47 protein-coding genes (1 of these 47 running past the window's edge) are annotated in these 57671 nt (G+C 62.1%); 23 read left to right on the top strand and 24 right to left on the bottom strand.

The features are described 5' to 3' along the window. Positions 1–5592: type I secretion C-terminal target domain-containing protein (locus BGO64_RS13580; protein ID WP_286700842.1), on the top strand; the 5592-nt coding region annotated here is incomplete at its 5' end. A gap of 168 nt (positions 5593–5760) precedes the next feature. Here BGO64_RS13580 and mdtH read toward each other — a convergent pair. Beyond that, positions 5761–6954: a multidrug efflux MFS transporter MdtH gene (gene mdtH / locus BGO64_RS13585; RefSeq protein WP_029314794.1), complete on the bottom strand. Its 1194-nt coding sequence runs from the start codon at positions 6952–6954 to the stop codon at positions 5761–5763. Between the two features lie 202 nt (positions 6955–7156). On the opposite strand from mdtH, the gene BGO64_RS13590 reads away from it, so the two are divergent. Beyond that, positions 7157–8056 (top strand): LysR family transcriptional regulator, encoded by a 900-nt coding sequence (locus BGO64_RS13590; RefSeq protein ID WP_029314793.1) that lies wholly within the window; start codon positions 7157–7159, stop codon positions 8054–8056. 57 nt (positions 8057–8113) lie between these two features. On the opposite strand, the gene BGO64_RS13595 is transcribed toward BGO64_RS13590, so the two are convergent. Further along, positions 8114–9886, bottom strand: coding sequence for a M4 family metallopeptidase (locus BGO64_RS13595; RefSeq protein ID WP_286700843.1), 1773 nt, complete (start codon positions 9884–9886; stop codon positions 8114–8116). Between the two features lie 351 nt (positions 9887–10237). Here BGO64_RS13595 and BGO64_RS13600 point away from each other — a divergent pair, with 351 nt between their 5' ends. The 8 genes from BGO64_RS13600 to putP all read left to right on the top strand — a co-directional run bounded on the left by BGO64_RS13600 (position 10238) and on the right by putP (position 19131). Beyond that, positions 10238–10792, top strand: a complete 555-nt coding sequence (locus BGO64_RS13600) for a GNAT family N-acetyltransferase (RefSeq protein ID WP_041215761.1) — start codon at positions 10238–10240, stop codon at positions 10790–10792. Positions 10793–10829: 37 nt separating this feature from the next. Then, positions 10830–11384, top strand: a complete 555-nt coding sequence (locus BGO64_RS13605; protein WP_286700844.1) for a GNAT family N-acetyltransferase — start codon at positions 10830–10832, stop codon at positions 11382–11384. A 174-nt stretch (positions 11385–11558) separates the two neighbouring features. Beyond that, positions 11559–12665 (top strand): 1-acyl-sn-glycerol-3-phosphate acyltransferase, encoded by a 1107-nt coding sequence (locus BGO64_RS13610; RefSeq protein WP_010675527.1) that lies wholly within the window; start codon positions 11559–11561, stop codon positions 12663–12665. Between the two features lie 309 nt (positions 12666–12974). After that, positions 12975–13445 (top strand): NanQ anomerase/TabA/YiaL family protein, encoded by a 471-nt coding sequence (locus BGO64_RS13615; protein ID WP_043156325.1) that lies wholly within the window; start codon positions 12975–12977, stop codon positions 13443–13445. A 218-nt stretch (positions 13446–13663) separates the two neighbouring features. Then, the gene (locus BGO64_RS13620) at positions 13664–14863 is read left to right on the top strand and encodes an acetate kinase (protein WP_010675525.1); all 1200 of its coding nucleotides are present in this window, start codon (positions 13664–13666) and stop codon (positions 14861–14863) included. 131 nt (positions 14864–14994) lie between these two features. Next, entirely contained in the window at positions 14995–16236 is a 1242-nt protein-coding gene (locus BGO64_RS13625; protein WP_010675524.1) for a mechanosensitive ion channel family protein, read from the top strand. Between the two features lie 185 nt (positions 16237–16421). Continuing rightward, the gene (locus tag BGO64_RS13630) at positions 16422–17348 is read left to right on the top strand and encodes a L,D-transpeptidase family protein (RefSeq protein ID WP_010675523.1); all 927 of its coding nucleotides are present in this window, start codon (positions 16422–16424) and stop codon (positions 17346–17348) included. Positions 17349–17622: 274 nt separating this feature from the next. Beyond that, positions 17623–19131, top strand: coding sequence for a sodium/proline symporter PutP (gene putP / locus BGO64_RS13635; RefSeq protein WP_266110009.1), 1509 nt, complete (start codon positions 17623–17625; stop codon positions 19129–19131). Positions 19132–19202: 71 nt separating this feature from the next. Here putP and BGO64_RS13640 read toward each other — a convergent pair whose 3' ends face one another. The 6 genes from BGO64_RS13640 to BGO64_RS13665 form a co-directional block, all read right to left on the bottom strand. Next, positions 19203–19808: an NAD(P)H-dependent oxidoreductase gene (locus BGO64_RS13640; protein WP_286700845.1), complete on the bottom strand. Its 606-nt coding sequence runs from the start codon at positions 19806–19808 to the stop codon at positions 19203–19205. 54 nt (positions 19809–19862) lie between these two features. Continuing rightward, on the bottom strand, positions 19863–20294 hold the full coding sequence (locus BGO64_RS13645) for a MerR family transcriptional regulator (protein ID WP_286700846.1): 432 nt from the start codon (positions 20292–20294) through the stop codon (positions 19863–19865). Positions 20295–20549: 255 nt separating this feature from the next. After that, a complete protein-coding gene (locus tag BGO64_RS13650; protein ID WP_286700847.1) occupies positions 20550–21188 on the bottom strand; it encodes a hypothetical protein in 639 nt (212 codons plus the stop codon). A gap of 86 nt (positions 21189–21274) precedes the next feature. After that, positions 21275–21703 carry a VOC family protein gene (locus BGO64_RS13655; RefSeq protein ID WP_286700848.1) on the bottom strand — a complete coding sequence of 143 codons (429 nt, stop codon included), beginning with the start codon at positions 21701–21703 and terminating at the stop codon, positions 21275–21277. A 380-nt stretch (positions 21704–22083) separates the two neighbouring features. After that, positions 22084–22677 carry an MliC family protein gene (locus BGO64_RS13660; RefSeq protein ID WP_042865004.1) on the bottom strand — a complete coding sequence of 198 codons (594 nt, stop codon included), beginning with the start codon at positions 22675–22677 and terminating at the stop codon, positions 22084–22086. Between the two features lie 110 nt (positions 22678–22787). Further along, complete coding sequence (locus BGO64_RS13665) at positions 22788–23156, bottom strand: DUF2061 domain-containing protein (RefSeq protein WP_048206987.1); 369 nt, start codon at positions 23154–23156, stop codon at positions 22788–22790. A gap of 181 nt (positions 23157–23337) precedes the next feature. Between BGO64_RS13665 and BGO64_RS13670 the strand changes: the two genes are divergently transcribed. Continuing rightward, the gene (locus BGO64_RS13670) at positions 23338–23559 is read left to right on the top strand and encodes a hypothetical protein (RefSeq protein ID WP_039040192.1); all 222 of its coding nucleotides are present in this window, start codon (positions 23338–23340) and stop codon (positions 23557–23559) included. Positions 23560–23669: 110 nt separating this feature from the next. On the opposite strand, the gene BGO64_RS13675 is transcribed toward BGO64_RS13670, so the two are convergent. Next, positions 23670–24266, bottom strand: coding sequence for an FMN-dependent NADH-azoreductase (locus BGO64_RS13675; protein WP_139737355.1), 597 nt, complete (start codon positions 24264–24266; stop codon positions 23670–23672). A gap of 109 nt (positions 24267–24375) precedes the next feature. On the opposite strand from BGO64_RS13675, the gene BGO64_RS13680 reads away from it, so the two are divergent. Beyond that, positions 24376–25305 carry a LysR family transcriptional regulator gene (locus BGO64_RS13680; RefSeq protein ID WP_286700849.1) on the top strand — a complete coding sequence of 310 codons (930 nt, stop codon included), beginning with the start codon at positions 24376–24378 and terminating at the stop codon, positions 25303–25305. A gap of 50 nt (positions 25306–25355) precedes the next feature. Here BGO64_RS13680 and BGO64_RS13685 read toward each other — a convergent pair whose 3' ends face one another. From BGO64_RS13685 to BGO64_RS13695, 3 genes are read right to left on the bottom strand one after another with little or no spacing between them, the layout of a single operon-like run. After that, the gene (locus tag BGO64_RS13685; RefSeq protein ID WP_286700850.1) at positions 25356–26210 is read right to left on the bottom strand and encodes a 23S rRNA (adenine(2030)-N(6))-methyltransferase RlmJ; all 855 of its coding nucleotides are present in this window, start codon (positions 26208–26210) and stop codon (positions 25356–25358) included. After that, positions 26204–26665 carry a DUF2390 domain-containing protein gene (locus BGO64_RS13690; protein WP_039040190.1) on the bottom strand — a complete coding sequence of 154 codons (462 nt, stop codon included), beginning with the start codon at positions 26663–26665 and terminating at the stop codon, positions 26204–26206. Before BGO64_RS13690 ends, BGO64_RS13685 begins: the two co-directional genes overlap by 7 nt. Next, on the bottom strand, positions 26658–28568 hold the full coding sequence (locus BGO64_RS13695) for an ABC transporter ATP-binding protein (protein ID WP_041212424.1): 1911 nt from the start codon (positions 28566–28568) through the stop codon (positions 26658–26660). Before BGO64_RS13695 ends, BGO64_RS13690 begins: the two co-directional genes overlap by 8 nt. A gap of 147 nt (positions 28569–28715) precedes the next feature. Between BGO64_RS13695 and BGO64_RS13700 the strand changes: the two genes are divergently transcribed. The 3 genes from BGO64_RS13700 (at position 28716) to BGO64_RS13710 (ending at position 31836) form a co-directional block, all read left to right on the top strand. Continuing rightward, positions 28716–29126: a CBS domain-containing protein gene (locus BGO64_RS13700; RefSeq protein ID WP_041212425.1), complete on the top strand. Its 411-nt coding sequence runs from the start codon at positions 28716–28718 to the stop codon at positions 29124–29126. Positions 29127–29455: 329 nt separating this feature from the next. After that, on the top strand, positions 29456–30556 hold the full coding sequence (locus BGO64_RS13705) for a porin (RefSeq protein ID WP_043156284.1): 1101 nt from the start codon (positions 29456–29458) through the stop codon (positions 30554–30556). Between the two features lie 335 nt (positions 30557–30891). Further along, positions 30892–31836, top strand: a complete 945-nt coding sequence (locus BGO64_RS13710; RefSeq protein ID WP_041212426.1) for a chemotaxis protein CheV — start codon at positions 30892–30894, stop codon at positions 31834–31836. An 87-nt stretch (positions 31837–31923) separates the two neighbouring features. On the opposite strand, the gene BGO64_RS13715 is transcribed toward BGO64_RS13710, so the two are convergent. Beyond that, positions 31924–32532, bottom strand: coding sequence for an arylesterase (locus BGO64_RS13715; protein WP_039040186.1), 609 nt, complete (start codon positions 32530–32532; stop codon positions 31924–31926). A gap of 57 nt (positions 32533–32589) precedes the next feature. Between BGO64_RS13715 and BGO64_RS13720 the strand changes: the two genes are divergently transcribed. Then, positions 32590–33300: an ABC transporter ATP-binding protein gene (locus tag BGO64_RS13720; RefSeq protein ID WP_042016058.1), complete on the top strand. Its 711-nt coding sequence runs from the start codon at positions 32590–32592 to the stop codon at positions 33298–33300. After that, a complete protein-coding gene (locus BGO64_RS13725; protein ID WP_286700851.1) occupies positions 33297–35738 on the top strand; it encodes an ABC transporter permease in 2442 nt (813 codons plus the stop codon). Before BGO64_RS13720 ends, BGO64_RS13725 begins: the two co-directional genes overlap by 4 nt. A 42-nt stretch (positions 35739–35780) precedes the next feature. On the opposite strand, the gene BGO64_RS13730 is transcribed toward BGO64_RS13725, so the two are convergent. Then, positions 35781–36686 (bottom strand): TIGR01777 family oxidoreductase, encoded by a 906-nt coding sequence (locus BGO64_RS13730; RefSeq protein ID WP_286700852.1) that lies wholly within the window; start codon positions 36684–36686, stop codon positions 35781–35783. A gap of 254 nt (positions 36687–36940) precedes the next feature. On the opposite strand from BGO64_RS13730, the gene BGO64_RS13735 reads away from it, so the two are divergent. Continuing rightward, positions 36941–38482 carry an EAL domain-containing protein gene (locus BGO64_RS13735; protein WP_039040184.1) on the top strand — a complete coding sequence of 514 codons (1542 nt, stop codon included), beginning with the start codon at positions 36941–36943 and terminating at the stop codon, positions 38480–38482. Positions 38483–38546: 64 nt separating this feature from the next. On the opposite strand, the gene BGO64_RS13740 is transcribed toward BGO64_RS13735, so the two are convergent. Beyond that, positions 38547–39728 (bottom strand): aminotransferase-like domain-containing protein, encoded by a 1182-nt coding sequence (locus BGO64_RS13740; protein ID WP_286700853.1) that lies wholly within the window; start codon positions 39726–39728, stop codon positions 38547–38549. Positions 39729–39927: 199 nt separating this feature from the next. Next, the gene (locus tag BGO64_RS13745; protein WP_286700854.1) at positions 39928–40995 is read right to left on the bottom strand and encodes a M28 family metallopeptidase; all 1068 of its coding nucleotides are present in this window, start codon (positions 40993–40995) and stop codon (positions 39928–39930) included. Positions 40996–41255: 260 nt separating this feature from the next. On the opposite strand from BGO64_RS13745, the gene trmB reads away from it, so the two are divergent. The 4 genes from trmB (at position 41256) to BGO64_RS13765 (ending at position 44667) form a co-directional block, all read left to right on the top strand. Then, a complete protein-coding gene (gene trmB, locus BGO64_RS13750; RefSeq protein WP_010675501.1) occupies positions 41256–41969 on the top strand; it encodes a tRNA (guanosine(46)-N7)-methyltransferase TrmB in 714 nt (237 codons plus the stop codon). 26 nt (positions 41970–41995) lie between these two features. Continuing rightward, positions 41996–42328, top strand: coding sequence for a YggL family protein (locus BGO64_RS13755; protein WP_042879866.1), 333 nt, complete (start codon positions 41996–41998; stop codon positions 42326–42328). Between the two features lie 96 nt (positions 42329–42424). Next, a complete protein-coding gene (gene glsB / locus BGO64_RS13760; RefSeq protein WP_010675499.1) occupies positions 42425–43345 on the top strand; it encodes a glutaminase B in 921 nt (306 codons plus the stop codon). Between the two features lie 38 nt (positions 43346–43383). Further along, entirely contained in the window at positions 43384–44667 is a 1284-nt protein-coding gene (locus tag BGO64_RS13765) for a sulfurtransferase (protein WP_502686725.1), read from the top strand. Between the two features lie 82 nt (positions 44668–44749). Here BGO64_RS13765 and BGO64_RS13770 read toward each other — a convergent pair whose 3' ends face one another. The 6 genes from BGO64_RS13770 to BGO64_RS13795 form a co-directional block, all read right to left on the bottom strand. Further along, complete coding sequence (locus tag BGO64_RS13770; RefSeq protein ID WP_201925318.1) at positions 44750–46837, bottom strand: YjbH domain-containing protein; 2088 nt, start codon at positions 46835–46837, stop codon at positions 44750–44752. Beyond that, a complete protein-coding gene (locus tag BGO64_RS13775) occupies positions 46837–47586 on the bottom strand; it encodes a capsule biosynthesis GfcC family protein (protein WP_042014281.1) in 750 nt (249 codons plus the stop codon). Before BGO64_RS13775 ends, BGO64_RS13770 begins: the two co-directional genes overlap by 1 nt. After that, complete coding sequence (locus BGO64_RS13780) at positions 47583–48227, bottom strand: YjbF family lipoprotein (RefSeq protein WP_286700856.1); 645 nt, start codon at positions 48225–48227, stop codon at positions 47583–47585. Before BGO64_RS13780 ends, BGO64_RS13775 begins: the two co-directional genes overlap by 4 nt. 66 nt (positions 48228–48293) lie before the next feature. Then, complete coding sequence (locus tag BGO64_RS13785; RefSeq protein WP_154676070.1) at positions 48294–48539, bottom strand: hypothetical protein; 246 nt, start codon at positions 48537–48539, stop codon at positions 48294–48296. Positions 48540–48646: 107 nt separating this feature from the next. Next, positions 48647–49606 carry a Wzz/FepE/Etk N-terminal domain-containing protein gene (locus BGO64_RS13790; RefSeq protein ID WP_286700857.1) on the bottom strand — a complete coding sequence of 320 codons (960 nt, stop codon included), beginning with the start codon at positions 49604–49606 and terminating at the stop codon, positions 48647–48649. Positions 49607–49653: 47 nt separating this feature from the next. After that, entirely contained in the window at positions 49654–52194 is a 2541-nt protein-coding gene (locus BGO64_RS13795; protein WP_286700858.1) for an SLBB domain-containing protein, read from the bottom strand. An 879-nt stretch (positions 52195–53073) separates the two neighbouring features. Between BGO64_RS13795 and BGO64_RS13800 the strand changes: the two genes are divergently transcribed. Then, positions 53074–53280 carry a YgdI/YgdR family lipoprotein gene (locus BGO64_RS13800; RefSeq protein WP_041215736.1) on the top strand — a complete coding sequence of 69 codons (207 nt, stop codon included), beginning with the start codon at positions 53074–53076 and terminating at the stop codon, positions 53278–53280. A gap of 55 nt (positions 53281–53335) precedes the next feature. On the opposite strand, the gene BGO64_RS13805 is transcribed toward BGO64_RS13800, so the two are convergent. Then, positions 53336–56896: an ATP-binding cassette domain-containing protein gene (locus tag BGO64_RS13805; RefSeq protein WP_286700859.1), complete on the bottom strand. Its 3561-nt coding sequence runs from the start codon at positions 56894–56896 to the stop codon at positions 53336–53338. A 97-nt stretch (positions 56897–56993) separates the two neighbouring features. After that, on the bottom strand, positions 56994–57671 hold the 3' portion of the coding sequence (locus BGO64_RS13810) for an alpha/beta fold hydrolase (protein ID WP_286700860.1). Its footprint extends 600 nt past the window's final position; the window shows 678 of its 1278 coding nt (coding positions 601–1278); its start codon lies beyond the right edge, outside the window; its stop codon occupies positions 56994–56996.

Raw genomic sequence — 57671 nt, forward strand, 5'->3', positions numbered from 1 at the left:
AAGGACGGCAGCTACAGCGATCTCAACGGCAACGTGGGCACTGGCGGCAGTGACGACACCGCGATCGACACCCAGGCACCCAATGCCCCGACCGTGGTTATCGTGGATGATGCCAACAACGACCAGATGCTGACCAAGGCCGAGATTGGCAATGATCAGATCCAGGTACGCGCCGGGATCAATCACGCAGACCTGGTTGCGGGCGGCAAGGTGACGCTGACCATCAACAATGGTGGGGTGAACAGCACTGTCCAGTTGACGCTCAAGGCCGATGGCACCCTGCTGGCAAGCAATGGCAAGAGCTACGGCTATCAGAATGGCACCATCAGCTGGACGGAGACGACCCCGGCCAACGGCAAGTCGTTGACGGTGACGGCGACCCAGACCGACAAGGCGGGCAACGTCTCCCTGCCGGGCAGCGACAACGCGCAGATCCTGAATGAAGCGCCGGAGACGGCAAACAAGCAGGCAAACGGTCAGGAAGATGCCGCCAGCATCGCCATTCCGACCCTCAGTGGCAGCGACATTGATGGCAACGTGGTGAGTTTCACCATCAAGAGCCTGCCTGCCAACGGCATCCTCTATCTGAACGGGGCGGCTGTGACGGTGGATCAGAGCATTGCGGTGGCGGACGCCGGCAAGCTCACTTTCACTCCGAATGCGAACTGGAACGGCAACACCACCTTCAACTATGCGGCGGTAGACAACGACGGCGCCGTGGATGCGAGTCCCGCAACCGTGACCATCAAGGTGGATGCGGTCAACGATCTGCCGACGCTGACCATCTCCAATGGGGCTGTCGTCTCCGAAGAGGGGCTGGCAAACGGTATTGCCGACACGGTCGGCAACCCGGATACCACCAATGCCATCAAGGCGTCCGGTACCCTCTCGGTGGGCGACATCGACAGCAGCACGCTCAACATCTCCCTGAACGGACCGGCCGGGCTGACGTCCGGTGGGGCCAAGGTCCAATGGAGCTGGGATGCGGGCAGCAAGACGCTGGTCGGCTACACGGGGGCGATTGGCGGCGCCGATTACAAGGCGGTGGTCGAGGTCAAGCTGACGGCACCCAATGCCAGCGGCAAGGGAGAGTGGACCTATGACGTGACCCTCAAGGGCCCCCTCGACCACGGGGATACGACCTCGGAAGACAAGCTGTCGTTCCAGCTGGACGTGGAGGTCTCCGATGGCAGCGGTGTCACCAAGGGCAAGCTGGATGTCAGCGTCGAGGACGACTCCCCCATTGCTGGCAACAGCGATGCCGTTTCCGTGGTGAAGACCGATATTCCGAACGTGCTGACCGGGCTCTTCGACCTGACCAAGTACAGTGGCAACCAGAGCACCCTGAACATGGCGGGCTTTACCATCAGCGCCCTGGGCTTCAAGTCGGCAACCGATTCCTCACTGGTAACGGCGGATGTCAACGGCTCCAGCTCGGGGCTGGGGGTGGCCAGCGGTGCTGCGCCTTACCACAACCTTGCCAACGAGATTGACTTCCGTCACTTTGCCGACGGATCGTCCGCCTCCGAGCAGCTGATCGTCAGGCTGGATGCGGGCAAGGTTGCCTACGGCGCCAACATCAAGTTCAGCAAGATGTTTGGCGGCGAGCTGGAGAGCGGGGTCGTGGAGTTCTATCGCGGTGGTGTGCTGATCAGCACCCTGGTATTCAACTCCAACGCATCGGGTGGGGAGTTCAACCAGAACTTCCAGGTGCAGCAGGGTGGCTTCGATACCATGGTGATCAAGGCGACCAACAACGGCAACACCAATACCTCCGACAACAGCGACTTCACCGTACAGAGCATCGAGTTCCTCGGTGCCAACACGGCGCAGGCCATCGCCTATGGTTCCGGCACCGTGACCCCGCAGTGGGGGGCGGACGGCAAGGGCTCCATCGGGCTGGTGCTGGACCCGGCGACCTTCGAGAATGGTCTGCGGACGGCTTCCGGCTCAGCCATCGCCATCACCGCCAGCGGGGCCAATACCCTGCTCGGGAAGGATGCGGGCGGCAACCTCGTCTTCAAGCTGGAGTTCACACCAGCCACCGGCAAGTGGGAGTTCTTCCAGTACCAGCGCATGTCCAAACCCCTGGGTGATGGTGACATCGACTTCCAGATCCGGGTGGTGGATGGTGACGGTGACGCCAGCATTGGCTCCTTCGCCACCAAGCCTCTCTTCACGCCGTTGGTTCAGGGTGTCTCCAGCGAGAGCGTGACTGAAGGGGGCAACCTGTTGCACAAGGTCACCTTGTCCGATGCGACCCAGGAAGCGACCGAATACGATTTCGCCATTCGCGGATCGGGCAACAACCCCGCCTCCAACCAGGACTGGGGCAATGCCCAGTTCAGCAACGGCGTGACCTACAACAGCACCACCGGCAAGATCACGGTACCGGCGGGCGTGACAGACTTCACGGTGACCATCCCGACGGTAAACGATCGCCTGGTCGAGACGAACGAGACCCTCTCGGTGACCATCGGTGGTCAGAGCGGGACCGGTACCATAGTGGACAATGATCGGGCGCCGACGGCGGCTGGCGGCCACAGCACCGGTGCCGAAGATCAGCCCCAGGTCCTGACCTGGGCCCAGTTCGGTGCCAGCGATGATCAGGACGCGACCGATCTCGGGGTGCAGATCAACACCCTGCCGCTGAACGGTACCCTCGAATACCTCAATGCGGCTGGGCAGTGGGTTGCGGTGCAAACCGGATCCCTCATCTCCTATGCCGAGGTGAACGCAGGCCATCTGCGCTTCGTGCCCGGTCTGAACGAATCGAGCACCCATGCCGCCAACGGCAACGGCGCCGTGGTCGGCAACATGAAGGGCGACTATGCCAGCATCGGCTATCAGATAAGCGACGGTGCCAACCTCAGCAACGGCAGCAAGCTGGTGATCGACGTGGCGGCGGTGGCCGACAAGCCGACCGTCAACCTGAGTCTGGTGGGCAACGGTATTCCCCTTTACAACCTGAGCTTCCCGAGCGCGGGGATCACCACGGGCCAGTTCCAGTCCGGCAACTTCGACAAGGGGGCCCTCGGGATCACCAAGACCCTGACCGATAGCTCTTCTGGGCAGGATCAGGTCAATGGCACCAGCGGCAACGACTACATCGTGAGCCAGAAGGGTGGTGGCGACAGCCTGGTCGGCAACCAGGGGAATGACATTCTGGTGGGCAGCGATGCCATCCAGGGCGATTCCCTCTATGGTGGTGAAGGCAACGACATCCTGGTCTCCGGTCTTGGCAATGACGGCCTCTATGGCGGGACTGGCACGGATATCGCCGTGCTGCCCGGCAATCGTGCCGACTACTCCATCAAGAAGGGCGAGGGTTATTCGAACAACGACAAGTGGTTCGACTTCGTCGTGTCCGAGCGAGGCGTCGGGGTGACCAAGGCCCTGCACGACATGGAATATGTCCAGTTCGCAGACGGCATCTACCAGATCAACCAGACCACGGGTGAGCTGACCCTGGTTCCGCCGACCAAGGTGGATTACCCGGTCGAGCTGACGGCCTCTCTCACCGACAGGGATGGCAGCGAGGTGTTTGACAGCCTGGTGCTGAGCGGCATGCCCAAAGGCTCCGAGCTCTACAAGGGCAGCCAGTTGCTGGGTACCGTCGGGGACGATGGCAAGCTGACCTTCACCGCGTCGGACAAGCTGTGGAGCAGCAATGCACTGGATCTGAATCTGAGCGGCCTGACTCTGCGGGTACCGGGTGACAAGGCGGGCCTGGTCAATCTCAAGGTCGATGTCATCGCCAAGGAGGTCGGGACCGATCTGACCAGTACCGCGACCGATGACGACAGCATCCGCCTGAGCTACTTCAACGCCACCGAAGGGGAGCCGGGGGACCAGAACCGGACCTATGGCAGCGAGCACAATATCGTGGTGGGGGATCTGGATGGCAGCGTGATGCTGCCGGGCCAGAACTACAACCTCGCCTTCATGATCGACACCTCGAGCAGTATCGGTTCGTCGGCGATGAAGACCATCCGGGATCAACTGACCCAGGTGTTCAAAGAGCTCCAGGCGAGTGCTGGCAAGGAGGCGGCGGGCAAGGTCAACGTCTTCCTGATCGATTTTGATACTCAGGTCAATCGTTCCGTCAGCGTGGATCTCAAAGATCCCAATGCGTTGAAGCTGCTGGGTGATGTACTGACCAGCATGGATGGTACCTCGGGGCTGACCAACTACGAGGATCCGCTCAAGGTCACCTCCAACTGGTTCAACAGCGACCTGGCCAAGAACAACACCAATGCGAAGAATCAGGCCTATTTCATCACCGATGGGGCTCCGAACTCCTACTTCTACAACGAAGAGATCAATCCGGTGGTGAACACCAAGACCCAGGAAGGTCTGGATACCTTTGTCAACGTCAACAACTACGTACCGGGTACGGCCTTCTACGCCAATATCGGGGGCACCCAGCGGGTGATTGTGGATGCCAGCGGTAACGTCAAGCAGTGGTCACAGAACGGAAATGGTAACTGGGGCTCCCAGAACATCGGCAAGATCAAGGCGCAAGGGGATGGAACCTTCGAGATCTCAACCAGTTACACCTCGGGGTCGACCAACAGCACGGCACGGGACAACGCATTGAATGTGCTGCCGCTGCTGGAGGCAAACAATGTGGTGCTGGCGGCCATCGGGATCGGCAGCGGGGTATCGAGCGATATTCTCAAGCTGTTTGATAGCGACAAGGTCGTACAGTCCAATGTGTCTGCCTCCGATCTCGCCAATGCCATTCTGGGGACGCCGGTCAGCAACCTGCCCGGCGTTGACAGGCTGGATGGCGGTGCGGGCGACGACATCCTGTTTGGCGACGCGGTACGCTTCACCGGCATCAGCGGGGAAGGGTATGCGGCGATCAAGCAGTATGTGAGTGGCAAGCTGGGGGCAGGGTCGGTGACCGATGCCCAGGTGCACGCCTACATCACGGATCATGCCAGCGAGTTCGATCAGTCGTCGACCAATGACAAGGGTGACACCCTCCTCGGCGGTGATGGCAATGACATCCTGTTCGGTCAGGGGGGTGATGACTTCCTGTACGGCGGTGCCGGCAACGACACCTTGTTCGGTGGTAGCGGCAACGACACCCTCTATGGGGAGAGCGGCAACGATCGCCTCTATGGTGGCAGTGGCAACGACACCCTCTATGGCGGTACCGGCAATGACATATTGAGCGGCGGGCTGGGCAACGACATCCTGATCGGGGGGGCCGGCAACGACATCCTCATGGGGGATGCAGGTGCCGATACCTTCACCTGGCTGAAGGGGGATACTGAGGCTGGCAAGGTGGCCAAGGACTACATCGTCGATTTCAGCAAGTCGGAAGGGGACAAGCTGGATCTGAGCGACTTGCTCGACAGCGATGGTAGCAAGAGCGAGAGCTCCCTGAAGAGCCTGCTCTCGGTGTTCCAGGACAGCGAAGGGGTGCATCTGCAAGTCAAGGAGAGCAGTGCCGCGCCGGTGACCCAGGAGATAGTGCTGATGAACCACACCTTCGACACTCTGACGGGCGGTTCAGGGACGACTGCCAACCAGGTGATCGACTTCATGTTGCAAAACAACATGTTGGATATCAACAAGTAACAGCCAAGCGGGCTGGGCAAAAGCGGCAGAGCAATCTGCCGCTTTTTTTATGGGGGATTTTCGGGTGGATGGACGCAGACGAGGGGGAGGGCAATGCAAGATGAAGGTGAAAAAAGGGCGCCCTTCAAGAGAAGGGCGCCCGGGGTAGACGGGATGATTACCAGAGGATCAGGCGTTGACCCCTGCCAGGCGGGAGCCGCGCTGGAAGCAGTTGGCCAGCAGCAGCAAGGTGGTGACACCGACGGTGCCGAGCACCAGCCAGGGCAACCAGGGTTGCCCCTGGGCCATGGCGTAGTCGTGCAGGGCGCCGCCCCCCACGTAACCCGTCATGCCCCCCAGCGCCAGCCCCAGTCGGCTGAAGCCCATGTAGCTGCCCCGCGCCCCCGGTTGTGCCAGCTTGGTCATCAGGGTTTCCCGCGCCGGCTCGGCGATGACGATGCCGAGATAGAAGCAGGCGAGCAGCAGGAAGACGGCGGGCAAGGTGGTGGCAAAGGCCACCAGCCCGATCCCCGTGGTCATCAGCAGCACCCCCGCCATCAGGCGGTTCTCCAGCTTGAAGTGGCGCTCGCCGAACCGGGCAAGGGGGTAGAGCAGGGCCAGGGAGATGGCCGTCTCCAGGGTGTACATCCAGCCCACCGCCGTGGTGCTGCCTGCCATCTGTTTGACGAGAATGGGGAAGATCAGCATGACCTGCACCCAGAGCGCGTAGTAGCCGCTTAAGATCAGCACCAGTCGGCAGAAGGCCTTGTCCGCCAGCACCTGGCCGAGGCCGTCCCGGATCGGCGTCGGGCGCACCGAAAGCTTGTAGGGGGGCAGGATCAGCAGGTTGCACAGGGCGGCGCAGACGAACAGGCCGGCACCCAGCAGGCAGACATATTCAAAATCGAAGTTCAGCAGCCAGCTGCCGAGCAGGGCTCCCACCACGGCGCCGGCGCTCTCCAGCATCATCAGCAGGGAGATGTAGCGACCCCGCTCCCGTGGCCGGGTGAACTTGATCACCAGGGCGGCGCGGGGGGGATCGAACAGGCAGCCACCCAGCCCCGAGATGATGCAGGAGAGGATCAGTTCCAATCCGCTCTGGGCATAGGCCAGGCTGGCAAACCCCAGCGCCCGCAGCAGCATGCCGCAGACGATGAGGGGGCGCGCCCCGAACTTGTCGGCGAGGGAGCCGCCAAAGACCCCCAGCCCTTGCTGGGTAAGCTGACGCAGCCCCAGTGCCAGTCCGACCACACCGGCGGCCCAGCCCAGTTGGTCGACGAAGCGCAGGCTGATCATGGGCATCACCACGAAGAAGCCCAGGATCACCAGCAGGGAATCCAATGCCAAGAACCACCGCCCCAACCGCCTCGCCCGATCCACCATGACCCTGATACCTCTGTTTGCTTCGCTGATATTGTTGTCTTTCTTGCCCGAACGGCGCCGTCACCAAACAGAGCCAAGGGGGATGACAACTCCCTGGCTCGGTGGCGTTCAGCCGGTTCATGACGATTGATGCTGCTATTCTGGTGGGGCTCCAGATATAGTGGTAGCCGACAACTGGCTATATTTCATATTGGATTTGGTTATGGCTATGACCCTCGACGATTTGCAACTGCTGCTGGATGTGGCCAACCGTGGCAGCTTCAGCAAGGTGGCCGCCATTCGCGGCTGGTCACAACCCATGGTGAGCCAGCGCATTGCCGTGCTGGAGCAGGAGCTGGGTCAGTCCCTGTTCCGTCGCCATCGTCGGGGGGCCACCCCGACCCCGGCCTGCGAGCAGTTTCTGCCTGCCGCGACTGCGGCCCTGAGCGCACTGGAAGGGGGGCGGCTGGCGATGCAGGGGGCGCCTGCATTGCCGCGGATCCGGCTTTCCTGCCTCCCCTCCCTGACCACGGCGGTGTTCGGCCCCCTGCTGCTGGCCCTGGTGGACGAGACCTTCGAGATCCGCTGCAACACGGATCACTCTGGCATCATCATGCAGGAGTTGCTGACCGGCGAGACCGACGTGGGCTTCATTCTCAAGTGCCCTGCCATCGCGGGCATCCAGCTCGAACTGCTTTACCGTTCCCCGATCATCGCCGTGGCCTGCGCCACCCACCCGCTGGCCGGGCGGCAAGGGCTGACCCTGCAGGACATTGCCAACGAGCGGCTGGCGCCCCAGCAGTGGGGGACGGGCTGCGACGAGCTGATCCTGCAGTTGCGTCTGCTGCGCCAGGTGGCGAGCCCGCTGCACGCCATCCAGCCAGCGAGTGCGGCGCGGGAGCTGGCGCTGGAGCACGGCTTCATCACCCTGATGCCGGCGCTCGCCATCACCCGGGATCTGGAGTTCGGTCGCCTGGTGAAGCTGGACGTGGTGGATCTGCCACCGGATCACTGGGACGTGATGATGGCCTGGCGCAGCGGCAAGCGCCCCAATCCCGCCAAGGAGCGGGTGCTGGAGGCGGCCCGTACCCTGGCCCGGCGCTGGTCGGGCAAGCGGACATAAAAAAGCGCCGGACCAGGCCGGCGCTCTTCGCTAATTCCCCTTGATGCCCGCTCAGACTCAGTAGCTGGCCTTGAGGGTGACGCCGGAGAAGGCGCTGAACCCGCTCAGCTGCACGTGCCAGGTCCCCGCCTTGGGGGCGTTCAGGGTACAGGTTTCGGCATTGCCGCTCTTGTAGGGGCGGCAGTCATAGCTGCTGGCGGTCGGCGCGCTGCCGAACTTCACGTAGAGATCCGCATCCCCGCTGCCGCCGCTGCTGGTCACCACCAGCTGGCTTCTGCCGGCGGGCACCTCGACGGTGAAGTTCAGCTTGCCCCTCTTGGCGGCGGTGAGATTGCTCACCGGTACCCCGTTTTGCAGCACGCTGCCCGGTTGGGGCGTGGTGCCGCCGCAGGTGGCATTGACCCCGACGGCGGTGAAGGCGGCTGCCACGTCGCTCACGCTGTAGCCGAGATCCGTGGCGGCCCTGGTCACCCCGCACGCCCCCTGATCGAAGGTGGTGTTGGGGCCCCAGTAGAGGCGGTTGGCCAGCACGAACACCTCGAACGCCTTGCGGGTTTGCCAGCCGCTGGTGTTGGCCAGCAGGTAGAAGGCGCGGTTGTAGACCCCGGAACTGTGGTGCACGTCGATGCCGTCATAGTAATCGCTGGCGTGGCCGATGGACTTGCCGTCCCGGGCCGGGTCCTCGAAGTAGCGCAAGGAGCCGTTGCCCTTGAAGATCTGGGCCCCCACCAGCCAGTCGTTGCTGCCCTTCATGTAGTATTCGGCCGCTTCCCCCGCCATGTCGGAGAAGGCCTCGTTGATGCCGCCAGACTGACCGGAGTAGACCAGTCCTGAGTTCTGCTCGGTGAAGCCATGGCTCACCTCGTGGGCCGCCACATCCAGGCTCACCAGCGGATAGAAGGTGGTGGCCCCGTCGCCGAAGGTCATCTGGCTGCCGTCCCAGAAGGCGTTCTCGTAGTTGCGGCTGTAGTGCACCCGCATCTTGAGCTTGAAGCTCAGCGGCGCCGTGTTGTACCAGTTGCGGTACATGTCGAACACCACGTTGCCGAAGTAGTGGGCATCGTTGAGAGGGGAATAGGCACCGTTGATCTCCTTGACCGTGTTCTCCGGGCAGGTGAACTGGTGGATGGTGCCCCCCGTGGTGCCGTGATTCATGTTGAGGGTGTCCACGTTGGTCCCCGTCATGCGGCAGTTGTCATCTACCTGCAGGGGGCCAAAGTCGGCGCCGTAGAAATACTTGCCGGTCTTGACGTTGCCTCCCGGGCCGGTGGCGTCCTTGTGGTTGATCCCCTCCCAGCGTTTGAGCTCGCTGCCGGTCTGGGCGTCGATCATCACGAAGGGGCGGCTCGGTTCCTTGCTGGCGGCGAGCCAGGAGACCAGATAGACCAGTCTGGCCTGGCCGGTCTCATCCTGCATCACGAACAGCTTGACCTGTTCGTTGCTCCCCTTGGCACCGCTGCGAGCCTGGCGTGCGGCGTCGCTGGCGGAGAGGGCAACGGCCGGGCCCGTCAGGTCGGCATCGATCTTGCGCAGCATGGTGCCGGACACCTGATTGACCTGGCCCCCCAGCGCCTGATCGGCCACCAGAACCTGGCCCCACACCGGAATCCCCTGCCAGGTCTGCTCATAGCGTATCCGCTGCTGGCCATTGGGCAGCGTCACCGCCCGCACCTTGCGAAACTCGCCATCCCCGGCGCCAAGGGCGCCAATCTTGGCGGCGCCACTCACCGCACCGGCCAGGTCGGAGACCTGGTTCACTTCCACCTGTTCTGCCGCCATGGCGGCGCTTCCCCAGCAGGCCAGCATGACGGCCAAATAGACTTTGTTCATCTCGTCTTTCCTTAGTCGATGAAGATTACACGCCGGGTCCGTTGCCCGGCGCTCTTACACTAGTGGGAAGGGGGGAAATAACGGCCTGTCATTTGTCACAGGGCAGCGAAAACAGGTAGCACGATTCACTTTTACAGCGTCAATCATCCACAAATACTAGTAATGGCAGCATGTTGAACCGCTGTGAGGGGTGATTGATGACCTTGGGATCAAGGTGCCCGCATGGGGATCGCCATATGGGGGTTGCCAGGGGGGAAGTCGGTTGAAAAGTCCTTGGCAAACAAGGGATTGATTGACTACATTGGCTCCCATGACGGCAGATGGCCGGAGCGGAACCGGGGAGGAGTGGCGATGTTTTCATGGCAACTGGATGACGAGCTGGCGCTCCTGTTCCTGCAACCCGACATGGCCAGCGAGCTGTTTCGCCTCTGCCAGCGCAACCGCGATTACCTCTCCCAGTGGCTGCCCTGGGTACCCCACATCCAGCAGCCCGCCGACAGCGCCACCTTCATTCGCCACGCCATCGAGAAGTTTGCCCGGGGGGAGGGGCTGACCACGGCCATCGAGTATCAGGGGGAGGTGGTCGGCGTCATCGGTTACAACGAGATCGATCACGAGCTCGGCAAGGTGACCATCGGCTACTGGCTGGCGGAGCGCTGGCAGGGGCATGGCATCATCACCCGGGCCTGCCAGGCCCTGATCCATCACGCCTTCGAGGAGATGGGGATGGAGAAGGTAGAGATCAGCGCCGCCCTCGAGAACGAGGCGAGCCGGGCCGTGTGCGAGCGGCTGGGAATGACCCAGGAGGGGATCACCCGGCGGGCGGAGCGGCTGGCGGACAGGGTGGTGGATCATGTGCACTACGGCCTGCTGCGGGACGAGTGGCTGAGGCTGAGGGATCTCTGATGACCCTTTTGTCTGCTTCCAACCCCCGGAGTGTGAGATGACGACGTTGCCCCACATTGCCACCCCCCGTACCCGGCTGACCGTGCTGACCCCGGAGCGGGCCTGCCTGATGGTGGATTTCTATCTGCGCAATCGCACCCACCTGTCCCCCTGGGAGCCCAGGCGGGAGGAGAGCTTCTACACCCTCGCCCACTGGCAGACCCGCTTGCGCGACGGTTACGGCCACTATTTCGAGGGCAGTGCCGTGCAACTGGTGGCGCTCGATCCCAGGGGGGAGCGGGTGCTCGCCACCTGCAATTTCACGAACATTGTGATGGGCATGTTCAAGGCGTGCCACCTGGGCTATGCCATCGACAAGGAGCACGAGGGGCAGGGCCTGATGCAGGAGGTGGTGGCCGCCGGCATCGATCACCTGTTCCGGGAGCGGGGCCTGCATCGCATCATGGCCAGCTACATGCCCGCGAACCTGCGAAGCGGCGCGCTCCTCGAACGGCTGGGGTTCGAGCAGGAGGGGTACGCTCGGGACTATCTGATGATCAACGGCCGCTGGGAGGACCACGTCCTCACCGCGCTCATCAACCCCGCTGGCTAGCGCAGCCGTTGTAGAAAGGGGGGCTGGCGGGTGACCGCCATCGCTTTTTCACTGCAAGATCGCACTATCTGTACGCCTCTCATACCCCTGGGGATAAAAGCGTGTAAAATTGCGCCCTGAATTTTCCCGGCCGGCAGACGCAGGCCGCGACTCCATACATGCAAGGCAGACATTGTGACAGAAGTAGATAGATTCGCGGACATTCGCCCCTATCGCGATGAAGAAGTACCGGCTGCCATCGAGCGGCTGATCCAGGATGACGAGTTTATCGGCGCCATCGCCAAATACCGCTTCGGTTCCCTGATGAGCTGGCTGGGTTGGGCCATTCGCCCGCTGATCCGCCAGTTCCTGCGCCACAAGTGGGCCAAGGTCAGCACCATCCATCAGGTACAGATGGGGGTGACCCGCTACATGACCCGGATGATCGCCACCTCCACCCAGGGAGTGAGCTTCTCCGGGCTCGAACACCTCAAGAAGGAGCAGGGCTACCTGTTCGTCTCCAACCACAGGGACATCGCCATGGATCCGGCGTTCGTCAACTGGGGACTGCACACCCACGGTTTCGATACCGTGCGCATCGCCATCGGCGACAACCTGCTGCGCAAGCCCTGCGCCACCGAGCTGATGAAGCTCAACAAGAGCTTCATCGTCAAGCGCTCTGCCAAGGGACCGCGGGAGATGATGAAGGCCCTCGGAGAGCTGTCGGCCTACATCGGCCAGTCGGTGCACGAGGGGCACTCCATCTGGATCGCCCAGAAGGAGGGGCGCGCCAAGGACGGGGACGACAAGACGGATCCGGCCATCCTCAAGATGTTCTACGTGGACGGCAAGAAGCAGAAGATCGAGTTCGTCGACTACATGCGCAGTCTCAACATCGTGCCGGTGAGCATCAGCTACGAGCTGGATCCCACCGACAAGGCCAAGGCGCGCGAGCTCTACGAGAAGTCGGTCAACGGCAGCTACGAGAAGGGCGAGTTCGAGGACATCGAGAGTATCGTCGCGGGCATCGTCGGCCAGAAGGGGCGGGTACATGTCTCCTTCGGCGCCCCCATCACCGAGGGTTTCAGCGATCCGGACGAGCTGGCGGCGCTCATCGACAAGGCGATCTGGAGCAGCTATCGCCTCTTCCCGGGCAACTACCTCGCGGCGGATGTGCCCGGCAAGGCCAGCACCATAGAGCAGAGTGCCTTCCTGACTCGCCAGTCCGAGGTGCCACAAGAGCACAAGGCCATCTGGCGCGCCATGTACGCCAAGCCGGTGGAAAACGCCGGCAAGGTTTGAATGGCACCGCTTTGAGCGGGTGATGGAAAAAAAACGGGAGCAGATGCTCCCGTTTTTGCGTCTGGTCAAAGTCGGGGGAGATTGGGTAGTGAATAATATTGTTTCAACTGGTACGATCATCGGGTGAATGGGCGAGTATCTCTTGGCAGGGGCGGACGAGTATGCAACAGTGACTCGGCGCCATCGGCTAGGAAGCGACAGCGCCCCCGTCTGCACGAATGGCAGACGAGACGATAAAAGGACCTTCAATGGTCCTTTTTCATTGGTGCACAAAGATAGACCACAGATATATCTAAGGATGCGAACCTCATGATCACCGGCAGTCTGGATACCTTGCAACGCACCCCCTTGCCCGCCCCCCTGAACCGTATCGTGGCCGAGGTGGTGCAAAGCGTCGAACGCTGGCTGCACGCCCCCCTCGGCAAGCAGGAGGTCGACGGCCTCATGCTGTTCTGCCTGGTGAGCGAGGATCTGACAGAGCCGGTGGCGGATCGCCGGGGCGAGTTTCATGAGCAGTATCTGGACATCCAGCTGCTGCTGCGCGGCGAGGAGTGGATCGGCGTGGGCCCTCACGCCTACAGCCGGGACGGTGCCGATCATCCTCACCCCGATCTCTGGTTCGTCGATGACGAGCAGACCAGTTATCTGGCGTTGCAGCCCGGCGACTTCGCCATCTTCTGGCCGGGAGAACTGCATCGCCCTCTCTGTACCCTGACGACCCCAGGTCCGGTCAAGAAGCTGGTCGTCAAGGTTCACCAGTCGCTGCTGACCGGCGCCTGAGTGGCAACCGGGGCCTGGAGTCCCGAGTGATTGGGCCAACAGAGGCCCGTTGCGAATCGCTGATTCGACGCGCGCGCCAGACGAACGGTCTGCGCCCAACGATTTGAAAAATTGGACGCACCCTCCTGCGACCATAAGCCCCCGGCAGGGGAATCCCATCCATCGCTGGATGACACGACACTGTCGGCGTAAAGCCGAAGCACAGGAAGATGTAGAACATGAGCAAGTTGGTATTGATCCTTAACTGCGGTAGCTCTTCCCTGAAATTTGCCGTAATGGACGCTGAAACGGGCGAGGACATGCTGTCCGGCCTGGCCGAATGCTTCAATCTGGATGACGCACGTATCAAATGGAAACTCCACGGGGTCAAGGGCGACGCCATGCTGGGCGCCGGTGCCGCGCACCAGGAAGCCCTCGACCACATCGTGGGCCACATCCTGCCCCAGGATCCCGCCCTGGCCGATCAGCTGGTCGCCATCGGCCATCGCATCGTGCACGGCGGCGAGCAGTTCTCCCGCTCCGTGCGCATCGATGACGGCGTGATCGCCGGCATCGAAGCCGCCATTCCGTTTGCCCCCCTGCACAACCCGGCGCACCTCATCGGCATCCGTGCCGCCCTCAAGGTGTTCCCGGCCCTGGCCGACAAGAACGTGGCCGTGTTCGACACCGCCTTCCACCAGACCCTGCCAGAGGAAGCCTACCTCTACGCGCTGCCCTACAAGCTCTATCGCGAGAACGGCATCCGTCGTTACGGCGCCCACGGCACCTCCCACCGCTTCATCGCCGAAGAGACCGCCAAGGCGCTGGGCAAACCGCTCCATGAGCTCAACATCATCAACTGCCACCTGGGCAACGGTGCCTCCGTCTGCGCCATCAAGAACGGCGAGTCCGTCGACACCTCCATGGGGCTGACCCCGCTGGAAGGGCTGGCGATGGGCACCCGCTCCGGTGACATCGACCCTGCCATCGTCTTCTTCATGCACGACAACCTGGGTTACAGCGTGGACAAGATCAACCAGGTGCTGACCCGCGAATCCGGCCTGCTGGGCATGACCGAGGAGAGCAGCGACTGCCGCTACGTCACCGGCAACTACGCCACCGACGCCGGTGCCAAGCGTGCACTGGACGTCTTCACCTATCGCGTTGCCAAGTACGTCGGTGCCTATGCTGCCGCCATGGATGGTCGCCTTGACGCCCTGGTGTTCACCGGCGGCATCGGCGAGAACGCCGCCATGGTGCGCGAGATGGTGCTGGCCCGACTGGCCCTGCTCGGCTTCAAGATCGACAAGGAGGCCAACAACGCAGCCGTACTGGGCGGTGAAGGCCCCATCACCGTCGAAGGCAGCCGTCTGGCCCTGGTGATGCCCACCAACGAAGAGCTGGTGATCGCCCGTGATGCCCTGAGCCTGGTCGGCTAAGGCACCCTCTGGTGACGACAACGCCCGGCCCCTGCCGGGCGTTGTCGTTTCGGCAATAGTGATCGGCCTGTCATTTGACATGGGGGACCAGATGCGTACCCTGACCGCTGTGTGATATTGCGGAGGTAACGATGAAAGAGATGTTTTTCAACTGGTTGTCAGGCCTGGGGGTCGATGTAACCCCCATGATGGCCCTGGTGATTGCCCTGGGGTTCATCGTGCTGACCGCCATGGTGCTGCACCTGGTGCTGCACCGCATCCTGCTGGTGCGCCTGGTGGGGCTGCTTGGCAAGACCAAGCAGATGTGGCTGCCGCCCCAGTTGCAGCAACGCCTCTTCTACCGGCTCGCCTTCGTGTTCCAGGGCGCCGTGCTGCTCGGTCAGGCGGAGATCTGGCTGCCCAAAGCGTCCGAGAGCCTGGCGCTTATCGAGTTGCTGGCCCAGCTCTGGATCCTGCTGTTCCTGCTGCTGGCCCTGTTTGCTCTGCTCGACTGCCTGCTCTCCCTGAGCCGTCATACCCGGCTTGGGCGGGATCTGCCCCTGCGCGGCATCTTCCAGGGGGTGAAACTGGTGGCCAGCATCCTGGTGGGCATCCTGATGATCGCCCTGCTGCTCGGCAAGTCGCCGCTCTTCCTGTTCAGCGGCCTGGGGGCCATGACCGCGGTCCTGATGCTGGTGTTCAAGGACCCCATCCTGGGCCTGGTGGCGGGTATCCAGCTCTCCGCCAACCGCATGCTTAGCGTCGGTGACTGGCTGCAGATGGACAAGTACGGGGCGGACGGCGAGGTGACCGACATCGGCCTCACCACGGTCAAGGTGTCGAACTGGGACAAGACCATCACTACCATCCCTACCTATGCCCTCATCTCCGACTCCTTCAAGAACTGGCAGGGGATGACCGAATCCGGCGGGCGCCGCATCAAGCGCAGCGTCAACATCGACATGACCAGCGTGCGCTTCCTCACCTCGCAGGAGCAGTTGCAGCTCAAGCAGGCCAGGTTGCTGGCGCCCTACCTCAGCCGCAAGGAGCAGGAGCTCAGCAGCTACAACCAGCAGCTCAGCGATGCCATCAGCTGCCCCATCAATGGTCGCCACCTCACCAACCTCGGCACCCTGCGCGCCTATCTGGACGCCTACCTGCGGGCTCATGCGGGCATTCGCAAGGACATGACCCTGATGGTGCGCCAGTTGGCACCGACCACGGACGGCCTGCCGCTGGAGATCTACTGCTTCACGGCGACCACCGCCTGGGCCGAGTATGAAGGGATACAGGCTGATATTTTCGACCACATATTTGCGATAATTGAGCAATTCCATCTGCGTTTGCATCAGTCGCCAACCGGTTATGACATGCACAGTTGGAAAAACGGCTGATCCCGCTTATGACAAGGTGCCGCGGCGCAGCGCGGCACCGTATTTAATCACCGACCCGTCAGCACGTGGCGGTTGAAATTTGCATGGCAGAGGAGAAAAATGGCGGCCTTCTCTTCGCCCCGGGCGCGCCCGTCGCCTCCGCGCTGGCCAGAGTGCTGAACCACCCCCTTTATCACAGGAAAGTTATGAAGCTCCTCCACAACACGGCGGCCGCACTGTGCTGCTCCCTGATCCTGGCCGCCATGCCCGCCCTCGCCATCGAATATGCCCTGCCCGCAGCCAACAGCCGCCTGGTGGGGGAGAACCTGGACTACGTGGTGTCCCCGGAAGAGGCGGGCCAACCCCTGGAAGCGGCAGCGGCCAGATTCCAGCTCGGCTTGACCAACATGCTGGAAGCCAACCCCAAGGCAGACCCCCTGTTGCTGCAGGCGGGCGAGAAGCTGGTCGTGCCGCATCAGCTGATCCTGCCGGATGCCCCCCGTGAAGGCATCGTGCTAAACGTCGCCGAGATGCGCCTCTACTACTACCCCAAAGGCAAGAAGGTGGTGGAAGTGCTGCCGATTGGCATCGGCCAGCTCGGCACCGACACCCCGGAAGACTGGGTGACCAGCGTGCAGCGCAAGAAGGCGGGCCCGACCTGGACCCCGACCGCGAAGATGCACGCCGAGTACGCCGCCCGTGGCGAGACCCTGCCTGCGGTCTGGCCGGCCGGTCCGGACAACCCCATGGGGCTGTTCGCGCTCTACATCGGCAAGATGTACGCCATCCACGGCACCAACGCCCAGTTCGGCATCGGCCTGCGGGTGAGCCACGGCTGCGTGCGTCTGCGCAACGACGACATCGAGTACCTGTTCAAGCAGGTCCCGGTCGGTACCCGCGTCCAGTTCGTGAACCAGCCCATCAAGGCCTCTGTCGAGCCGGATGGCCGCCGCTACCTGGAAGTGCACCAGCCCCTCTCCCGCAACCAGGAGGAGTTCAACTCCAGCCTGCCGGCCCCGCTGCCCATGTCCACCGCCGTGACCCGCTTCATCGCCCACGCGGACAGCGACTCCCAGCTGGTCAAGCAGGCCCTGGAGCAGCGCAGCGGCATGCCCATCGCCATCAACCGCTGATCCCGCCCGTCGGTATTCCGAGCCCCGGCCACTGTCGGGGCTTTTTTATGGCGCGGGGGAGGGGATCATCAGGGTAAACCCTTGGCAGGTCGGGATAAAATCCGGCCTTATTGCAATTGAGTGGTTGCTTGGTTAGGTGTTAAACGTTTTCTATGTGTTTTTTATTTGTTAAAAGTGGTTGTGGTCCGGCGATCTGCTGATTACTCTAGGCCGGTTTTTTTAAGGAAGAGTCCGTCGCAAGAACGGGCACAGACGTCACATAACGGAGTTTTGAATGACAGCTAGCACCCCCATGCTCATCACCTTTCTGGTGTACATCCTCGGGATGGTGTTGATCGGCTTCATCGCCTATCGCGCCACCCGTAACTTTGACGACTACATTCTCGGCGGCCGCCGGATGGGGAGCTGGGTGACTGCCCTCTCCGCCGGTGCCTCCGACATGAGTGGCTGGCTCCTGATGGGCCTGCCTGGCGCCGTCTTCATCGGCGGCATCTCCGAGAGCTGGATCGCCATCGGCCTCATCATCGGCGCCTACTTCAACTGGCGCTGGGTGGCCGGTCGGCTGCGGGTTCACACCGAGAAGAACCGCAACGCCCTGACCCTGCCGGACTACTTCACCTACCGCTTCGAAGACAAGAGCCGGGTGCTGCGCATCCTCTCCGCCCTGGTGATCCTGCTGTTCTTCACCATCTACTGCGCCTCCGGCGTGGTGGCCGGTGCCCGCCTGTTCGAGAGCACCTTCGGCATGAGCTATGACACCGCCCTCTGGATCGGTGCCGCGGCCACCATCACCTACACCTTCTTCGGCGGCTTCCTCGCGGTAAGCTGGACCGACACCGTGCAGGCGACCCTGATGATCTTCGCCCTCATCCTGACCCCGGTGTTCGTCATCATCGCCGTGGGCGGCATCGACACCGCCATGGTGCAGGTGGCGGCGCAGAACGCCAGCAACCTCGACATGTTCAAGAACCTGGACTTCATCGCCATCATCTCCCTGATGGCCTGGGGCCTGGGCTACTTCGGCCAGCCCCACATCCTGGCGCGCTTCATGGCGGCGGACTCCCACCACTCCATGGCCAGCGCCCGTCGCATCAGCATGACCTGGATGGTGCTGTGCCTGGGTGGCGCCGTGGCCATCGGTTTCTTCGGCCTGGCCTACTTCTCCACCTTCACCGAGCAGGCGGGCGGCGTGACCGCCAACCCGGAGCGCGTCTTCATCGAGCTCTCCAAGATCCTGTTCAACCCCTGGATTGCCGGCGTGCTGCTCTCCGCCATCCTGGCGGCGGTCATGAGTACCCTCAGTTGCCAGCTGCTGGTCTGCTCCAGCGCCATCACCGAGGATCTCTACAAGCCCTTCCTGCGCAAGAACGCCTCCCAGAAAGAGCTGGTGTGGGTCGGCCGCGCCATGGTGCTGCTGATCGCCCTGGTGGCCATCGCCGTCGCCACCAACCCGGAAAACCGGGTGCTGGGGCTGGTGAGCTACGCCTGGGCCGGTTTCGGTGCCGCCTTCGGCCCCGTGGTGCTGCTCTCCGTGCTCTGGTCCCGCATGACCCGCAACGGCGCCCTGGCTGGCATGCTGGTCGGTGCCCTGACCGTCATCATCTGGAAGCAGTTCGGCTGGCTGGGTCTGTACGAAATCATCCCGGGCTTCCTGTTTGCCACCCTGGCCATCGTGCTGTTCAGCCTGCTGGACAAGGCCCCCTCCAAGGCCATGCAGGATCGCTTCGCAGAAGCCGAGCAGGAGTTCCAGAGCCCCATTGCAGACGCGATTGCGGCAAAATAACCCCCGCCTCGACGACAAAAGCCCCGCAACTGCGGGGCTTTTTAATGGGCAAAACATGCCCATGGCAGGGATTAGGCGGGGCGCCTGCCCAGCCGCTGCACATCCTGGCGGGCGGCGGCCCCGGCCTGGGCAAGCCAGCGCTGGCGGGCCCCCTCATCCGAGGTGTGGACGGGCCCCAGATGCTGGCGGTGGGTCAGCCGGATGCCGCACAGCCCCAGCACCGGCTTGTCCAGGGTGCGATCCAGGGGGGCACCCTGCCACCAGCGGTAATACCAGGGGGGGCTGTCCATGGTGAGCAGCAGGCGCGCCGTCTTGCCGGCGAGCAACTGCTCCGGGTACGCCTTCCCCGGCTGGTAGCGAAAGGCGAAACCCGGCAGCAGGGTGCGATCCAGCAGCCCCTTGAGCCGGGCAGGCAGGTGGCCCCACCAGACGGGGGCGACGATCACCAGATGGTGGGCTTGCGTCAGGCTCTGCTGCACCGCCTGCAGATCCGGTTCGAGGGGCTGCACCTCGTCATAGCCATGGTGAAGATCCGGCGCGAAGGCGAGCTCCCCCACGTGATGCAGGGTGACGCGCGCGCCCCCTTGCTCGGCGCTGCGGGCATACTCTCGGGCGAGGGCGTGGCAGAGGCTGTCGGGTTTGGGGTTGCCGTTGAGAACAAGCAGGTTGGGGGTCATGGTATGGCTCCTTGAAGTGAGCCCCCATTACACCCCTTGTCCCATGGGACAGAGTCAAGCCACCTTTTGACCCCGATCCGCGGCGGCGGGATGATCCCGCCCGTCGGGGGATTGCCGCGCCGGGGCGCCATAGCGGCAGGGGTGCTGCGCCAGCAGCGTGGCGCACTGGCTCAAGCCCTGATGCTGGCGTTGCAGCCTGGCGACCTCCGCCTCGATCTGCGCCAGCTTGTCCGCGATAAGCTGCTCCACCTTCTGCCAGGGGAAGTGGTCGAGGCTGGTGACGCCCGCGAGCAGGGGAACCAGCTCCCCGAGCTTGCAGCCAAGCCGCTGGGCCTCGCGGATAAAGCCGACCCACTCCAGATCCTCGGCCCGGTAGACGCGATACTTGCCGTGCCGCCTGGGCTCGGGCAGCAGCCCGAGCTGCTCGTAGAGGCGGACTGCCTTGGGAGTGGTGCCCGCCAGCCGGGCAAATTCGCCGATATACATGGTGTTGCTCGCAAAGGTTGTTCGAGTGGGGGCTCACTATAGGCCAGTGGCAGGGGGGATTACATCCCCAGGGGGGAGGGGCGCGCTGTTGGCACAGCAGATACTGTACAAGCAGCGCTGGCTTCTCGATGGGGGGCAGTGATAAGGGACAGCACCTTGTCAGGCAAGTCTGTTATGAAGGTGGTGGGTGTCGCTGGTTTAACTAAGCGGAATCGAGGCAAGTTTTAGCAGTTCCGCATTAGTTATTTGTTAAGTCTACAAATTTTCCATCATAGCTCCAAAATCATTCCATTTTTCCAAAACAACTTTATGTAATAATTTAGAAACTGAATCTATAGATTGACCGACTAAAAGCGCAGTAGAATTAAAACCTTGCAAGCTAGTATTCACTTCAATCTGCATGCTTCCTTTTCCGAATATATGGGAAATACCATCAATTGGGTTAGAGTATCCCTTGAAAAGTCCTTTCAATATACCACCCAACCCTGAGTTTGTTTCCAACACACTGAGGTGAACTACCGCTAAGGCACTTAATTTGTTAAGTGATTCGATGGTTGAATTAAGCTCATTAATTATGTTTGATTTGATAAACCCAGAAGGGAATTTACTTGATAGGTATGTTTGGGATTCAATGTCGGAGAAGCCTTTTTGTTTCAGCAAAAAATGAGCGTTATCCCTCAACTCTTTCTCAATTTCATTAAGGGCATTATGAAGGTTTGCTTGGATTTGGTTAGTATTTAGAGCAATTATAGCTCTCAAGGACACTTTTCTATCACTATTAGGGTTTGTAATGAATGGTGCTATATCGCTCAAAAATAACATATTGAATCTTGAATTTAGGGATCCTACATTTTCTTGGAATTTCCTTGCATCCCACATATTAGTAGAACTCATGCACAAACCCTTCCATTATTTTTAGTGAGGTGTAGCCACCTGGTTGCACTATGGCGAAGTCCATACCACCGGTGTTCTGTTATTTGCTAAAACCGAATTTCCACCGATTCTGCACTCCGCGTTGCCTCGCCGTGATACACAGCTTCGATATTATTGCCGTCCGGATCGAGGACAAAGGCGGCGTAATAGCCGGGGTGATAGACCCGCTCGCCGGGGGCGCCGTTATCCTGGCCGCCATGGGCCAGCGCTGCCTGATAGAAGCGATCGACTGTGGCGCGGTCCTGCGCCTGGAAGGCGAGGTGATGGCGACCGGTCAGTGCGCCGAGCGCAGCCGGGCTGTCGATGGCAGTGACAAAGAGCTCGTCAGCCCAGAAGTAACCCTCACCCGCGCCGCCGATTGGCACATCGAGGGTGGCCAGTATGGCCCTGTAAAAGCGCTCGCTAGCGGTCAGGTCTTTCACTACCAGCTGGAGATGGTCGATCAGCCGACCCCGATGCAGTGTGTGCGTTTCCATACATTCACTCCACTCGACATGGTTGAATCAGTCATTTACCTCTGACCGGTTGTGCCCTTTGGCGACGCAACCGCACTGGATTTCAGCTTCCAGCTTGCTGCGATTGACCAAAGGGGCGTGGTTGGCATGGCTCATGGGAGACTCCGACGAGACGTGTGTTGCCAATTGGCTATATTAATGGCCCGCGAGCGAAGGGAAAGGAGGAAATGGCGAATTGCCGGGCAAGATCAACAAATGGAGGCCAGCCCGAAAGCCTGGCGCTCGGGCTGGATTGGCGAGAGGGGGCTGGGCATAGGTAAAAGGGGGCGAGTGGCCACCAACTGGTGACCCTCTTGCTGCCTGTTCGGGAGTGGTTGCCCGGCCTCTGGCCGGGCCGGGGATCAGTTGCCCGGGATCTCGCTGCAGTTGAGGGTGGGCTGACCGTAGCGCTCCAGCATGGCGTCGCTCCCCTTGGTCCAGAGGGTGAGGTTTTGCCCCTCGTACCGGGCGCCGCTGGCGCTGGGGGTCTCATAGGCGAGCACCTGCTGCTGGTTGTTACCCTCGCTCAAATTGATCATGGCGGCGGGCCGCTTGGCCTCGTTATAGAAGTAGGTGGAGAGGGTGACGCTCTTGCCGCACTGATAATCGACCGGCGTCGGCACCCTCAGCTGGCCGCCTTTTATCTGCAACTCGGTGATCCGCAACTGGTAGCTCTCTTCCACGCACTGGCGCAGATCGCCCGCCTTCCAGCAGTCGTTGCGCCCCTTGATCCAGCCGCGCTGGATGGCGCGCTCGCTCTTCTGCTGCTCGGGGGAGAACCCGGCAATCGCCTTGGGATAGAGGGCTGACAGCTCGTTATCCAGCGCAGCCAGCCCGGCATCCTTGCAGATGAGGGTTTCGGCGGCGCCTTTCGCCTTGGCGCACTCGAAGGACGGGGTGGCCGCCGTGGCCAGCAGAGGGGAAAACAGCAGGGTTCCAAGCAAGATCTTGTTCATCGACAGGGCTCCAACAGGGGGCATGATGCCCCGTGATCAGAGCACACTTTACACCCGAAGGAGGCAGGAGCACCCCGTGTTTTTGGGTGCCGGGCGGCCCTGCATGGCAATCAGACGCCGGCCAGCGCCAAGGTCTGGCGGCTGCGCCACAGCCGCTCGTGGAAGAAGAAGACGACGGTGTTGATGGCAGGTTCTATCAGTGCCATCACGCCGCCGGTGAGCAGCTCGCCACTCAGCAGGTAGGCGACACCGAAGGCCACCGAGAAGTGGACCAGGGCGAAGCTGCTGGTCTTGGCCTGCAGGCTGTGCTCAGGCTTGAGCTTGTGCCAGCCAAGGTCGTGGAAGTAGAAGGCGACCGTGTTCACGGCGGGCTCAATGAGGGCGATCAGGCTGGCGGTGAGCAGTTCGCCGGTCAGCAGGTAAGCCACGGTGAAGGCGACACTGAAGTGCAGGATGGCGAAGCTGATGGTCTTTTTCATGGTGGTGTCTCCTCTGGCGATGAAGGCAGTATCACCCAGAATCCCATCAAATGAAAACCATTCTCATCTATCGGCGAAATAGAAAATGCCTATCGACCAGGGGGAGGCACCACCAGATAGGGAGTTGCCCGGGACCGCAACGGCGCTAGAGTGTGCCTTTTGCCATGAAAAAGGAGCTTTCATGACCATCAACTCCAACCTGTTTGTTCTCTTCATGCTGCTGCTGATGATCGTCGTCGGCGTGGTGGCCTGGCGACTGGCCCGGCGCAAGAGCCGCCACCCGGGGCTCGTCACCTTCCTGTGCGTACTGCTCTGCCTGGTGCCGCCCTTTGCCCTGCTGGCGCTGCTCATTCTGGCGCTCTGGCGGGACATGCCCGCAGGCGCCGATGCCAGGCAAGCCTAGTCTCTCCCGCTACTGCCGCAGTTATAGAAAAGCCCCTTGCGGGGCTTTTTTATTTGGAATGTCCCGCGCAGCAGGTGGCCGGTTGGAAGGGGCAAGATCGGGTGATGGCCCTACCTGCCTAGGTCAGCGATTCGAGCATGGGCCTCGCGCATTCCCTGCTCCGCCCCGTGGGGGCGCAGATCCATCCCCTCTGCGTAGACGAAGTCCACCGGGATGCCCATCAGGCCGAGCACGGACTTGAGGTAGGGGGTGACCGCATCTGTCGTCTGTCCTTGATGCACGCCGCCGCGGCTGCTGAACACCAGGGCGTTGACCCCCTCCACCAGCCCCATGGGGTAGGTGTCGGTGTAACGGAAAGTCACCCCGGCCCGTGCCACCAGATCGAACCAGTTCTTGAGGGGTGTCGGTACATTGAGGTTGTACATGGGGGCGCCGATCAGCAGCAGGTCGGCGGCCTTGAGTTCGGCAATCAGCCGATCCGACAGCGCCACCGCCTGCCGGATGGCCTCATTGGCCGGTTCAGCCCCGCGCAGGGCGTGAAACAACGGGCTGTCGAGGACGGGCAAGTCGAGGGCGGTCAGGTCGCGCACCACCACCTGGTCCTGATGGCCCTGTTCCCGGCGTGTTTGCAGGAAGCGCTCCATCAACTGGTTGGTGCGGGATGCGGGGCCGTTGAGGCTGGATTGCAGCAGCAGGATCTGGCTCATGAGGGGAACTCCATCTGAAACGTGTGAAGAATGAAGGGAGCTTACCAGTCATTTTTTTCCGCAGTGCTGATAGTATTTCGCCATATTGGTTCCAAAAGGTATGCAATAGATGGCAAACACGCTCAACGGCATCGATCTCTTCGCCACCGTGGTGGAGGCGGGCAGCTTCGCCCAGGCGGCGGAGCGGCTTCACCTCACCCGCTCGGCGGTGGGCAAGGGGGTGGCGCGGCTGGAGCTGCGTCTCGGCGTGCAACTGTTTCATCGCACCACCCGCAGCCAGAGCCTGACCGAGGAGGGGGCGCTCTTCTATCGCCACTGCCTGCGGGCGCTGGAGGAGGTGCGTCTTGGGGAAGCGGCGCTGGCCAGCAACAAGCTCACCCTCAACGGCAGATTGAAGGTCTCCATGCCGGTGCTGTTCGGCCAGCAGTGCGTGGCCCCCATTTTGCTGGCACTGGCGAAGGCGCATCCCGGGCTGGCCCTGGAGCTGTCGTTCAGCGATCGCAAGGTGGATCTGGTGGAGGAGGGGGTGGATCTGGTGATCCGCAACGCAGAGCCGCCGGACAGCCTGGATCTGGCGGCGCGCAGGCTCGGGGAGCACGGCATGACGCTCTGCGCCTCGCCCGCCTATCTGGCCGAGCGGGGGGAACCTGTGACCCTGGCCGAGTTAGCGGAGCACGAGTGCATCGCCTATCTGCGCCAGGGGCGGGTGCTGTCGTGGTGGTGGCAGGAGGCCGAGGCATGGCGCGAGGTTCAACCCAGAGGGCGGTTGCAGATGGACGATCTCAACGCCATCACCCAGGCGGCCATCGCGGGCTTTGGTCTCGCCTGGCTGCCGACCTGGCTGGTGCGGCCTCACCTTGAGCGGGGCGAGCTGCGCGAGCTGCTGGCCCGATTGCCGGGTCGGCGCTATCCCATCAACGCCCTCTGGCCCCGTGGTCCGCATCTGCCCCTCAAGACCCGGCTCGCCATCGACTGGCTGGCGAGCCGGCTGCCCGAGCGGCTGGCCAGGGTGAGCGGGCCGGATCATCTGCCCCAATGAAAAAGGGCCTGCTGTGACAGGCCCTTTTTCATTTTCTGTGGTTCCGAGGATCAGGCCTCGGCCTTGCTCAGCCACTCCACCCTGTACTGGGCGCCGGTGCCCTGGGCCAGCTTGGCGCACAGGGGTTTCAAGAAGGCTTCGATCTGCTCGTCCAGCATCCAGGGGGGGCTGATGATCAGCATGCCTGAGCCGTTCATGCCCCAATCGGCAGTCTGGCCGGCCACTTCCAGCTCCGCTACCAGGACGTTGCCGAAGTTCTCGCGCTTGATCGCTTTGAGCATGTCGCGGGACTTGTCCGCCTCTTGCCCGAGGATGGGATACCAGAGGGCGTAGATGCCGGTGGCCCAGCGCTTTTGCGCTTTTTTAAGGGTATCGACCACGGCGAAGTAATCTTCCTTGAGCTCATAAGGCGGGTCGATGAGCACCAGGCCGCGGCGCGGGGTGGGGGGCAGCAGGGCTACCAGCCCCTCGAAGCCGTCGCGATGGTGGACGGCGACGCGGGGGTCGTACCCCATGTTGGCGCGAAGATCCTCCACCTCGTTGTTGTGCAGCTCCATCAGCGCCAGCTTGTCCTGATCGCGGATGAGGCGGCGGGAGAGCTCCGGCGAGCCGGGGTAGTAGTGCAGTTGGCCATCGCTGTTCATCTCCTCGATGGCACCCAGATAGGGGGCCATGGCAGACCACTGGGCCCGCTCATCCCACAGGCGTTTGATCCCGTCGGCATATTCCGCTTTCTTCTGGGACCAGTCGCCGCGCAGGTCGTAGAGACCGCCACCGGCATGGGTGTCCAGCACGATGAAGGGTTTCTCCTTCTTCTTGAGGGACTCGATGATCAGGGCCTGGACGGCGTGTTTGAGCACGTCGGCGTGGTTGCCGGCGTGAAAGGCGTGGCGGTAGCTCAGCATATGAGATCTCTGAGGGGGCCCTGCTGGGCACCCAGTAACGATAGATAGTGAAACAGGTTGCGGCTGTCGCCGCGAAACAGGGCGAGGGTGCGCAGGGTCTGCAGCAAGACCCCCTGTTGCAGCCGCTCCAGCTCCAGTTCGTGGGCCAGCATGGTCTGGTACTCCTCGGCCCCCACCCGTGACTTGGCCTGCTGGCGCAGGGTGCGCCAGGGGAGCAGCACCGCCTCGGTCTGTACCAGGGCCGGTTGCAAGTCCGTGAGGTCGACCGGGATCCGGAGCAGGTCGAGGTGGTGCAGCAGGAGTGCCAGGTTGACGTTGCCCCCCATGCTTTGCACGTGGAGCCAGTCCTGGCTGCGCTGGCCATAGGCACCTGTGCTCCATGTCCAGAACTCGGAAGGGGTGGGCAGGGCGTCGGGGCTGACCCGCTCGCTGGCCATCAAGGCTTCATCACGCAAAGAAGGCCTGCTCCATGGTTTCCAGCTCTTCAGAGAGGCTCATCCACTCCAGCTCGACGTGCTCCAGCTCCTCCTTGAGGGGGCCCTGGGACTTGAGCAGCTCGGAGAGCTTGCCCTTGGCGCTCTCTTCATAGATGGCGGGATCGGCCAGCTGCTCTTCCACCGCGGCCAGCTTGGCCTGCAGCTTCTCCATGCTGGTTTCGAGCTTCTCGAGCTTCTGGCGCAGCGGCCGGGTCGCTTGCCGGAACTGGGCTTCGAGGCGCTTCTGATCCTTGCGCGCCACCGCCGAGTTGGCGGAGACGGTGCCATCTGCCGGCTTGGCATTGGCCTCTTTCTCCTGCTCGCCGAGCCACTTGTGGTAGTCGTCGAGATCCCCGTCGAAGGGCTCGACCCGGCCGCCGTGGACCAGATAGAAGTCATCCGTGGTGGTGCGCAGCAGGTGACGGTCGTGAGAGACCACCACCATGGCGCCCTCGAACCCTTGCAGGGCCATGGTCAGGGCGTGGCGCATCTCCAGATCCAGGTGGTTGGTCGGTTCATCCAGGAGCAGCAGGTTGGGCTTTTGCCAGGTGATGAGGGCCAGCACCAGACGCGCTTTCTCACCGCCGGAGAAGGGGGCCACCTTGTCGAGTACCTTGTCGCCGTGAAAACCGAAGCTGCCGAGGTAGTTGCGAAGCTCCTGCTCGGTCTTGTCCGGGGCCAGGCGCACCAGGTGATCGAGGGGGCTGTCATCGAGGCGCAGGGTCTCGAGCTGATGCTGGGCGAAGTAGCCGATGCTCACCCCGGCGCTCACCTCCAGCTTGCCGGAGAGGGGCGGGTTGGAGCCCGACAGCATCTTGATGAAGGTGGACTTGCCCGCGCCGTTGCGACCGAGCAGGCCGATGCGCGACCCCGGCACCAGGTTGAGCTTGATCTTCTCCAGGATCACCTTGTCGCCGTAACCGGCGCTGAGGTTCTCCATGGCGATGAGCGGGGTCGGCAGAGCGGAGGGCTCGCGAAACTCGAAGCTGAACTCGGAGTCGGCGTGGGCGGGCAGGATCTTCTCCATCCGCTCCATGGCCTTCAAGCGGCTTTGGGCCTGACGGGCCTTGGAGGCCTTGTAGCGGAAGCGGTCCACATAGGATTGCATGTGGGCCATCTCCCGCTGCTGCTTCTCGTACATGGACTGCTGCTGGGCCAGGTGCTCGGCCCGTTGCAGTTCGAAGTCGGAGTAGCCGCCGCTGTATTCGTTGAGCTTGCCGTTCTCGATATGGATGATGCGATTCACCACGGAGTCGAGGAAGTCGCGGTCGTGAGAAATGAGCACCAGCGTGCCCTGATAGCCCTTGAGCCACTTCTCCAGCCAGATGACGGCGTCGAGATCCAGGTGGTTGGTCGGTTCATCCAGCAGCAGCAGATCGGAGCGGCAGAGCAGCGCCTGGGCCAGGTTCAGGCGCATGCGCCAGCCACCGGAGAAGCTTCTGACCGGCGAGTCGAGCTGATCGCCGCCAAAACCCAGACCGTGCAGCAGCTCGGCGGCGCGGGCGCGAATGCTGTAGGCACCTATGGTATCGAGCTTGCCGTGCAGCTCGGCCACCAGCAGACCGTTGTCATCCGCCTCGGCCTGGGCGAGCTCGGCCTCCAGGGCGCGGAACTCCTTGTCGCCGTCGATCACGTATTCCAGGGCGGAGCAGTCCAGCGCCGGGGTCTCCTGGGCCACGCCGGCAATCTGCCAGCCGGCGGGCAGACTGAAGCTGCCGTTGTCGATGGCCAGCTCGCCCCGCACCAGCGCAAAGAAGGTGGACTTGCCACAGCCGTTCTTGCCCACCAGGCCCACCTTGTGGCCGGGGTGTATGGTGGCGGACGCATTGTCCAGCAGCGTGCGGCCGCCGCGGATCAGTTCGATTTGACTGGCAACTATCATGGATGGGTCTGCTTGGCTCGATTGAAGGAGAGAAACTGGCGCGGATCTTACGTGAAATGACACAAATTTGCACTTGAGGGCGGGGGGGATGGCTGCCGCCGGAAAAACGTGTCATAACAGAGACATCTGGGGGGCAGGAGGCTGACCATGTTGATTAAAGAGATCATGACGACCCGGGTCGCGACCGTTTCCATGGATGACAGGCTGAGCGTCATCAAGGAGATCTTCGAGCAGGCCCATTTCCGCCACCTCCTGGTGGTGGAAGAAGAGAAGCTGGTGGGGGTCATCTCTGACCGGGATCTGCTGCGTGCCATCAGCCCCTATCTGGATACGGATGCCGAGATGAACCGGGACACCGAGACCCTCAACCGGCGCGCCCACCAGATCATGAGCCGTGAACCCATCACCGTCTCCCCCGAACGCTCCCTGAAAGAGGCCGCCGGCCTCATGCTGGAGCACCAGATCTCCTGTCTGCCTGTGCTGGAAAACGGCGCCCTGGTGGGCATAGTGAGCTGGAAGGACCTGCTGAGGGTCATGCGCGGCTGGCAGCCGGTCTGACGAGGCGGGGAACAGAGGCGGGGAGTCCGTGTCGCCCGGCAAGGCTCCCCTGCTTCTCGCTATGCTGAAGGATTAAACTGCATTAATCAGGCTTTTCAGATAACTTGTGTTGAAAATATGATTTTTTATGGTCATAAATTCTATCGGTGTCATTTCATGTGACACTATATGTCGCGGCGTTAGCTCGAATTGATGCTTTTATAATTAATCGTTCGCCGCTTCAGTTCCCATCAAGGTTTCCGGATCTACCTTAGGCCATCGGCACATCAACCGATCATCACGACCGAACTCTGGTCTGACAGAGAGTGCTTACACCTGAGGAAAGAACAATGAAAAAGACAGCATTGACGATGGCCATCTCCAGCCTGCTGCTGGCCGGTGGTGCACAGGCCGCCAACGTTTACGATCAGAATGGTACCAAACTGGACATCGGCGGCCGCGTCAACGGCATGTACTACGGCACCGATGACAACGCCACCGAAGGCGATGCCAGCTACCTGCGTCTGCACATCGCAGGTGAAACCAAGGTTGACGAGGATCTGACCGCGTTCGGCTTCGCCGAGTACAACCTGCCGGTCTCCGGTTCTGACAACGACGAGCTGCGTTACGCCTATGCGGGCATCAAGCACGATCGCTTCGGTGCCTTCAGCTACGGTCGCCAGGACGGTCTGTTCACCAAGGCGGTGAACAACTACACCGACGTGCTGCCGGAGTGGGGTGGTGATGGTCTGGGCAAGGACACCGAGGTGTTCGGCACCGGTCGCACCAACGGCCTGGCCCAGTACATGTACAACTGGCAGGGGCTGACCCTGGGTGCCCAGTTCACCGGCAACAACGACCCGCAGAACGCGAGCCGCAGCGAGCGCGTCGGCCCGAACAGCACCTGGAGCCCGAAAGGTTCTTCCGAGGGGTATGCCCTTTCTGCCAACTATGACTTCAACATGGGCCTGAGCCTGGGTGCCGCCTACAACCAGGCAGGCAAGACCGACGAGCAGGCCGAGAACGTGAGCTTCGGCGGCGACAGCGACGCCAAGCTGTTCGGGGTGGGCGCCAAGTACGCCGTCGGCAACCTCTACATGGCTGCCACCTACTCCCACGGTGAAGATCACCTCTTCGTGGACACCGGCTCCCTGCGCGGTTACGCCGAGAAGATGGATGGCTACGAAGCGGTCGTGCAGTACAACATCACGCCGAAGTTCAAGCCCTCCCTGGCCTACCTGCGTACCGACGTGAAGGACAGCGCTCACGGCATCGATGACACCGCGACCGAATACGTCTCCGTGGGTGCCTGGTACAACTTCACCGACAACTTCAATGCCTACGTGGACTACAAGATCAACCTGCTGGACGAAGTGGGTTCCACCGGCAAGAACAGCCTGAACAAGTCCACCGACGACATCGTCGCCGTGGCCCTGCAGTACAACTTCTAAGTCGTCCCGGACGCACTGCACATCCCAGGACCGGCCCATGTGGCCGGTCTTTTCGTTGCTGGCGGACCGCGCTGGATGACAAGAGCGGCACGCCGGGGTTCAGCAATGGCCCTGTGTGGTCGATACCCTTGTTGTCGGGGCCGGTGCGTGGCTGTGCTTGCCATGAGGCAGTGATGGGGCGATGATCACGCCCCGTGGTCAAGATCCTATCTTTCCTCGACGCTTTTCATTATTTCTATATAGGCTTGCGTTGTCCCGACAGGGAAAGCGGGGCTGGTTGGCATGTCGCAGCTCCGGTGCGGGGCAATTTCGGGAAATGGACGTAAGGGCGTTATATGGCGAGCATATTGGATTCAGTGGATCAACGTACCCAGCTTGTAGGGGAGAATCGCCTGGAACTGCTGATGTTCCGTTTGGGTGCCCAGCAACTGTTTGCGATCAACGTCTTCAAGGTGCGGGAAGTGGTCAAGCTGCCCCATCTGAACAAGATGCCGGGGTCCCACCACAACATCAGCGGCGTCGCCAACATTCGCGGCGTCTCCATCCCCGTCATCAACCTGCGCGGTGCCATCGGGATGCGTCCCATGGCCATCGATCAGGAGTCCAATCTCATCATCACCGAGTACAACCGCACCATTCAGGGGTTCCTGGTGGGGCAGGTGGCCCACATCGTCAACATGACCTGGAAGGACATACTGCCGCCGCCCCGTTCGGCGGGTCGTGCCAACTACCTCACCGCCATCACCCGCATCCCGGAAGGGGGCGTCGACCAGATCGTCGAGATCATCGACGTGGAGAAGGTGCTGGCGGAGATCATCACCTATGACGTGCGCATCTCGTCCGAGGTGCTGGACGAGGAGATCCTGCCCCAGATGCAGGGACGTCGGGTGCTCATCGTCGATGACTCCAGCACGGCCCGCAACCAGGTGCGCGAGACCCTCGCCCAGCTCGGGCTCGAGGTCATCGAGTGCCAGGACGGCCTGCAGGCCCTCAAGCTGCTCAAGGGGTGGTGCGATGCGGGCAAGAAGGTGACCGACGAGATCATGCTGATGATCACGGACGCCGAGATGCCGGAGATGGATGGTTATCGCCTGACTCACGAGGTGCGCAGCGATCCGCGCATGTCCGATCTCTTCATCACCCTCAATACCTCCTTGAGCGGCAACTTCAACGAGGCCATGGTCAAGAAGGTGGGGTGTGATCGCTTCATCTCCAAATTCCAGCCCGACTTGCTGGTGGACGTGGCACAGCAGCGGATGCGGCAGATCCTGGGCCGTTGAACCCGGCACGCCGAACCATGAAAAAGCCCCCGCCATGCGGGGGCTTTTTGCTGGGCAAGGGGAAGGGCCATGGGCCCGGCCACCGGGCTACTGAGTTAGCAGAGGCTCGACAAAGCGGGCGACCTTGTCGCGGATCCGGGGCTGGGCGGCAGCCGTCGGGTGCAGTCCATCGTTCATCATGAGTTCAGGGCGCAGCACAATATCATCCAGAAAGAAGGGCATCAGCGGCAGGTCGTTGGCCTTCGCAAGATCCGGGAAGATCTGCTCGAACTGTTGCAGATAGCGCGCCCCATAGTTGCGGGGCAGCAGGATCTGGGTCAGCACCGTCTTCGCCTGGTGCGCCCGGGTGAGCTCGATCATCTTGGTCAGGTTGGCCCGGGTGATGGCGGGAGCAAAACCCCGCAGCCCGTCGTTAGCGCCGAGTTCGATCAACACCCAGTCCGGTTTGTGGGTTTCGAGCAGGGCGGGCAGGCGGGCCAGGCCGCCCTGGGTCGTTTCACCGCTGATGCTGGCATTGATGAGGGTGTGTTCTCCCCCCTGCTGCTGCCACTTTTCATTGAGTAGGGCAGGCCAGCTCTGTTCGGCCTGCATCTGGTAGCCGGCACTCAGGCTGTCGCCCAGTACCAGCAGGGTCTGGGCCTGGACGGACGCTGCCCAGCAGCACAGGCAACTCACGGCAAACAAGAGACGCATCATGCAGTCAACTCCCACGTTCTATTGTCATTACAGGTTCAGGCAAACAGGATACCCAAGATGAGTTCAACGCCCATTATCGCCGTCAGGGGGCTCGGTAAAACCGTTCGCCTCGGTCAGGAAAGCCTCACCATCCTTGAAGGGATCGATCTGCAAGTCAATACCGGCGAGACGCTGGCGCTGGTCGGTGCGTCCGGTTCCGGCAAGTCCACTCTGCTCGGTTTGCTGGCCGGTCTCGATCTGCCGAGCAGCGGCGAGATAGAGATCCTCGGCCACTCCCTCACCCGGCTGGACGAGGAGGGACGCGCCAGGCTGCGGGCCGAGCAGGTGGGGTTCGTGTTCCAGTCGTTCCTGCTGCTGCCCACCCTGAGCGCCCTGGAAAACGTCATGTTGCCGGCCGAGCTGCGGGGGGAGACCGACAGCGAGCCCCGTGCCCGGGAGCTGCTGGCCCAGGTCGGTCTGGGAGAGCGGTTGCACCACCTGCCGCCGCGCCTCTCTGGCGGCGAGCAGCAGCGGGTCGCCATTGCCCGTGCCTTCATGACCCGCCCCAGCCTGCTGCTGGCGGACGAGCCTACCGGCAACCTCGACAGCAAGACAGGGGAGACGGTGATCGAACTGCTGTTTCGTCTCAACCGCGAGCACAACACCACCCTGGTGGTGGTGACCCATGACCATGAGCTGGCCCAGCGCTGCCAGCGGCAGCTGGTGATGTCAGCCGGGCGGCTGGAGGCACAGGCTGTCATGGCGGCCAGGGTGGGAGAGCTGTCATGAGTCAGTGGCGACTGGGATTGAAGCTGCTGCGCCGGGAAGGGTTCAGCGGCGAGCTGCGCTGGTTTGTGCTGGCGCTGGCGCTGAGCGTCGCCTGCGTGCTCAGCGTGGCTCTGGTGGCGGATCGGCTGGATGCGGGGCTCAAGGCCTCCGGGCGGGATTTCATCGGAGGGGACAGGGTGCTGCGCTCCGCGACGCCGGCACCGGCAGAGTGGCTGGCGCAGGCGCATCAGGAGGGGCTGGCCGTACAGACCACGGTCAGCTTCAACAGCATGCTGTTTCACGGCGATACCCTGCAACTGGCCTCCATCCGCGCCGTGCCCGGGGATTTTCCCTTCTACGGCAAGCTGGAGCTCACTCCCCAGCGCGCCCCGGCGCCCGGCGAGATCTGGCTCTCCGCCAGGGTGATGCAGCTGCTCGGCGCCAAGGTGGGGGAGGTACTCGAGGTCGGCAACACCCGGCTGACGGTGGCAGGGGAGCTGGGCCAGGAGCCGGATCAGGGGTTCAGCCCCTTCCAGATGGCGCCAAGGGCCTTGATCCACAGCGCCGATATCGAGGCGACCGGGGCCCTGCTGCCGGGCAGTCGCCAGCAGTGGCGCTATCTCGTCAAGGGGCCCCGTGACGCCATCGCCCGCTATGAGGCCTGGCTCAACCCCAGGCTGAGCGCCGGGCAGAAGCTCGTCAAACCCGACGATCAGGGTACCCAGGTGGGGAAATCCCTGGGCAATGCCGAGCGCTTCTTCCGTCTGGCATCCCTTGCCGGCGTGCTGCTCGGCGCCCTGGCCATGGGGATAGCGGTGCGCCATTTCGCCGAGCGCCAGACCAACATGGTGGCCCTGCTCAAGACCCTGGGGGCCTCGCGGCGCACCCTGTGGCAACTGATGGGCACCCTGCTGTTCTCCCTGACCCTGGTGGGGGCCCTGATGGGGCTGGTGGCGGGCAGCGCCATGCAGTGGCTGACCCTGAACCTGCTGGGGGATCTGCTGCCTGCGGATCTGCCGCCCCCCTCCTGGCGACCCTTCGCCCTGGGCCTCGCGGTCGCCTTCTTCATCACCCTGATGCTGGCGTTCGTCCCCTTCCTGAGGCTGCTCAAGGTACCGCCGCTGCGGGTGCTGCGCCGGGAGCTGGAGGCGGGGATCCCTCCCTGGCTGACGGTGCCCGTGGGGCTCATCGGGCTGTTTGCCCTGGTGTGGGGCTTTACCGCCGACATCAGGCTGGCCTGCGGGCTCATCGGCGGCATGGGGGTGTTGATGGCGCTGCTGGCCCTGCTCGCCTCCGTGCTGCTGCGTCTTGGCAGTCGGCTCAAGGGGCCCCATGCCCTGCGCCTGGCCATCAATCACCTCTCCCGTGAGCGGGGCAGTGGTCTGTTCCAGCTGGCGGGTTTCGCCCTGGCCCTGATGCTGTTCGGGCTGCTGTGGGCAGCGCGGGTCGATCTGCTGGAGGATTTTTCCACCCGGTTGCCTGCCGACGCCCCGAACCGCTTCCTGGTCAATGTGGCGGACAGCGAGCGGGAAGGGATCCTGGCCGATCTGCACCAGGCCGGGGCCATCACCTCGGACTTCTACCCCATGGTGCGCGGGCGCCTGACCCGTATCGCCGGTGAGGCGGTGGGGGAGGATGCGGCGCGGGAGGGGGTGGACAGGGAGCTCAACTTCACCACCACATCGGCCCTGCCCGCCGACAACAAGGTCACTGCCGGTCAATGGCTGGCCGGCAAGGGGGAGGTCTCCGTCGACGAGGCACTGGCGGGACGGCTCGGCATCGCACTCGGAGACGTGCTCGGCTTCACCATAGAGGGGCGGGCGTTCGAGGCCAGGGTGACCAGCCTGAGGTCCATCAAGTGGGACAACATGAGGCCGAACTTCTACATGATCTTCTCGCCGGACGTGCTGGCCCCCTTCTCCCAGACCTGGCTCGGCAGCTATCGTCTGCCGCCTGAGGGGCGAGGGGCAGAGGTGGAACTCATCCGCCGCCACCCCACGGTGAGCCTCATCGATGTGGAGGATCTGATAGGCCGCCTCACTTTGGTCTCCGATCAGGTGAGCCGCGCCCTGGGGTTGATGCTCGGGCTGGTGACGGTGGCCGCCCTGCTGGTGCTGCTGACCCAGACCCAGGCCGGCATGGCCCATCGGCGCCGGGAGCTGCTGCTGATGCGCACCTTGGGGGCGGGCAGCGCCCTGCTCGAGAAGATGCTGCGCTGGGAGCTGGTGGCGAGCGGTGCCCTGGCAGGGCTCTGCGCCGCCATGGTGGTGGAGCTCTGCTCCTTCGGTCTGCAGTGGTGGTGGGAGGGAGCGCAGTGGCAGTTCCACTTGGCCATCTGGGTTGCACTCCCCCTGCTTGGGGCCGTGCTGGTGACCCTGGCCGGACAGGGCATGCGCCGCCAACTGCTGGCGGGTACCCTGAGCGACCGGCTCAGGGGGTTGGGGCAGGGGCTGCTCTGATGGCTCGACACATCCCGACCTAGGTCGGGATGCGTCACTGGGTCAACGGGGTGAGTGCAGCAGATTGTCCAGAGCGCCGGGCAGGGCCGGGAAGCTGAAGTGAAAACCGGCCTGCTGCAAGCGGGCGGGCAGCACGTGCTGTCCGGTGAGCAGCAGATCCGCCGCCTCTCCCATCAGGAGTCGCAGGAGGGGGGCCGGTACGAAGAAGAGGTGCGGGCGATGGAGCGTGGCGGCCAGGGTCTCGCTGAACCGGCGATTGCTGACCGGTTCCGGGGCCGTGCCGTTGAAGATGCCGTCACACTCGCCGTGCTCGATGAGAAACAGCATGGCCCGCACCAGATCCTGCACGTGGATCCAGCTCATCATCTGGGTACCGCTGCTCATGGGGCCGCCGAGGCCGAGGCGGTAAGGGGGCAGCATCCTGGGCAAGGCGCCCCCCTCCATGCCGAGTACCAGGCCGATGCGCAGGATGCAGACCCGGGTCTGGGCCGAGCGGGCCTGCTGGGCAAGCTGCTCCCACTGCTGACAGAGACGGTGGGTGAATTCGTCGTTAGGGCTCTGGCAGGTTTCATCCAGAGGGGCGTCATCCTGGCGGCCATACCAGCCGATGGCGGAGGCATTGAGCAGCAATCTGGGGGGCGTGCTGGAGAGTTTGACGAGATCCACCAGCTGTTCGGTCAGCAGCCAGCGGCTGTTGCAGAGCAACTGCTTGCGGGACTCGCTCCAGCGTCCGGCGGCGATGGGTTCGCCGGCCAGGTTGATGACGATGTCCACGTCATTGAGGTGATCCAGCCTGTCCAGGCTGTCCAGCAGGGTGACATCGTGGCCGAGCAGCTCGTAGGCCCGGCTGCCCTGACGGGTCAGCACGACTACTTCGTGCGCCACCTTGAGGTGTGCCACCAGACGGCGGCCGATAAACCCCGTGCCCCCCGTGATCAGTATCTTCATGTCCTGCCTCCCTGCCTCCCTGACGCTCTAGGGTCTACTCTAGAGCCTGGGTGCCCGATGGACAAGCTCCTGTTTTTATGAGCATTATGATTTTTGTCTCCCAAGACGCCGCCCCCTTTGTCCAGGGGGTTGCCGGGCGTTGCGACCACGGGGGGGCGCCGTGGCGCGGCGGTATCAGGGGCTCATTCCGGCTTGCCAAACGGGCGCCAGCGGGTAAACTCGAGCGCTTTTTCGCCATGTTCATGAGGGCCGTTATGCCATTTCGACGTTTGAAGGTGCGTCAATTCTATGTCCGGCTGCTCTGTGCCTTGCTGGCCGGTCTGTTGCCCATGCTCCTTGGGCTCGTCATCGTCATCTGGCAGACCGCCACCGGCGTGAAACAGGATGCGGTGGCGCGCCTGGAACATGCCAGGGTCATGTTCGACCGCACTCTGGACAATGCCCAGTTGGCGGCGTCGGCCCTCACCGGCAGCCTGGGCAGGCCCTGTCTCGAGGTGGTGCAGGGGCTCAGGGATCAGGTGGCCACGGTGCCGGATGTGCGCAGCGTCAACCTGGCCAGGGGGGATCGGATCTACTGCTCTTCTCTCTATGGCCCGGTCGATGGCGGCATCAAACTGGATGACTATGTCGGGGGCAGGCTCGACCTGATGAAGGGCAACCCGGTCACCCCGAATCGCCCCCTCATCGCCTACCGGGAAGAGGTGGGCGAGTTCAGCGTGCTGGTGGGGGTCGACGGCTACTACCTGCTCAACATCCTGGACATGCTGAGCCGCAACTCCCCACTGGGGCTGGTGGTCGGCAACGAGATGCTGCTGCGAAACAGCGAACTCACCGACAAGCTGATCCCCAAGGATCGCAATGGCTATCTCGAACAGGTCTCGACCAGGTACCCGTTCAAGGTAGTGACCACGGTGTCGGTGGATGAGTACCGTGCCCACATCTGGGACTACTCCAAGGTGGGCGTCATTATTTATCCTTTGCTGAGCCTGCTGCTCGGGGTGGCGGTCTTCTGGCTGATGGGCCGTTCGACGTCGCCGGCCCAGGAGCTGAAACGGGCACTGTCCCAGCAGGAGTTCATCCCCTATCTGCAACCCGTGGTGAACGGGGAGGACGGCCAATGGAGCGGTTGCGAGGTGCTGATGCGCTGGCAACACCCCCGTCAGGGGATGATCTCGCCGGATCGCTTCATTCCCCTGGCAGAGGACAGTGGCCTCATCGTGCCCATGACCCGGCTGCTGATGGCGCAGGTGCGCGAACAGTTTGCGGGTAAGGCGCACCATCTGCCGCGAGGGTTCCACTTCGGCTTCAACATCAGCGCCAGCCACTGCAAGGATCTGAGCCTGGTGGAAGATTGCCGGGATTTCATCAACGCCTTCAAGGGGAATCCCATCAAGCTGGTGCTGGAGCTGACCGAGCGCGAGCTCATCGTGGCGGACGAGACGACGGACCGGCTCTTTGCCGAGCTGCATGCCCTCGGGGTCTTCATCGCCATCGACGATTTCGGCACCGGCCACTCCAGCCTGACCTACCTGCAGACCTTCCAGGTCGACTTCCTCAAGATCGATCAGAGCTTCGTCGGCATGATTGGGTCGGACGCGCTCTCCAGCCACATCGTGGAGAACGTCATCGATCTGGCGACCCGGCTCGGTCTGCAACTGGTGGCGGAAGGGGTGGAGAATCAGGTGCAGGCCGACTATCTGAAGGCCCGCGAGGTGACCTTCCTGCAGGGCTACCTGTTTGGCAGGCCCATGCCCATGAAGGAGTTTGTCAGCCAGCTGGCCGGGCAGGGGCGCTGAGAGGAAAGCGCGAGGCAAAAAAAAACCAGCGACCGGGTCGCTGGTTTTTTTATGGCCGGATGGCTCAGAGCATGCGGGCCAGGGCGCGGCACAGACGCTGAACACCCTCTTCCGTGGTCGCCTCATCCACACAGGAGAAGCTCAGGCGCAGGGTGTTCTGGATCTCGGGGCGCACATAGAAGGGGGCGCCGGGCACGAAGGCAACCTTCTCCTTGATGGCCTCGTCGAACAGGGCCATGGCACTGACGCTGGGCGGCAGGGTCAGCCAGAGGAACATGCCCCCCTCGGGCCGGGTGTAGCTGACGCCGGGCGGGCAGTGGCGCGTCAGGGCGGCTTCCATGGCGGCACGCTGGCGGCCATAGACCTCCTTGATCTTCTCCAGGTGAGCGTCGAGGGAGTTGTCGGTCAGGAAGCGGTGCAGCACTTGCTGGCTGAAGGCGTTGCTGTGCAGGTCGGTGGCCTGCTTGGCGATGGTGACCTTCTTGCGCAGCCAGTCCGGCACCACCATCCAGCCCAGGCGGAAGGCGGGCACCACCGTCTTGGAGAAGGACCCGAGCAGCACGGTGTTGTGGGGGGCCAGCTTGGCGATGGGAGGGAGGTGTTCTCCCTCGAAGCGCAGCTCGCCATAGGGGTCGTCTTCCACCATCAGCAGATCGTGGCGCACCAGGCGCTCCGCCAGGGCTTCCCGGTTGGCGCGGCTGTAGGAAACACCGCTCGGGTTCTGGAAGTTGGGCACGCCGTAGAGCAGCCTGGCGCTGGAGCCCTGCTCCAGCAGCGCATCCAGCGCGGCCAGATCCAGCCCCTCTTCCGCCAGGGTGATGGGCTTGAAATTCGGTTGATAGACGGAGAACGCCTGGATGGCGCCAAGGTAGCCCGGCTCTTCGATGATGAGATCCTGCCCCTCGTTCACCAGCACCTTGCCCAGCAGATCCAGCGCCTGCTGGGAGCCGCTGGTGATGAGGATGTTGTCAGGATTGACGGCCATGCCGTGGCGGCCCAGGTAGCGGTCGGCGATGAACTGGCGCAGCGGGGCAAAGCCCTCGGTGGTGGCGTATTGCAGCGCGGCGGCTCCCTGCTCGCGCAGCACGTCCTGGCACGCTTGCTCGATGGCCTTGACCGGGAACAGATGGGGGTTGGGCAGGCCGCCGGCGAAGGAGATGATCTCCGGATTGGCGGCAACTTTGAGGATTTCGCGGATAAAGGAAGGCTCGACCTTCTCGAAGCGCTGGGCAAAAAACGGCTGCATAGGGTTCTCTCTGACTAGGTGGCGGTCGCTCCATTCAACCGCCAGGTTATCCGTTTGTATCAGATTTCAGAAATGAGGCAATGGCTGTCACAAAAATCCATAAAAAAGGGCAGGTTTGGCACCTGCCCGAATTTTATCGTCCCGACCCCGGTCAGGGGCGCAAAAACCCCTGTCAGGGGGGCATCGGGCGGGATGGGGGTCAGAGCCCCGGCGCCTTGAGGAAGCGGATCATCAGGTCGGTGTTGGCCCCGAGCTGCTGCTCAATCCGGCCCGGGAAGAGCTCGGCCATCTTGTCGAGGCGATCATGCTCCGTGTGCCAGATCTTGCCCCACTGGGTCTCGCTGTCCCGGTCGCAGGCGCTCTTGGTGGTGTCGTCGTAGCAGTCCCACAGCGCCGGATTGGTGCTCTGGGAGTAGCCGTCATAGCCATCTTCCCCGTTGATGGTGAAGTTGGTGGCCTCCACGTAGGCGATGGGCACCCCCAGGCAGGCAAAGGGGGCATGATCGGACCAGCTGCCGGTCTCCCCTTCCGGGTAGCCGCTGTAGCTGGGGTGGATGGCGAACGGGGTGGCGGTCTGCTGGGAGATGGCCAGCAGGCGATCGCGCACCTTGGGATCGAAGCTGTAGCGGCTCGGGTCGGCGCAGTTGTACTCGGCCACGTCGGAGTGGGCCGAGTGGACATAGACGATGTCACCCCCGGCGATGGTGTCGTAGTTCACCATGGCCAGCAGCTTGGCGACGGCATCGGTGTCGAGACTGGCTGCATAGGCTCTGGAGCCGTTGAGGCCGTTTTCCTCGGCGCCGAAGAAGGCGAAGCGCACCGTGTAGGGCAGGGTCTCTCCCTTGAGTGCCTCGGCAACCGCCAGCAGGGCGGCGACGCCGGCCCCGTTGTCGGTGGCGCCTTCGGATCCTTTCTTCTCGCCGGTGCTGTCATAGTGGGCACCGATGAGGATCACCTTGTCGCTCTGACCCTTGAGCTCGGCGACGATGTTCTGGGAGGTTCGGTCTGTGCCGCCCCGGGTGTAGGTGAACGGCTGGTTCTGCACCTCGTAACCCCAACCGGCCAGGTGATCCTGGATCCAGGCGGCGGCGCGGGTTTCGGCCTCGGTGCCCGTGGGACGAGCGCCTATCCCTTCTGCGCCAGAGCTCAGTTGCACCAGAAATTCATGGGCCTGAGCTGCGGGGGCAGGGGGTTGGGAGTCGTTGTCAGAGGGGTTGCAACCGGCCAGCAGGGCAGGCAGAACGAGGGCCAACAGGGTTTTCTTCATACTGCAATCCTTTGTTGTATATGGTTTTATTTTTCCGCGTCAGGATGAACCTGACGTCCGGCAGATTCTGTGAAGGGGGTGGCATTTGTCAACCTTGCCGGTGGATGTGGGCAGTCCCGGGGGATTTGTTGTGGGAAACACTTGCGCCTTGTGCCTATCTTGGGATAATTCGCTCCCCTGTTTTTGCGAACTGATGCAATAACGAGCGATCCATTTATGTCGGCTCTGTTCCAGAGCGATGCAATAACGAGCAATTTACTATGTCTGTGACCCAAGATGTGTTTAACGAAGACGGCAAGTTCATGCGCAAGATCCGCAGCTTCGTCCGTCGCGAAGGCCGCCTGACCAAAGGGCAGGAGAAGGCCCTGGAAGAGCTCTGGCCGGTCATGGGCATCGATTTCGCACCAGAGCCGCTCGACATGGTGGCCCTGTTTGGCCGCGAGGCACCCGTGGTGCTGGAGATCGGTTTCGGCATGGGCGCCTCCCTGGTGGAGATGGCCAAGAACGCCCCCGAGAAGAACTTCATCGGCATCGAGGTGCACTCTCCGGGTGTGGGCGCCTGCCTTGGCACCGCCCAGGAGGCGGGCGTCACCAACCTGCGCGTCATCTGCCACGATGCGGTGGAAGTGCTGGAGCACATGATCCCGAACGGTTCTCTCTCCTGCCTGCAGCTCTTCTTCCCGGACCCCTGGCACAAGAGCCGCCACCACAAGCGCCGCATCGTGCAGCCTGCCTTTGCCCAGGATATCCGCCAGAAGCTTGCCATCGGTGGCGTCTTCCACATGGCCACCGACTGGGAGAACTACGCCGAGCACATGCTCGAGGTGATGAGTGCCGCCGAGGGGTACGAGAACACCTCCGCCACCGGCAACTGGGTGCCCCGTCCCGACTGGCGCCCCCTGACCAAATTCGAGCAGCGTGGCCATCGTCTGGGCCACGGTGTCTGGGATCTGATTTTCAAACGAGTCAACTGAGTCAACGTATCAACTAAGGAGCTATCATGGCCAACCGTAGCCGCCGTCTGCGCAAGAAACTGCGCGTCGATGAATTCCAGGAAATGGGGTTCGACATCAGTTTCAACTTCCCGGTCGGCACCGCCGAAGAGACCATTGATGCCGTGGTCGATGCGCTGATCGACGAGGTGATTGAGCCTCGCAAGCTGGCCTTCGCCGGCTCGGGTCACCTGGCCTGGGAAGGGATGATCTGCACCCAGCAGCTCGGCAAGTGCTCCGACGAAGACCGTTCCGCCGTTCAGACCTGGCTGCAAGGCAAAGGGCTGGAGGCCGTGGTGGTCACCGAGCTGTTCGATCTCTGGTACGGCGAGCCGGCCTGATATCTGACTGCCTCCCGGGCAGATAGAAAATCCCGCCGCCGGCGGGATTTTTGTCGGTGGGCTGGCCCCGCCTCGTTTCACGTCATGGAAAAGCCAATGGTGTTGTCATCCGAATTACTGGCCGGCATCCTGGAAGAGGTGCGTCCGCTGCTCGGGCAGGGGAAGGTGGCCGATTACATTCCCGCCCTGGCCCAGGTGCCTGCCGATCGGCTGGGGATCGCGGTCTGTACCGTTGAAGGGGAATTGTTCACCGCAGGTGACGCTTTCGAGCCCTTCTCCATCCAGAGTATCTCCAAGGCCCTGAGCCTCACGCTGGCCTTGACCCTCTATCAGGAGGAGGAGATCTGGGCCAGGGTGGGCAAGGAGCCCTCCGGCCAGCCGTTCAACTCCCTCGTCCAGCTGGAGTTCGAGCAGGGCATTCCCCGCAACCCCTTCATCAACGCCGGTGCCCTGGTGGTGAGCGATCTGCTGGAAACCCGGCTCACCGCTCCCCGCCAACGCACTCTGGAGCTGGTGCGCCGCCTGTGCGGCAACCCGGCCATCATGGCGGATCAGGTGGTGGCGCGCTCCGAGTACCAGCACTCCGCCCGCAATGCCGCCATCGCCTATCTGATGAAGGCCTATGGCAACTTCGAGAACGAGGTGGACAAGGTATTGCAGAGCTACTTCAATGCCTGCGCCATCCGCATGAGCTGCGTCGATCTGGCACGAGCCTTCGTCTATCTGGCCAACCGGGGCGTGCCCCTTGGCGAGAGCACGCCCCTGCTGCCGGCCCGGACCACCAAGCAGGTCAATGCCCTGCTCGCCACCTGCGGCCTCTATGACGAGGCGGGCGACTTCGCCTACCGGGTCGGCATGCCGGGGAAATCCGGGGTGGGGGGCGGCATCATGGCGCTGATCCCGGGAGAGCTTTCCATCTGCGTCTGGTCACCCGAGCTCAACAAGGCGGGCAACTCCCTGGCCGGGACGGCGGCGCTGGAGCTGCTGGCCGAGCGCCTGGGCCGCTCCATTTTTTAACTCTCTTCACTATGCATCGAGACGACATCATGAAACGAATGACTGGACTGTGGCGAAGCTGCCTGACCGCCTTGCTGCTCTGGTGTGCCTTGCCCGCGCTGGCCGCCGAGCTGCCCCCGCTCTCCCTGGCGGATGCCAAGGGCAAGGAGGCGGTGATCCTGGATACCCGCCCGAGCTATTTCTATCAGGGCTGGCCCATGGACGGGGAGAAGCAGGGGGGCCATGTAGCCGGTGCCGAGCTGCTCTCCGCAGAGTGGAAATACAGTGACGAGGAGTGGCCTGCGGCGCTTGCGAGCAAGGGGCTGAAGGCCGACAAACCCGTCGCCCTCTATGGCACCCCTCGCGAGGTGGCCGAGGTGGCCCGTCTGCTGCGCCTGCAGGGCATCAAGCAGCTGTTCGAGCTGCAGGGATGGAAAGAGGCGCCCCGGGAGCATCTGGCACGCTGGCAGCAGCTGGTCCATCCGCTCTGGCTGGCAGACTTGCAGGCAGGCAAACCGGTCATCGCCGCCCCCAAGGGGGAGTGGAAGGTGTTCGAGGTGGACTGGGGATCCCCCAAGGCCTATCTGCTGAGCCACATTCCGGGAGCCGGCTACATCGACACCAACCGGCTGGAAGGGGAGCCGCTGTGGAACAAGGTCTCTGACGAGGCGCTCAAGGCGCTGCTGCTGGAGAACGGCATCCGTCATGACACCACCGTCATCCTCTATGGCCGCAACACCATGGCGGCGGCCCGTGCGGCCCATCTGATGATGTATGCGGGGGTCGAGGATGTGCGGCTGCTGGATGGCGGGCTGGAGGCCTGGTTCGTGCAGCATCTGCGCACCGAGACCGGGCTGGCCAACAAGTTCACCCCGGCCAAGGAGTTTGGCGTGGCCATCCCGGCCCATCCCGAGTACTACACCACCCTTGACCAGGCCAAGGCCCTGCTCAAGCAGCCGGACGGCGCCCTGGTCAGCGTGCGCACCTGGGACGAGTTCGTGGGCAATACCTCGGGCTACAGCTACATCAAGCCCAAGGGGGACATTCCCGGGGCCAGATGGGGTCATGGCGGGGTGGATGCCAACAGCATGAGCGACTTCCACAACCCGGACGGCACCATGAAGCCCCCCCGCGAGATCCTCGCCATGTGGGATGAGTGGAATATCGAGCCGACCCAGCAGGCCGCTTTCTACTGCGGCACCGGCTGGCGCGCCTCCGAGGCGTTCTTCTACGCCTGGTTGATGGACTGGAAGCGGATCAGCGTCTACGACGGCGGATGGTTCGAGTGGAGCATGGATCCGGCCAACCCCACCGTCACCGGCGAGCGCAAGCCGGGCAACTGAGACGGCAAAGCCGAGCAGCGGAAATAAAAAAGCACCTTCATGGAAGGTGCTTTTTTTGTCTGCAAGGCATGGTGAACCGGAATCAGAAGGAGGCCACGCTGGTCTGGTCGTAGAGGCCGTACTTCCTCGACAGCATCTGGCCGCCGTCCCGGGTCAGGGGGACCCAGCTGATGTTGGCGCTGTCGATGGTGGACTTGAACATCATCAGGTCGAACGGGATGGTGATGTAGAGGCCCTTGGTGAAGCTCCCTTCGCCGTACTCTTCTGCCGACACATTGGTGAAGGTGGCGAAGAAACCGGCGCTGATCCCCGAATCAAAGGTCTTGGCAAAGTTGAACGTGGCGCCATAGTCCCCCGCGAGGTAGCGACCCACCGAGATCTGGGCGGTCACCTTGTCCAGAAACGCCGGTTGCCAGTAGGTGGTGACATGGCCGGTGGCGATCTGGTAATCGGCGAGCTGGAGGGTGTTCTCCCAGTCCCGCTGCCTGACCAGGTTGAGATCGGCGCCGATGGCCCAGTTGCGGTTGAAGGGGCGATACAGGGCCTCCCCGCCAACACCGGCATACATCATCTCCAGATAACCGCCATAGGCCTGGCCGTACCAGCCATCGGCAAACTTGTCCATGTGGGTGAGCTGCAGGTTGTTGAGCAGCACATTCGATGACGTCACGTACTCCCGCACCCAGGTTCGGACCCGGGGCAGGGCCTCTCCATCGGGCGGCGGCTCGGTGTAATTGAACTTGTCGTAGTTGTTGACGAGGTTGACGAAGACGGTGCTGCTCACCCAGTCGTGCTCGGTCATGTGCCAGTCGGTGTTGGCATTCAACCCGAGCTGGTACATGTAGAAACTCTCGGCTCCCCCGATGGACTGGCTCAGCTTGGGCACTATCTTGAAATCCCATGAGCGGGGTTCGGCTCCATGGCGCAGTGTGCCTTCGACGGGGGCCGGTGGCTGATGGCTGACCTCGATCTCCTGTGTCTGGCCGAGGGGGAGATCGCTGTTGGCACGACGCACGGAGTCGAGATCGACTCGGCTCTCCTGCAGGGGCATCCCCTGCTTCTGCTCGATGATGCGCAGCTCTTTCACCGTGGAAGGCAGGGCATTGACGGCCAGCAGGGTGGCTCGCTGCTCGCTCTGGGCCTGATCCCTGTATCGGGTCTGCTCTGCCTCCAGCGTCAGGGTCTCCTTGTCACTGTAGAGTGAGGCCTGTTGCCAGCCCCCATTGCTGGCCAGCTGGGAAGAGAGCGTCGACCAGTCGACCTGCTCCAGGGAGTCGACCTGGCTGGCCTGATAGGCCGGAACGGGGGGATCCATGACCTTGGGCAGCGACAGGGAGGGGTCGTTGAAGTTGGTATGCCATGTCAGCCCCCACATCAGGGTATTGCCGCGCTGATAGCTGAGGTGCATGTCGAACACATCGTAAGGCTGGTAGACGATGCCCACATTGATGGGAGTGCTCTGAACGATGGCCCCCGCCGACTCGTGACTGTAGTCGTTGCCCTCGTATTCGAGCTTGAGTCTGAGGGGCTGCCAGGGGGTCTGGTACTCTATCCCTCCATAGAGGGCCGCCGGGCCATGGAACAGGCTGCCGAATTCAAACTTGCCGCCGCTGCCCGAGAAGCCGTCATCACGCTGACACCAGCCTTCACGGACTTCACAGAAGGGGTTCTTGATGTTGCCGCTCTGACCCATGTTTCCCCACGCCATTCCCAGGGTGAAATCAAGGTTCTTGTAGCGTTTGCTGGCGACGATGTATTCGCTGTCAAAGAGCCCGGTCCCCATCACATCGCGCAGGCCCACAGAGACCTGCGGGCGCCAGGTGGATTCGGTCCAGAGTCGGGCTTTGACATCCAGCCCCTTGTCCTTGTAGGTCTGGTCGCCACTGAAATTCTCGTCATTGCTGTAGAGCCGGGTGCGAATGTCGGTGTATCTCAGGGTGGCTTCCAGCCAGGAGAATGGCTGCATGGAGATGGACCAGCGCCGGTATTCCTGGTCATCCATGTAGTTGAATGAAAACTCGCCTTCCGGTGCCATGCGTGCCGTCGGCATCTGGAGCAGGCCCACGCCACCAAAATCACTCTGGGTGGGGAGGAGAGGCGAGAAGCTGTCCGTGTTGGCAAACGCGAAGGGGGAGGCAAGCAGCGAGAGAGTGGCGATTCTGGTCAGCATTACTCGGGTATCCGATTAGCAATCATGTCGGCAATACGGAGATTGATGTTCTTGAACTGGGCAGGCAACAGCGCCGGATCGAAACCGGCAAACAGGGTTGCACCCGGCATGGGCTCGATATGGTATTCGTTCCACACCGCGACGGGGGACAACTGGACGCGGCCATCCGGCTGGATGAGATAGACCTCACCAGGGTTGGCGCCGGGTAGCAGACTGTGGCCCTGCCAATATTCAGCCAGCCCCTTGGCGGGTTCATGGGGCATGGACCTGCGACTGTTGATCAATCCCAGCAGGTAGAGGCTGGATGGTCTGCGAGAGAGATAGAGAGAATAGTCGCCAGACAGACGAGGGTTGTTTGCAGGCTCCACTCTGCTGAGATCCGGATCCAGCTTGATGTCAATCCGGCCGGCCACATCGAGCTGATCCAGCTCGCGCAGCAGTTGCTGGGTGGCCTGAACCAGGCCGCCCTGATGCGCTCTCATCCAGAGAACCTGGAGGGCTTTCAGATCGCTGAGCAGCTGTTCTTTGGCTTGCTGTGCAGACTCATCTTGGGCGGGGGAGGAGATGATGGCGGCAGGCCAGTAGACGTCGCCGGGCAAGCCGGGCGCATTCAACAGTTGTTCCAGACGCTGGCTATCGGAGAGGGAAATGGTGGTCTTGCTGGCATGGCCGACCATCACCCGGGTGATGCTGTCGGCATGAAGCCAGGGGGCATAGCCAATCAGAAGCGAGAGTATGATTTTTTTCATGGTGCATAGGGCTTGGTGAAGACCATCTCGATGGTGCTGTTGTCAGGGCCGATGTGCTGAATGGTTTTTCTGACCAAGCCCGTCTTTTTGTCCAGCCAGTAATAATTCCGCCACGTCAGGTCATCCTTCACCGACTGGACCGTCTCTTCGTAGAGGGAGGTCGTCAGCACGGCGCCATTGATATCCAGATTTTCATCAGCCAGCTGTTTGAAGGTGGTGTGGAGGTTTCTTCCGCTGTGGCGAAGTTGCGCCCATTCAGCCAGATAACTGAATTGGGCATCGCCTGGAATGACGGCCTGACTCAAGGGATCCGCCATGGTGGCGGCGAAATAGCGAAGATCATTATCCAGCTTGAGCGTCTTGGTAATTCGACCATGCTCGGTCACTATCAAGCCTCTGTCGCTGCTGACCCAGGAGAGGCGATCCCCCTCGGCAAAGGCGAGCACGAGCAATACAGGTGGTCTGTCATCAACGGTGAGCAATGCACTGGCATAGGGCAGCTTTTCGATGGCTTCCGGGGAAATGGTTATCTCATCATCCGCAGTGAAGATATATTTGAGCTGTTGATAGCTATCAACGTTGCTGTCTGCACAGCCAAACAACAACATTGATAGCAATAAAAGAATGCGCTTGATTAGCATGAAAGCATCACTGAATAAATAGAAAAACAATAAAGACTGCCCTGAGGCAGTCTTTATTTCATTATATCAACGAGCTGTGCTGGTGACAGTCGAGGGGTTGTCGTCGTTGTTGTTGCTGGCAACGGCAACGGCAACACCGATGGCAGCAGCAGCGGCTACGCCAACGGCGATGGCACCAGCGGTGATGCCACCGACAGCAGCAGCGCTAGCAGCACCGGCACCGGCAGCGGCGCCACCAGTGCTGGCGCCTGCGCCAGCAGCGACTGTTTCTGCAGCCATGGTCGGGCTGGACAGGGCCAGCAGTGCAGTCATAATCAAAACACTCTTCTTCATATATTTCCCTTATAAAATCAGAATAGTCGACGATCGTTCTACTCTATTGTGATGGCAAGCCATCGTTTTTGATCAATTTGCATCCATTATTTTTTATCATGACGGAATGCAAATCGAACCAAAATTATCATCACCCCCAACATGCCGCCCAAGAGGGCACCCAATGCGACGATGAGTGCCCGTTTCGGCTTTATTTTCTCTTCGGCGATAACGGCAGGGTCAAGCACTTTAAAGACATATTCCTGATTGACTTCGGCGAGCATCAAGGTTTTGGTCTGCTCTTCTATCAATTGATAAAAGACTTTCTGCATATCGGCAACGGAAGTCTTGGAGAGTTGTTCGGTCAAATAGGCGATATTGCGTTTTGACTCCTCCTGATCCCGCTGTTTCATGGTGCTGTTGAGATCGTCGATCAACCAGTCCACCCACTGTTTTGCCAGTTGCGGGGAGTAGAAGTCGACGCTGACGGTCAGCAGCCCTGTCTTGGGGTCGCTGTTGAGATTGACCAGGCTCCTGAACGCCTTGATGAGCTCCCAGTCAGTGGGCTCGGGAGACCTGCCGGGCGGCATCTCGCGGACCCACTGTTGGGTCTGGGTGTCATAGACCTCGGGGTTGATGAGCAGCTCCCCCGTGGTTTTATCCATGCCGGTGGCGGCGATCAGGGGGACGGCCAGTTGATGGCGACGAATGAACTCCCCGAGAAACAGCCGCGACTTGCCCACCTCGATGGCGATGGAAGCCTTGTCTCCTCCTTTATTGCCCAGATCGACCCCGGCCAGACTGGCCAGCCCGCCGAAGCGGGAGGCCAGCGCGGAGAGTCCTCCCCCCTGTTGTTCAAGGGAGGGGGTCAGGAGCGCTTCGGCACGATAGATGTTGGGACTCCACAGTGCGAAGGCAACGGCGAGACAGGTCGCGATCAATGTGGTGGCAAAGAGCCACCACTTGGCTTGCCACAGGGCAATAGCCAGCTCTCGCAGGTCGATTTCATCGCTTGCCGGAGCAAGATCCCTCGGCAAGGGAATGACGTTCGCTTTTTGTGCTTCCATGATGATTTGATGAGTCCTATGGAATATGACTGGACGCGTCCAGCGCGTTACTTGATGGCGGACCAGGCGACGCCCAACTGATACATGATCTGGGTTGCCGAAGACATGATGCTCAGGTTGTCCAGATAGTCGGAATCCACCGGCACTATGATGGTGTCCCCCGGCTCCAGGCTCTTGCGTCCGCCAAACCAGCTGTCATTGGGCAGCATCACGCTGCCGTTGGCCTTGATGACATAGACGCGATCGGTATCGGCTTGTTTCTTGGTACCACCGGCCAGGCTGATGTACTCGTTGATACTGGTCTCCTCTTTGTAGATATGGGAAGAGGGGAACTGCACCATGCCCGCGATGGAGACCACGTTCTGCATGGTCGGGATATAGAGTTTGTCGCCATCCTCAAGGAGGACGTCTGACTGCTTCTCTCCGGCCAGCAGGGCTGGCATGTCGATGGTCATGCGTCCGATGGCCTTGCTGTTTTCCAGCTGGTTGACCACCGACATGGCTTCGGCAGGGGAGCTGCTGTAGTTGGCAATGGTGCTCTGTCTGCGCAAGGTCATGGTCGAGATCTCCTGGCGAAGTTCATCGCGCAGCATCACCAGCCGCTCTTCCTCCTGCTTGCGTAGGGCCTTGCGGGCGAAGATGGCCCCGTTGGGGTTGGCATAGGTCGTGATGCCACCCACGCGCTCGATCAGATCGTGCAGGCTCTCTCCCCTGCGCACGGTGTAAGTGCCCGGGAATTTCACTTCACCGAAGACCTGGACGGTCGCCTCTTCCCGCCATTGGGGATGGGGCAGGACGTTGATGTTGTCCTTGGATTGCAGCAGCGGTGAACCGTAAGGGCTGTTGGCGGTATCCAGCGAGAATCGCTCGTTCTGTACCAGGATGCTGTCGCCCCGCTCATTGACGCGGGAGAGTTCGACCACGTTGGCCTGCTCGTTGAATCCGCCGGCGGCCAGGATGGCATCTGACATGCGGCTGTTGTCGGTCAGCGGGTAGAGGCCCGGGTATTTCACTTCGCCACGCACTTCCATGATCTTCACCGGCTGACCCAGGGTAGACTGTGCCTTCAGGCGTTCGATGACAGGCGCCAGAAGGGCTTGCCGTGAATCGGCGACCACTGCGTCCGTGGCGGTCTTGTCGGACAGGGAGGATAGCTTGATCTGAGTGTCATTGCTGAGCTCGTCACTCTTGACATCGGCGCCGGTGGAAACATCGGTCCGCATCATGGCGGCGTTGTCCAGCTCTCTTGCCTTGGTCTTGAGATCCTTCACTCTCGTCGAGGTCGCGGCAGTCTCTCTGAGCCGGTCAGTGGCATCGTTGCGGAACACCAGCACCTGATCCCTGGCCTGGAGTACCACATCGTCCTTGCTGCCCGGCTGTTGCAGCGCCTTGCCCAGGTTGAACTGGATCACGCTGATATTGCGCTGGGAGTCCACTTCCCTGACGACCAGGGCATAGCTCAGATCGGTCGCGGAGATGAGATCCCGCTGAACGCTCTTGAGCAGGTTGCTGATGCGGGTGCCCGGGGTATAGCTGTAGACGCCATCACGTACCACGGCCCCTTTGACGACGATGGCCTGACTGTACTCGGTGCTGCTCGGTTTGACCGAAATCTTGTCGCCGTCCCGGATGCTGAACTGACGGTCATGGCCATTGGCCAGCGTCAGGTTGAAGACTTTCAGACCAGTGTCCGTATGACGTTCTACCGAGACTTCCTGCAAGGCGGACGCCTTTACGCCACCGGCCAGGGCGAGCACGTCCGCCAGGGGGGCCGAATTTCTCAATTCGTAGATGGCGGGGCGCTTGACCAGTCCGCTGATGGACACTTCACTGCCTTTGGCCGGGACGAAGACGGTATCCCCCGCCTGCAAGCGAATATCCTGGCTGGTATCCCCCCAGACCAGCATCTTGTACAGATCCACATCGATGACTTTCTGTCCGGCCCGCTTGACCTGGATCTTGCGCAGGGAGCCGACGGTGTCGATACCGCCTGCCGCCTGCAAGACCTGGGTGACGGTCGCCATGCCGCTGACATTGTAGGCACCGGGGCGATAGGCATCCCCCATCACAAATACCTGCATGGCACGCATGGCACCAAAGCTGATGAAGGAATTGACGCCTATCATCTGCTCCTTGATCCGGGTTTCAAGGTCGCTTCTGAATTGCTGGAAGGTCAATCCACTGGCAGAGATAGGACCGAGACTGGGGAAGTCGATGAAGCCTTCTCGACCGACGCTCAGGTCATAGACCGCGTTTTCCTTGCCATACAGCTGCACATGGATTTCATCCCCCGGGCCAATGACATAATCATCAGCAACGGGCATGTCGGTCACGGGGGCATCCAGAATGGGTTCACCGGCGAACACATTGTAACCGAATGGTTGGAGCTCCCCTGGCTGGGCTACCCCTGCGATCAGCGGGCGCTGGGATACCTGGCTATAGTCGACCTCCCGTGGCGCCGCTACCGGTGTTGACGGGGTGACAGGGGTCATGGCGCTGGCATTCTGGAACTGGTTGACAGAAATACCGTATTGCTTGGCCAGAGCCTGTTGCTGATCAGCGGGCAGGCGCTTGAATTGTTCCATCATCTGCGGGCTGATTTGCGGCGCAGCGAATACATTTAAACTAATCGCAGCTAATATCCATGGCGCTGTTATAAATTTCATTTTAGGTAAAGCCTTGCAATGTGTTTGTTCAGATTGCTGAAGATGGTGGGTAATAAATAGGGTGTTTACTCGATCATCGAGTAAATTAGACTTTCTTTATATATCCGTGAAAAATAACAAGCCCCGTATATTAGAACATGCTTGTGTGACGTTTTTATATGCAAGGTACCCAGGTAATGGAAGGTTCGGGTATGCCCAGCGCTGTCAGCATGAGGAGCAAACCACCCGCAGGGACAGCGATGGCATGATTGGTACTTGGGGTCAGTGTGCTGCCCTGTGTACGGCAATTATTGTGCCTTCACTCATTATGCGTGTCACAACGTCCATGCTGGTCAGGGATAAAAAGACATGGCTACCGCATCCGAAGGGCAAATCGGCATGGGGTGTGTATTTTTTGTTATTTTTTCAGGTTGGACGACAGTGTGCGTCGTATCCCGATGGTCAAAGCGTCAAATTGTTGATTGTATTGGCAATGACTATGAGATTTGTTTTCCGCGCGGAAATTTATCAAAAGTGTATTTTTTTGCAACATATATCAGACAATTCCTATGACCAATCTCGGATTTATTCCTTTCTTTGAACAGAAGGCACAATAAATGACCGGGTATGTGACTGTGTGTGGATAATTCAACATGCAGGGCGTAATGACTTTGTTTCTGGTATCTGTGCGGGGGTGTCGTATGGATTCTGTCTGGTGGGGTTGACTTTTTGCTCTAATTTTGTGGTTGCTGCAGTCTGAAACCCACCCTGAGCTAGGCTTCATCTATCACCGCCAGGGTGAGCGTGAAGAAGGGGAGAGTGATGAAAGCTGTGATGATGCTGGTTTGTCTGTTGGGATTGGCGGGGTGCAGCTCCCAATACATCATGAGCACCAAGGATGGCAAGATGATTGCCACCGACAGCAAACCCAGGTTGGACGAGACCACAGGCATGTATCGCTATTACGATGAAGAGGGGAGGGAAGTGCATATCAACAAGGACGACATCACCCAGATCATGGAGCGTTGAGGCTCTCCTCAAGCAACAAGGGCTGCCCGGGGGCAGCCCTTGTTATTTTTGGTGCTCATGCCGTCTGGGGCACCTGACGGTTGACCTGGCCGGCAAACAGCTGGTGGAAGCGGGAGTGGGAGTTGGCCAGCAGGCTCACCGGCGACCCCTGCTCCACCACGGTGCCGGCCTCCATCACCACCACCTTGTCCACCGACAAGAGCGGCTCCAGGTGGTGGGCGATCACCAGATAGCTGGCCTCCGGCCGGTAGCGGTAGAGCAGCTCGGCCATCTTGCGCATGCCGCCGTGATCGAGGTCCGAGGTGGCCTCGTCCAGCACGATGAGCGGTCGGCGCGACAGCAGGATGCGGGCGATCACCAGCAGCTGGGTCTCGCCGGCGGAGAGTTGCAGCCTGTCGAGATCCTCGTCCAGCCGCCCGGCGCAGCGCTCGGCGAGGCCCACCCGGGCAAGCGCCTGCTCAAGCACGGCGTCCTCATGCTCGGTCAGGGGCGCCAGATTGGCCCGCAGGGTACCGAAGAAGGTGAGCGGGATCTGGGAGACGGTGTCGTAGAGATCGCGCACCGCCTCCGGTGCAAGTCGTGACAGTGGCTGATTGCCGTAGAAGATCTCCCCCTGGGAGGCGGGATACATGGCCTGCAATACCCCCAGCAGGGAGCTTTTGCCTGCCCCGGTACGCCCGCACACACCCACCTTTTCACCTGGGGCCAGCTCGAAGTTCACCTTGTGCAGCGCCCACTGGCTGGTTTGGGGGTAGCGCAGCCCCAGGTTGTCGAAGCGCACTGCGGGGTGAGGGGTGGCGAGGGCCTCTCCCTCCTGGCGTTCGCTCTCTATTTCGCTGTATTCGCGCACCCGCTCTACCGCGTTCATCACCTGTTCCACTTCGGCAAAGGTGCGGATGAGGGAGTTGAGCATGGCGGAAGCGGTAAAGGCATAGGTGATGGCAACCGCCCCCAGCAGCGGGCTGTTGCCAAAGGCCACCATGAGTGCCACGGCCCCCACCAGGGCGGCGGAGAGCAGGGTCTGGTGCATGCCGAGCCAGCGGTTGATGGAGGTGGTGGTGTACCAGCTGCGCAGGTTGTTGTCATAGTGGTGCAGCACCTGGTCCAGCGCGAAACGCTCGGCCCCGGCCAGGCGCAGGGCGGGGGCGCCGCGGATGGTCTCGCTGATGCTGATGTAGAGCGGGGAGCGCAGCACCGAGGACTGGCGCCGCAGCTTGAGTTGCACCGCCCGGTAGCGGCGCTGCAACACATAGAGCGCCCATCCCACCAGGGGGGCGATGAGCAGCAGCAGGGGAATATTGATGCCGATCACCACCACCTGCAAGGCCACGGACACCAGCATGCCGAACAGTCCCACCAGCATGGAGAGCAGCATCTCCTGCGCCTCCCCCAGATCCCGGTCGAAGCGGTTGAGGATGCGCCCCTGGGGCACCTTGTCGAAGAAGGCCATGGGGGCGCGGCTGATGCGCCCCAGCATGCCGTCAAACAGGGTCCAGGCCAGCTTGAGGCCGAGTTTGTAGTTGATGACCCGCACCGCCATGATGCAGGCGAGGGAGCCCGCCCCCAGCAGCACATAGATGCCGAGCAGGGTCGTGACGTCGCTCACCTCGGCCTTGCCGCCGAGCCAGAGATCCGAGGCGATGCGCAGCCCTTCCTGGCCCAGGGTGAGCAGCAGGACGAGCAGGATGGCACCGGGGGCGGCGAGGCGCTGCCACATGAAGCCAAACAGCCCCCAGTCCACCTTGCCCTCCACCACTTTCTCCTCGCTGAACTGCTCCGCCTCCTGAGGGGGCACCGGCGGGGCGGGCTGGGGATGCTGGACAAGATCCGCCAACTGGTGGGCATCGAGCTCCACCAGGCGCTCCTGCTCGATGCGGATCACCCGATCGCACCTGGCCAGCACATCCGGGTCGTGGCTCACCAGGAGCCGGGTTGGCCCCGGCTTGAAGGCGAGCCCCTGCTCCAGTACCTGGGCCGCGACCATGGGGTCGAGCGCAGACAAGGGGTTGTCCAGCAGGAGGATATCGGCCCGGGCGTAGAGGGCGCGAGCCAGGGCGACCCGCTGCTGCTGGCCGCCGGAGAGGCGGGTGCCGAGCTCCCCCACCAGGGTTTGATCCCCGTGGCTGAGCAGCGCGAGATCGGCCGTGAGGGCGCAGGCGCCGAGCACCCAACGATAGCGCTCGGCGTGCCAGGGCTGGCCGAACAGGATGTTGTTGCGGATGGTGTCGTTCATCAGCCAGGGTTTATGGCCCAGATGGGCAACCCGGCCGTGGCGACGGATGCTGCCGGCAAACTCGCTGTCAAAGCCGGCAACCAGATGCAGCAGGCAGCTCTTGCCCGCCCCGGTGGCCCCGGTGATCCCCACGAGCTCCCCCGGTGCGATGGCGAGGTTGGCTCCCTCGAGCACCGGTTTTTGCTGGTGCAGGGCGGTGACGTTGTCGAGCCGCAGGCTGCCCACCGGCAAGCTGGGATCGGTGAGATCCCGATGCTGCTCCGGGCTGTTCAGGAACTCGCACAGCCGGTTGAAGCCGGTGTTGAAGTTGATCAGGGTGCGGATGAGGTAGGGCAGTCGCATCATGGGAATGCGCAGCACGGTAAACAGGGCGATGGTGGTGAACACCTGGGGCAGGGTGAGGGTGTTGCCCGACGCCAGGTAGGTGGTGAAGGTGGCCAGGGTCACCAGCAGGGGAGTGCTCAGCATCAGCCCTTCGTTGATGGCATCGAGCCTGAGCACCCTGCCCAGCACTCCCAACTCCTGCTGGCGCTTGGTGTTGGCCGCCCGGGTGAAGAAGGGGCCAAGCCCGTTCTGGCGCACCAGCCGCAGCTTCTTGATGTATTCCGCCAGGATGCCGTTGCGCTCGTCCTGTTGACGCTTGAGCTGCTGCTCCTGCTGGTTCATGCGCCGTACCACCCGGGTGGAGATGAGCAGCAGCAGGGCCAGCACCGCGAAGCCCACCAGACCGGCACTGCCCACCTGCCACACCAGCAGGGCGATGGTGCCGATGAGTTGCAGCGCCATGGTGACCGGCATGGCGGGGTCAGCCAGGATCCAAGTGATGTCCCACACGTCCCGGTTGATGAGGTTCTGAACCCGGCCGCCGGCCCTGTCGTCGAAGCTCTTGCCACCCTGCTTCATTACCTTGGCGAGCAGGGATTCGGCCAGCAGACGGCGGATGGGCACGTGCATCTTGAGGGCCAGTTGCAGGGAGTGCTCCGCCAGCATGCCGGCGGCGAGCACGGAGGCGAACAGGGCCAGGGCCAGCAGCAGCTTGTGGCCGGTGGTGGCATCGGTGCCGAGCTGGGTCATGCTGTGGTTGAGCAGCCAGGGGCTGGTCAGGGTGGCGAGCATGCCGAGCAGTTGCAGCAGGGTGAGCAGGCCAATCCGTCCCTTGTAATGGCGCCAGATAAAGGCGGTCAGGGGCCAGGGGCGCACCGGCTGGCGGGCAGTGAGCGCGAGGAAGGCGTCGGCGCGGCCGTCGCGCCTGTCTTCCGGCAGCAGGGGATAGAGATCGTCGAGACTGACCTGGGGCTGGGTCAGCCCCTTGCGCAGCAGCGGGCCGGTCCAGCGATAGAAGAGGCGACTCAGCCAGCCGGCCGAGATTTCCGGATGATCCAATGGGTGTCCTTGTTGTTTTGTGTTGCTTCCATGGGCGGGGCGGCTCATGGGCCGCCCTCGAACTTGTTGTCTTGCTGCGGGCGTGCGCCCGGCGGGATCAGCGATCCCGGTTCATGCGGATGAGCCGATCCAGGATCCGCTCGCCATCGACCCGCAGGCCGTTGTGTTCGTACTCGTTGGTGATCCAGGCGCGGCTGTTGCCAAGCCCCTTCAGGGTGTCGCGGCTGTAGTCAAACTCCACGTACATGTCCTCGGCATAGACGGCGCAGGCCACCGGCACAGTGTTGCGGGCCAGCTGCGCCGGGTCGTAGAGGGGACCCCAGTCCGCTTTCTGGGCAAGCAGGTGGGCGGCCTCCTTCAGGGGAATGAGCTCGCGGAACTGCTCGAACATCCAGGGGAAGATCATCTCGCCGGTAAAGGCGAAATCTTTGCCTGGCGCCCAGGCCAGGGCAGGGAACTCCCTTCTCACCCGCTCTGCCGCCCAGTTGCTGGCACTCCCTTCGCAATAGATGAGCTCGTGCAGGATGGCGAACACCGGGTTGGTGTTGAACGGCTGCATGGCCTGCACCTGGTAGAGGAAGGCGGGGTTGAGGCGTTCGCCGATGAAGGCGTCTTCCAGCAGGTAGTAAAGTGCCTCGAAGGCGCCGCTGGCCCCCAGATCCAGCCCCTGCTGCTGCAACTGCTCCACCGTCAGGCGCTGGCCGTTGGGCAGGCGCACATCGTAGTGGTGCAGGTGGTTGGCCAGCCGGTTGGCCAGGGCCTGGGCATGGGGGAA

Source organism: Aeromonas sp. 62-46 (assembly GCF_001898585.1).
In the GTDB taxonomy this organism is placed as follows: domain Bacteria; phylum Pseudomonadota; class Gammaproteobacteria; order Enterobacterales; family Aeromonadaceae; genus Aeromonas; species Aeromonas caviae.

Bases quoted from the DNA above. Each gene is read 5' to 3' on its own strand.
- mdtH (WP_029314794.1), bottom strand. From the start codon at position 6,954: ATGGTGGATCGGGCGAGGCGGTTGGGGCGGTGGTTCTTGGCATTGGAT.
- BGO64_RS13590 (WP_029314793.1), top strand. From the start codon at position 7,157: ATGGCTATGACCCTCGACGATTTGCAACTGCTGCTGGATGTGGCCAAC.
- BGO64_RS13595 (WP_286700843.1), bottom strand. From the start codon at position 9,886: ATGAACAAAGTCTATTTGGCCGTCATGCTGGCCTGCTGGGGAAGCGCC.
- BGO64_RS13600 (WP_041215761.1), top strand. From the start codon at position 10,238: ATGTTTTCATGGCAACTGGATGACGAGCTGGCGCTCCTGTTCCTGCAA.
- BGO64_RS13605 (WP_286700844.1), top strand. From the start codon at position 10,830: ATGACGACGTTGCCCCACATTGCCACCCCCCGTACCCGGCTGACCGTG.
- BGO64_RS13615 (WP_043156325.1), top strand. From the start codon at position 12,975: ATGATCACCGGCAGTCTGGATACCTTGCAACGCACCCCCTTGCCCGCC.
- BGO64_RS13620 (WP_010675525.1), top strand. From the start codon at position 13,664: ATGAGCAAGTTGGTATTGATCCTTAACTGCGGTAGCTCTTCCCTGAAA.
- BGO64_RS13625 (WP_010675524.1), top strand. From the start codon at position 14,995: ATGAAAGAGATGTTTTTCAACTGGTTGTCAGGCCTGGGGGTCGATGTA.
- BGO64_RS13630 (WP_010675523.1), top strand. From the start codon at position 16,422: ATGAAGCTCCTCCACAACACGGCGGCCGCACTGTGCTGCTCCCTGATC.
- putP (WP_266110009.1), top strand. From the start codon at position 17,623: ATGACAGCTAGCACCCCCATGCTCATCACCTTTCTGGTGTACATCCTC.
- BGO64_RS13640 (WP_286700845.1), bottom strand. From the start codon at position 19,808: ATGACCCCCAACCTGCTTGTTCTCAACGGCAACCCCAAACCCGACAGC.
- BGO64_RS13645 (WP_286700846.1), bottom strand. From the start codon at position 20,294: ATGTATATCGGCGAATTTGCCCGGCTGGCGGGCACCACTCCCAAGGCA.
- BGO64_RS13650 (WP_286700847.1), bottom strand. From the start codon at position 21,188: ATGAGTTCTACTAATATGTGGGATGCAAGGAAATTCCAAGAAAATGTA.
- BGO64_RS13655 (WP_286700848.1), bottom strand. From the start codon at position 21,703: ATGGAAACGCACACACTGCATCGGGGTCGGCTGATCGACCATCTCCAG.
- BGO64_RS13660 (WP_042865004.1), bottom strand. From the start codon at position 22,677: ATGAACAAGATCTTGCTTGGAACCCTGCTGTTTTCCCCTCTGCTGGCC.
- BGO64_RS13665 (WP_048206987.1), bottom strand. From the start codon at position 23,156: ATGAAAAAGACCATCAGCTTCGCCATCCTGCACTTCAGTGTCGCCTTC.
- BGO64_RS13670 (WP_039040192.1), top strand. From the start codon at position 23,338: ATGACCATCAACTCCAACCTGTTTGTTCTCTTCATGCTGCTGCTGATG.
- BGO64_RS13675 (WP_139737355.1), bottom strand. From the start codon at position 24,266: ATGAGCCAGATCCTGCTGCTGCAATCCAGCCTCAACGGCCCCGCATCC.
- BGO64_RS13680 (WP_286700849.1), top strand. From the start codon at position 24,376: ATGGCAAACACGCTCAACGGCATCGATCTCTTCGCCACCGTGGTGGAG.
- BGO64_RS13685 (WP_286700850.1), bottom strand. From the start codon at position 26,210: ATGCTGAGCTACCGCCACGCCTTTCACGCCGGCAACCACGCCGACGTG.
- BGO64_RS13695 (WP_041212424.1), bottom strand. From the start codon at position 28,568: ATGATAGTTGCCAGTCAAATCGAACTGATCCGCGGCGGCCGCACGCTG.
- BGO64_RS13700 (WP_041212425.1), top strand. From the start codon at position 28,716: ATGTTGATTAAAGAGATCATGACGACCCGGGTCGCGACCGTTTCCATG.
- BGO64_RS13705 (WP_043156284.1), top strand. From the start codon at position 29,456: ATGAAAAAGACAGCATTGACGATGGCCATCTCCAGCCTGCTGCTGGCC.
- BGO64_RS13710 (WP_041212426.1), top strand. From the start codon at position 30,892: ATGGCGAGCATATTGGATTCAGTGGATCAACGTACCCAGCTTGTAGGG.
- BGO64_RS13715 (WP_039040186.1), bottom strand. From the start codon at position 32,532: ATGATGCGTCTCTTGTTTGCCGTGAGTTGCCTGTGCTGCTGGGCAGCG.
- BGO64_RS13720 (WP_042016058.1), top strand. From the start codon at position 32,590: ATGAGTTCAACGCCCATTATCGCCGTCAGGGGGCTCGGTAAAACCGTT.
- BGO64_RS13725 (WP_286700851.1), top strand. From the start codon at position 33,297: ATGAGTCAGTGGCGACTGGGATTGAAGCTGCTGCGCCGGGAAGGGTTC.
- BGO64_RS13730 (WP_286700852.1), bottom strand. From the start codon at position 36,686: ATGAAGATACTGATCACGGGGGGCACGGGGTTTATCGGCCGCCGTCTG.
- BGO64_RS13735 (WP_039040184.1), top strand. From the start codon at position 36,941: ATGCCATTTCGACGTTTGAAGGTGCGTCAATTCTATGTCCGGCTGCTC.
- BGO64_RS13740 (WP_286700853.1), bottom strand. From the start codon at position 39,728: ATGCAGCCGTTTTTTGCCCAGCGCTTCGAGAAGGTCGAGCCTTCCTTT.
- BGO64_RS13745 (WP_286700854.1), bottom strand. From the start codon at position 40,995: ATGAAGAAAACCCTGTTGGCCCTCGTTCTGCCTGCCCTGCTGGCCGGT.
- trmB (WP_010675501.1), top strand. From the start codon at position 41,256: ATGTCTGTGACCCAAGATGTGTTTAACGAAGACGGCAAGTTCATGCGC.
- BGO64_RS13755 (WP_042879866.1), top strand. From the start codon at position 41,996: ATGGCCAACCGTAGCCGCCGTCTGCGCAAGAAACTGCGCGTCGATGAA.
- glsB (WP_010675499.1), top strand. From the start codon at position 42,425: ATGGTGTTGTCATCCGAATTACTGGCCGGCATCCTGGAAGAGGTGCGT.
- BGO64_RS13765 (WP_502686725.1), top strand. From the start codon at position 43,384: ATGACTGGACTGTGGCGAAGCTGCCTGACCGCCTTGCTGCTCTGGTGT.
- BGO64_RS13770 (WP_201925318.1), bottom strand. From the start codon at position 46,837: ATGCTGACCAGAATCGCCACTCTCTCGCTGCTTGCCTCCCCCTTCGCG.
- BGO64_RS13775 (WP_042014281.1), bottom strand. From the start codon at position 47,586: ATGAAAAAAATCATACTCTCGCTTCTGATTGGCTATGCCCCCTGGCTT.
- BGO64_RS13780 (WP_286700856.1), bottom strand. From the start codon at position 48,227: ATGCTAATCAAGCGCATTCTTTTATTGCTATCAATGTTGTTGTTTGGC.
- BGO64_RS13785 (WP_154676070.1), bottom strand. From the start codon at position 48,539: ATGACTGCACTGCTGGCCCTGTCCAGCCCGACCATGGCTGCAGAAACA.
- BGO64_RS13790 (WP_286700857.1), bottom strand. From the start codon at position 49,606: ATGGAAGCACAAAAAGCGAACGTCATTCCCTTGCCGAGGGATCTTGCT.
- BGO64_RS13795 (WP_286700858.1), bottom strand. From the start codon at position 52,194: ATGATGGAACAATTCAAGCGCCTGCCCGCTGATCAGCAACAGGCTCTG.
- BGO64_RS13800 (WP_041215736.1), top strand. From the start codon at position 53,074: ATGAAAGCTGTGATGATGCTGGTTTGTCTGTTGGGATTGGCGGGGTGC.